The sequence below is a fragment of the Paenibacillus nasutitermitis genome (assembly GCF_014641075.1).
Classification (GTDB): Bacteria; Bacillota; Bacilli; order Paenibacillales; family Paenibacillaceae; genus Paenibacillus_Z; species Paenibacillus_Z nasutitermitis.
Map to the genome: position 1 here is coordinate 346,028 of NZ_BMHP01000002.1, position 57,671 is coordinate 403,698.

53 protein-coding genes and 1 other annotated feature (1 of these 54 cut by a window edge) are annotated in these 57,671 nt (G+C 51.0%); of the genes, 15 read left to right on the top strand and 38 right to left on the bottom strand.

Annotated elements, in window-relative coordinates; genetic code table 11:
• The 4 genes from IEY46_RS11600 to IEY46_RS11615 form a co-directional block, all read right to left on the bottom strand.
• Nucleotides 1-100: the 5' end (the start) of a YlbF/YmcA family competence regulator gene (locus tag IEY46_RS11600; RefSeq protein WP_308422791.1), read on the bottom strand. It extends 413 nt beyond the left edge of the window; the window shows 100 of its 513 coding nt (coding positions 1-100); its start codon is at nucleotides 98-100; the stop codon falls past the left edge of the window.
• 105 nt (nucleotides 101-205) lie between these two features.
• Nucleotides 206-1,960: a helicase-associated domain-containing protein gene (locus IEY46_RS11605; RefSeq protein WP_188992177.1), complete on the bottom strand. Its 1,755-nt coding sequence runs from the start codon at nucleotides 1,958-1,960 to the stop codon at nucleotides 206-208.
• Complete coding sequence (locus IEY46_RS11610) at nucleotides 1,953-3,695, bottom strand: DNA repair helicase XPB (protein WP_373288793.1); 1,743 nt, start codon at nucleotides 3,693-3,695, stop codon at nucleotides 1,953-1,955. Before IEY46_RS11610 ends, IEY46_RS11605 begins: the two co-directional genes overlap by 8 nt.
• Before the next feature lie 347 nt (nucleotides 3,696-4,042).
• A complete protein-coding gene (locus tag IEY46_RS11615; RefSeq protein ID WP_229750249.1) occupies nucleotides 4,043-5,227 on the bottom strand; it encodes a M20 family metallopeptidase in 1,185 nt (394 codons plus the stop codon).
• A gap of 240 nt (nucleotides 5,228-5,467) precedes the next feature.
• On the opposite strand from IEY46_RS11615, the gene IEY46_RS11620 reads away from it, so the two are divergent.
• Together IEY46_RS11620 and ftsW are read left to right on the top strand one after the other, a co-directional pair.
• Nucleotides 5,468-5,812 (top strand): YugN family protein, encoded by a 345-nt coding sequence (locus tag IEY46_RS11620; RefSeq protein ID WP_188992179.1) that lies wholly within the window; start codon nucleotides 5,468-5,470, stop codon nucleotides 5,810-5,812.
• Nucleotides 5,813-5,828: 16 nt separating this feature from the next.
• Nucleotides 5,829-6,995: a putative lipid II flippase FtsW gene (gene ftsW, locus IEY46_RS11625; protein ID WP_188992180.1), complete on the top strand. Its 1,167-nt coding sequence runs from the start codon at nucleotides 5,829-5,831 to the stop codon at nucleotides 6,993-6,995.
• Between the two features lie 284 nt (nucleotides 6,996-7,279).
• On the opposite strand, the gene IEY46_RS11630 is transcribed toward ftsW, so the two are convergent.
• Nucleotides 7,280-7,660 (bottom strand): Asp23/Gls24 family envelope stress response protein, encoded by a 381-nt coding sequence (locus IEY46_RS11630; protein ID WP_188992181.1) that lies wholly within the window; start codon nucleotides 7,658-7,660, stop codon nucleotides 7,280-7,282.
• 175 nt (nucleotides 7,661-7,835) lie between these two features.
• Here IEY46_RS11630 and cax point away from each other — a divergent pair, with 175 nt between their 5' ends.
• Nucleotides 7,836-8,897: a calcium/proton exchanger gene (gene cax, locus IEY46_RS11635; protein ID WP_188992182.1), complete on the top strand. Its 1,062-nt coding sequence runs from the start codon at nucleotides 7,836-7,838 to the stop codon at nucleotides 8,895-8,897.
• A gap of 94 nt (nucleotides 8,898-8,991) precedes the next feature.
• Here cax and IEY46_RS11640 read toward each other — a convergent pair whose 3' ends face one another.
• From IEY46_RS11640 to IEY46_RS11660, 5 genes are all read right to left on the bottom strand, one after another.
• Entirely contained in the window at nucleotides 8,992-9,279 is a 288-nt protein-coding gene (locus tag IEY46_RS11640; RefSeq protein ID WP_188992183.1) for an Fpa/YlaN family protein, read from the bottom strand.
• A 133-nt stretch (nucleotides 9,280-9,412) separates the two neighbouring features.
• A complete protein-coding gene (locus tag IEY46_RS11645; RefSeq protein WP_188992184.1) occupies nucleotides 9,413-9,709 on the bottom strand; it encodes an HPr family phosphocarrier protein in 297 nt (98 codons plus the stop codon).
• 34 nt (nucleotides 9,710-9,743) lie between these two features.
• Nucleotides 9,744-10,859, bottom strand: a complete 1,116-nt coding sequence (locus IEY46_RS11650; protein WP_188992185.1) for an aminopeptidase — start codon at nucleotides 10,857-10,859, stop codon at nucleotides 9,744-9,746.
• Nucleotides 10,860-10,933: 74 nt separating this feature from the next.
• A complete protein-coding gene (locus tag IEY46_RS11655; protein ID WP_188992186.1) occupies nucleotides 10,934-11,668 on the bottom strand; it encodes a hypothetical protein in 735 nt (244 codons plus the stop codon).
• Between the two features lie 148 nt (nucleotides 11,669-11,816).
• Nucleotides 11,817-13,745, bottom strand: coding sequence for a sensor domain-containing diguanylate cyclase (locus IEY46_RS11660; protein ID WP_229750251.1), 1,929 nt, complete (start codon nucleotides 13,743-13,745; stop codon nucleotides 11,817-11,819).
• 367 nt (nucleotides 13,746-14,112) lie between these two features.
• On the opposite strand from IEY46_RS11660, the gene rpsD reads away from it, so the two are divergent.
• Nucleotides 14,113-14,712, top strand: a complete 600-nt coding sequence (gene rpsD / locus IEY46_RS11665; RefSeq protein WP_188993752.1) for a 30S ribosomal protein S4 — start codon at nucleotides 14,113-14,115, stop codon at nucleotides 14,710-14,712.
• Nucleotides 14,713-14,779: 67 nt separating this feature from the next.
• Here the strand turns inward: rpsD and floT are convergent, their stop codons facing one another.
• The 3 genes from floT to tyrS all read right to left on the bottom strand — a co-directional run bounded on the left by floT (nucleotide 14,780) and on the right by tyrS (nucleotide 18,467).
• A complete protein-coding gene (gene floT / locus IEY46_RS11670; RefSeq protein WP_188992187.1) occupies nucleotides 14,780-16,327 on the bottom strand; it encodes a flotillin lipid rafts scaffold protein FloT in 1,548 nt (515 codons plus the stop codon).
• A gap of 64 nt (nucleotides 16,328-16,391) precedes the next feature.
• Nucleotides 16,392-16,919, bottom strand: coding sequence for an NfeD family protein (locus IEY46_RS11675; RefSeq protein WP_188992188.1), 528 nt, complete (start codon nucleotides 16,917-16,919; stop codon nucleotides 16,392-16,394).
• 294 nt (nucleotides 16,920-17,213) lie between these two features.
• Nucleotides 17,214-18,467, bottom strand: coding sequence for a tyrosine--tRNA ligase (tyrS, locus tag IEY46_RS11680; protein ID WP_188993754.1), 1,254 nt, complete (start codon nucleotides 18,465-18,467; stop codon nucleotides 17,214-17,216).
• 52 nt (nucleotides 18,468-18,519) lie between these two features.
• Nucleotides 18,520-18,804 (bottom strand) — a binding site (T-box leader).
• Between the two features lie 195 nt (nucleotides 18,805-18,999).
• Here tyrS and IEY46_RS11685 point away from each other — a divergent pair.
• Nucleotides 19,000-22,134, top strand: a complete 3,135-nt coding sequence (locus tag IEY46_RS11685; protein ID WP_188992189.1) for a transglycosylase domain-containing protein — start codon at nucleotides 19,000-19,002, stop codon at nucleotides 22,132-22,134.
• 115 nt (nucleotides 22,135-22,249) lie between these two features.
• On the opposite strand, the gene acsA is transcribed toward IEY46_RS11685, so the two are convergent.
• Entirely contained in the window at nucleotides 22,250-23,974 is a 1,725-nt protein-coding gene (gene acsA, locus IEY46_RS11690; RefSeq protein ID WP_188992190.1) for an acetate--CoA ligase, read from the bottom strand.
• 178 nt (nucleotides 23,975-24,152) lie between these two features.
• Between acsA and IEY46_RS11695 the strand changes: the two genes are divergently transcribed.
• Together IEY46_RS11695 and IEY46_RS11700 are read left to right on the top strand one after the other, a co-directional pair.
• The gene (locus IEY46_RS11695) at nucleotides 24,153-24,785 is read left to right on the top strand and encodes a GNAT family N-acetyltransferase (RefSeq protein ID WP_308422792.1); all 633 of its coding nucleotides are present in this window, start codon (nucleotides 24,153-24,155) and stop codon (nucleotides 24,783-24,785) included.
• A gap of 21 nt (nucleotides 24,786-24,806) precedes the next feature.
• Nucleotides 24,807-25,985: an acetoin utilization protein AcuC gene (locus IEY46_RS11700; protein WP_188992191.1), complete on the top strand. Its 1,179-nt coding sequence runs from the start codon at nucleotides 24,807-24,809 to the stop codon at nucleotides 25,983-25,985.
• A 122-nt stretch (nucleotides 25,986-26,107) separates the two neighbouring features.
• On the opposite strand, the gene IEY46_RS11705 is transcribed toward IEY46_RS11700, so the two are convergent.
• From IEY46_RS11705 to IEY46_RS11725, 5 genes are all read right to left on the bottom strand, one after another.
• Nucleotides 26,108-26,809 (bottom strand): 5'-methylthioadenosine/adenosylhomocysteine nucleosidase, encoded by a 702-nt coding sequence (locus tag IEY46_RS11705; RefSeq protein ID WP_188992192.1) that lies wholly within the window; start codon nucleotides 26,807-26,809, stop codon nucleotides 26,108-26,110.
• Nucleotides 26,806-27,813: a catabolite control protein A gene (ccpA, locus tag IEY46_RS11710; RefSeq protein WP_188992193.1), complete on the bottom strand. Its 1,008-nt coding sequence runs from the start codon at nucleotides 27,811-27,813 to the stop codon at nucleotides 26,806-26,808. Before ccpA ends, IEY46_RS11705 begins: the two co-directional genes overlap by 4 nt.
• A 206-nt stretch (nucleotides 27,814-28,019) precedes the next feature.
• On the bottom strand, nucleotides 28,020-28,376 hold the full coding sequence (ytxJ, locus tag IEY46_RS11715) for a bacillithiol system redox-active protein YtxJ (protein WP_188992194.1): 357 nt from the start codon (nucleotides 28,374-28,376) through the stop codon (nucleotides 28,020-28,022).
• 44 nt (nucleotides 28,377-28,420) lie between these two features.
• Nucleotides 28,421-28,834 carry a YgiT-type zinc finger protein gene (locus IEY46_RS11720; RefSeq protein ID WP_188992195.1) on the bottom strand — a complete coding sequence of 138 codons (414 nt, stop codon included), beginning with the start codon at nucleotides 28,832-28,834 and terminating at the stop codon, nucleotides 28,421-28,423.
• 318 nt (nucleotides 28,835-29,152) lie between these two features.
• Nucleotides 29,153-29,596: a VanZ family protein gene (locus IEY46_RS11725; RefSeq protein WP_188992196.1), complete on the bottom strand. Its 444-nt coding sequence runs from the start codon at nucleotides 29,594-29,596 to the stop codon at nucleotides 29,153-29,155.
• A gap of 86 nt (nucleotides 29,597-29,682) precedes the next feature.
• Here IEY46_RS11725 and IEY46_RS11730 point away from each other — a divergent pair, with 86 nt between their 5' ends.
• Nucleotides 29,683-30,207, top strand: a complete 525-nt coding sequence (locus tag IEY46_RS11730; protein WP_188992197.1) for a type 1 glutamine amidotransferase domain-containing protein — start codon at nucleotides 29,683-29,685, stop codon at nucleotides 30,205-30,207.
• Nucleotides 30,208-30,225: 18 nt separating this feature from the next.
• Here the strand turns inward: IEY46_RS11730 and ptsP are convergent, their stop codons facing one another.
• From ptsP to IEY46_RS11755, 5 genes are all read right to left on the bottom strand, one after another.
• Nucleotides 30,226-31,983: a phosphoenolpyruvate--protein phosphotransferase gene (gene ptsP / locus IEY46_RS11735; protein WP_188992198.1), complete on the bottom strand. Its 1,758-nt coding sequence runs from the start codon at nucleotides 31,981-31,983 to the stop codon at nucleotides 30,226-30,228.
• Complete coding sequence (locus IEY46_RS11740) at nucleotides 31,980-33,863, bottom strand: glucose PTS transporter subunit IIA (RefSeq protein ID WP_188992199.1); 1,884 nt, start codon at nucleotides 33,861-33,863, stop codon at nucleotides 31,980-31,982. The genes ptsP and IEY46_RS11740 overlap by 4 nt, the downstream gene beginning before the upstream one ends.
• Before the next feature lie 135 nt (nucleotides 33,864-33,998).
• A complete protein-coding gene (locus tag IEY46_RS11745) occupies nucleotides 33,999-34,688 on the bottom strand; it encodes a hypothetical protein (protein WP_188992200.1) in 690 nt (229 codons plus the stop codon).
• Between the two features lie 175 nt (nucleotides 34,689-34,863).
• Nucleotides 34,864-36,156, bottom strand: coding sequence for a 3-phosphoshikimate 1-carboxyvinyltransferase (gene aroA / locus IEY46_RS11750; RefSeq protein WP_188992201.1), 1,293 nt, complete (start codon nucleotides 36,154-36,156; stop codon nucleotides 34,864-34,866).
• A gap of 34 nt (nucleotides 36,157-36,190) precedes the next feature.
• A complete protein-coding gene (locus IEY46_RS11755; protein ID WP_188992202.1) occupies nucleotides 36,191-36,709 on the bottom strand; it encodes a shikimate kinase in 519 nt (172 codons plus the stop codon).
• A gap of 148 nt (nucleotides 36,710-36,857) precedes the next feature.
• On the opposite strand from IEY46_RS11755, the gene IEY46_RS11760 reads away from it, so the two are divergent.
• Complete coding sequence (locus IEY46_RS11760; RefSeq protein ID WP_188992203.1) at nucleotides 36,858-37,160, top strand: hypothetical protein; 303 nt, start codon at nucleotides 36,858-36,860, stop codon at nucleotides 37,158-37,160.
• On the opposite strand, the gene gnd is transcribed toward IEY46_RS11760, so the two are convergent.
• From gnd to IEY46_RS11805, 9 genes are all read right to left on the bottom strand, one after another.
• The gene (gnd, locus tag IEY46_RS11765; protein WP_188992204.1) at nucleotides 37,157-38,575 is read right to left on the bottom strand and encodes an NADP-dependent phosphogluconate dehydrogenase; all 1,419 of its coding nucleotides are present in this window, start codon (nucleotides 38,573-38,575) and stop codon (nucleotides 37,157-37,159) included. The genes IEY46_RS11760 and gnd overlap by 4 nt on opposite strands.
• Nucleotides 38,576-38,877: 302 nt before the next feature.
• On the bottom strand, nucleotides 38,878-39,474 hold the full coding sequence (locus IEY46_RS11770) for a YkzI domain-containing protein (RefSeq protein WP_188992205.1): 597 nt from the start codon (nucleotides 39,472-39,474) through the stop codon (nucleotides 38,878-38,880).
• A 286-nt stretch (nucleotides 39,475-39,760) separates the two neighbouring features.
• Nucleotides 39,761-40,522, bottom strand: coding sequence for a DeoR/GlpR family DNA-binding transcription regulator (locus tag IEY46_RS11775; RefSeq protein ID WP_188993758.1), 762 nt, complete (start codon nucleotides 40,520-40,522; stop codon nucleotides 39,761-39,763).
• 42 nt (nucleotides 40,523-40,564) lie between these two features.
• Nucleotides 40,565-42,037, bottom strand: coding sequence for a rhamnulokinase (locus IEY46_RS11780; RefSeq protein ID WP_188992206.1), 1,473 nt, complete (start codon nucleotides 42,035-42,037; stop codon nucleotides 40,565-40,567).
• Nucleotides 42,034-43,254 (bottom strand): L-rhamnose isomerase, encoded by a 1,221-nt coding sequence (gene rhaI, locus IEY46_RS11785; RefSeq protein ID WP_188992207.1) that lies wholly within the window; start codon nucleotides 43,252-43,254, stop codon nucleotides 42,034-42,036. The genes IEY46_RS11780 and rhaI overlap by 4 nt, the downstream gene beginning before the upstream one ends.
• Nucleotides 43,255-43,302: 48 nt before the next feature.
• Complete coding sequence (locus tag IEY46_RS11790; protein WP_188992208.1) at nucleotides 43,303-43,683, bottom strand: sensory rhodopsin transducer; 381 nt, start codon at nucleotides 43,681-43,683, stop codon at nucleotides 43,303-43,305.
• Between the two features lie 98 nt (nucleotides 43,684-43,781).
• Nucleotides 43,782-45,851 carry a bifunctional aldolase/short-chain dehydrogenase gene (locus IEY46_RS11795; RefSeq protein WP_188992209.1) on the bottom strand — a complete coding sequence of 690 codons (2,070 nt, stop codon included), beginning with the start codon at nucleotides 45,849-45,851 and terminating at the stop codon, nucleotides 43,782-43,784.
• Between the two features lie 161 nt (nucleotides 45,852-46,012).
• Nucleotides 46,013-46,213, bottom strand: a complete 201-nt coding sequence (locus IEY46_RS11800; RefSeq protein ID WP_188992210.1) for a hypothetical protein — start codon at nucleotides 46,211-46,213, stop codon at nucleotides 46,013-46,015.
• A 182-nt stretch (nucleotides 46,214-46,395) separates the two neighbouring features.
• Nucleotides 46,396-46,821 carry a hypothetical protein gene (locus IEY46_RS11805; protein ID WP_188992211.1) on the bottom strand — a complete coding sequence of 142 codons (426 nt, stop codon included), beginning with the start codon at nucleotides 46,819-46,821 and terminating at the stop codon, nucleotides 46,396-46,398.
• A 228-nt stretch (nucleotides 46,822-47,049) separates the two neighbouring features.
• Here IEY46_RS11805 and IEY46_RS11810 point away from each other — a divergent pair, with 228 nt between their 5' ends.
• The 6 genes from IEY46_RS11810 (at nucleotide 47,050) to IEY46_RS11835 (ending at nucleotide 49,356) form a co-directional block, all read left to right on the top strand.
• Nucleotides 47,050-47,271 (top strand): spore germination protein, encoded by a 222-nt coding sequence (locus IEY46_RS11810; protein ID WP_188992212.1) that lies wholly within the window; start codon nucleotides 47,050-47,052, stop codon nucleotides 47,269-47,271.
• 7 nt (nucleotides 47,272-47,278) lie between these two features.
• On the top strand, nucleotides 47,279-47,482 hold the full coding sequence (locus tag IEY46_RS11815; protein WP_188992213.1) for a spore germination protein GerPB: 204 nt from the start codon (nucleotides 47,279-47,281) through the stop codon (nucleotides 47,480-47,482).
• Between the two features lie 29 nt (nucleotides 47,483-47,511).
• A complete protein-coding gene (gerPC, locus tag IEY46_RS11820; protein WP_188992214.1) occupies nucleotides 47,512-48,294 on the top strand; it encodes a spore germination protein GerPC in 783 nt (260 codons plus the stop codon).
• 11 nt (nucleotides 48,295-48,305) lie between these two features.
• Nucleotides 48,306-48,554 carry a spore germination protein GerPD gene (locus IEY46_RS11825; protein WP_188992215.1) on the top strand — a complete coding sequence of 83 codons (249 nt, stop codon included), beginning with the start codon at nucleotides 48,306-48,308 and terminating at the stop codon, nucleotides 48,552-48,554.
• A complete protein-coding gene (locus tag IEY46_RS11830; RefSeq protein ID WP_229750253.1) occupies nucleotides 48,551-49,009 on the top strand; it encodes a spore germination protein GerPE in 459 nt (152 codons plus the stop codon). The genes IEY46_RS11825 and IEY46_RS11830 overlap by 4 nt, the downstream gene beginning before the upstream one ends.
• Before the next feature lie 218 nt (nucleotides 49,010-49,227).
• Entirely contained in the window at nucleotides 49,228-49,356 is a 129-nt protein-coding gene (locus IEY46_RS11835) for a sporulation protein YjcZ (protein ID WP_188993759.1), read from the top strand.
• 217 nt (nucleotides 49,357-49,573) lie between these two features.
• Here the strand turns inward: IEY46_RS11835 and IEY46_RS11840 are convergent, their stop codons facing one another.
• The 5 genes from IEY46_RS11840 to glgB all read right to left on the bottom strand — a co-directional run bounded on the left by IEY46_RS11840 (nucleotide 49,574) and on the right by glgB (nucleotide 57,329).
• The gene (locus IEY46_RS11840; protein WP_188992217.1) at nucleotides 49,574-51,544 is read right to left on the bottom strand and encodes a glycoside hydrolase family 15 protein; all 1,971 of its coding nucleotides are present in this window, start codon (nucleotides 51,542-51,544) and stop codon (nucleotides 49,574-49,576) included.
• Between the two features lie 4 nt (nucleotides 51,545-51,548).
• Nucleotides 51,549-52,991, bottom strand: a complete 1,443-nt coding sequence (gene glgA, locus IEY46_RS11845; protein WP_188992218.1) for a glycogen synthase GlgA — start codon at nucleotides 52,989-52,991, stop codon at nucleotides 51,549-51,551.
• A 56-nt stretch (nucleotides 52,992-53,047) separates the two neighbouring features.
• The gene (gene glgD / locus IEY46_RS11850; RefSeq protein ID WP_188992219.1) at nucleotides 53,048-54,160 is read right to left on the bottom strand and encodes a glucose-1-phosphate adenylyltransferase subunit GlgD; all 1,113 of its coding nucleotides are present in this window, start codon (nucleotides 54,158-54,160) and stop codon (nucleotides 53,048-53,050) included.
• The gene (locus tag IEY46_RS11855) at nucleotides 54,157-55,323 is read right to left on the bottom strand and encodes a glucose-1-phosphate adenylyltransferase (protein WP_188992220.1); all 1,167 of its coding nucleotides are present in this window, start codon (nucleotides 55,321-55,323) and stop codon (nucleotides 54,157-54,159) included. The genes glgD and IEY46_RS11855 overlap by 4 nt, the downstream gene beginning before the upstream one ends.
• Before the next feature lie 62 nt (nucleotides 55,324-55,385).
• Nucleotides 55,386-57,329 carry a 1,4-alpha-glucan branching protein GlgB gene (gene glgB / locus IEY46_RS11860; protein WP_229750254.1) on the bottom strand — a complete coding sequence of 648 codons (1,944 nt, stop codon included), beginning with the start codon at nucleotides 57,327-57,329 and terminating at the stop codon, nucleotides 55,386-55,388.
• Nucleotides 57,330-57,671: the final 342 nt, after the last annotated feature.

Here is a 57,671-nt window from a genome sequence, read left to right on the forward strand (position 1 = left end):
TGGCCGCCATATCTAACGAGAGCGATGGATCGGGACCAAAATCATGCATCTCACCGTTTCCCGCGAATCCGGCAGGCTCAGTCATTGATATCGCTTGCACTGTCCCCACCCCTTAGTATGAAGGTTAGGCTTTCGCCTATTTGTAATCATACCATAACACGTTCTAAGAAGAAAACGGCTTTTGCCTCGCCTCGCCGCAGCTGACTTAATTACTATCAAGGGGCACGACCAGCATCATGGCATCCCACATATCCGGCCTGAGACGGAGGAGAATCGGATCGCCCCCGTCCTCCGCTTTTATATGCCCATGCACCGCCCATTGTCCTTCCGCTTCCCGGATTTCAACGGGTACAAACAGCTGCAGGCCGCCCTCCCGCTGCAGTTTGACAGCCGTCCCCCAGTTCAGCGCTGTCTCCAGCAGCTCTCTGCGGGTCGAGACATGGTACGAACCGAGCTGCTTCAACCATCGGGACGACACCTCCTCCAGTCCATCGAACAACGATTTGACGGATGGTGTATCGGTAAGAAGCTCATAAGCTTGAAGCGCACAAGGATCCAACAAGAAGAATTTCATTCCCGTGGAAATGGGGATTCGTTCAGCGGGAAGCTGCCAGCCTCTATCCGTATCCTTCGGGGCTTTCGCTCTGGCCGTCCAGCCATGAACGGCCACACGGACCGGATCGGGCAGCGGACACCCTGATGCTTTTTCCAGAACCGCAATAATTTCCTGGCAGGAATGGCCTCGCTGCACCGCTTTGACGGCCGTTTTTTCATTCAGACGGTAAATCGTCATCCGCTCCGCGCTCTTGCGTTCGCTGATCATTTCCAGTTCCCATCGGATTGCGGCAGATGCAGAAGGAGATATATAAATATCGCCGTCAGGAGAAATCTGCACCTGCTCTCCATACTGATGAAGATTTCCGGCCAGAGGGGGGCTGGGGTCAATGAGCCACCTGATATAGCGGTCTCCGTTAGTTGTACCCATCTGCTCCATATAACCGCAGGCTGTCATCAGCTCCACCCATCGAGTCAGTGCTGTGGGAGGCTCTTGTGGGCTGGCGGAGATTTGTGCAAGCTTATGCTCGATATCCGCATTCAAATACCATTCAAGGCCTTCCAGGCCAGCGGTGACCGCAGCAGCCCCCGCAATATCGCTGTCAACAAGCGCATACTGCCCGATAATGAAATTCAGCAGTCCGCCTTCCCTCTCCTCCGCACTGAGGTTGAGCCATTTCATCCACGGCTGCCTAACCAGTGTAAAAGCTTCTGAATCCTCTTCAAGCCATCCCATCCGAACAGCGATATCCATGACAAACAAGAGCGGAAGCGGGCAGTCCGTAAAGGGCACAGCCTTCAAACCGGCGGCTGACAGCTTTTCCGCCGGAATCGCAATCTGGCTTCCGCATTTTTCGATCGTCCTTTTGGTCAGGCTTCCTTTGACCGTTTTGCTCATGCCCGTCCGGACAAGCTCAGCTAACACATGAAGTAGTTGAAGACCAAGCTGAGGAACGTAGTCCTCATTCTCCTCGTACACAATATCTGTTCTCTGTGCAGCACCCTGCGCTGCAGGAACGTCGAATGCAAAACAAGCGAGATGCCAGGGCAAGTACGTATCACGCGGCAAAAAGTACAGCTTTTCCCCCCAGCCCTTGCGTACGGCAAACACAATCCCGGCATTGGCCAGCATAATCAGCCCGATCCGATATTCCGCTCCTGCTACACCGGGCAAGCCCGCAAGCAGCAGCTGTTCTTCTTGAAAGGGCAGCGAGCCGAAACGCTGCAGGATAAGAACCAGCGTATCGGCGCAAGGCTGGGGCATAGCCGCCAGCGAGCGCATCAGAACCCGATGGTCGACAAGCGCTTCAGGCCAAAGCGCGTCTAAAGCGGACCATACTTTTGATGACGCGTATTTCTGCTTTTGGGCATGATCAAGACGCTCTGCAATATCACGGCTATTCATTGCTTTTGCGCCTCTCGTCCCACTGAACGTAGCTCTCGCGCTTCCACTTGTCTTTTTCAAGCCTCCAATCGCTGATTTCATATTGGTAGCCCTGTTCAAGCAGAAACAACTGGCGCTTCTGGGCAAAATGAATCTCCTTTGTCTCCCGGGAAACCAGCGTATAGAACCAGGCCTTGTTGTCCCCGGGCTTGGGCCGCAAAATACGGCCGATCCGCTGGGCTTCTTCCTGACGGGAGCCATAGCTCCCGGATATCTGGATAGCGACCGCTGCATCAGGCAGATCGACTGCGAAATTTGCCACTTTGGACACGATCAGCACCGGAATCGCGCCTGCCTTGAAGGCGTTATAGAGCTTCTCCCGAGCTTCATGCGGAAGCTCGCCGGTCAACACCGGCGCCTGAAGTGCATCTCCCATTTCGTGAAGCTGCTGCAAATATTGGCCGATGACAAGCGCGGGTTTTCCCGGATGAATGTTCAGAAGTGCCCGTACCGCATCGATTTTCCTCTTGTTCTCCCCTGCGATGCGGAATTTCGATTTTGGCTCAGCCGACTCATATAGCTGCATCTCCTGCGAGGAGAGCGGGATGCGTATCTCGGCGCAGTGAACGGTTGCAATCCATTGCCGTGACTCCAGCGCCTTCCATGGCATATCGAAGCGCTTGGGGCCGATTAGCGAGAATACATCCTTCTCGCGCCCGTCCTCTCTTACGAGCGTAGCCGTGAGTCCCAGGCGCCTTGTCGCTTGCAGATCGGCCGTCATCCGAAATACGGGCGCAGGCAGCAAATGGACTTCATCATAGATGATAAGTCCCCAGTTTCTTTCCTGAAACAACTTCATATGGGTGTATTCGCCGTCTTTTTGCCTGCGGTTGGTCAGAATCTGATAGGTCGCGATGGTAACCGGGCGCACTTGCTTGGAGGCAGCGGCATATTCTCCGATCTGCTCCTCGACGAGCGTCGTTTTGTCCAGCAGCTCGTCCCTCCATTGTCTTACTGAAGTGACATTTGATGTAAGAATCAATGTATCGCAACCCAGACTGGCCAATGCCGCAATGCCAATTACGGTCTTACCCGATCCACAGGGCAGCACCAGAACACCATTGCCTCCATCCTCTCTGCCTTCGCGGTAAAATAGCTCCACGGCGAGCTTCTGATAGTCGCGCAGCTGGAAGCCTGTTCCCCCGATCGTCTGCTGACGCAGCTGAACAGGCAGCAATTCCCCATGGCGGTACCCCGCATGATCGATGACAGGATAGCCGAGCCGGATCAACTCCTGCTTTAATAAGCCGCGGTGTTCCGCTTCGGCGCAACGTTCCCCCTCCATACCGGTGCGCTGAAGTAAACGCGCAGTTGCCGCGTCCTCCGTCAGTGCGCTGAGCAGGGACTCTTCCCCGTACAGAATTAATCTGTCCTCTCCGGAACGGTCAAGGGTCAGGCGGCCATATCGCTCGGTAAGCATGCGGATGCCGCTCGTTACTTTGACAGGAAGCTCATAGCTGCTGTGGGCTTCCAGGGCATGGAGAATTTCATCGGCTCCCATCCCCGATGCCGCCGCATTCCAAAGCGACAAGGACGTCATTCTGTAGGTGTGTATATCACCCGGGCGTTTGATTAATTCGGCGAACCGGGACAGCAGCTCCCTAGCTTCCTCCGCTCCCGGATGCCGGTCCTGAAGAAGCACAGTAAAATCGCCCTGGACGATTAACGGCCCGTCCTTGCGTATAAGCAAATCCATCATCTCCTAGAAAACATCGGTCTTGAGTCCGCTTCCTGGACTCCCGCGGCAAAAACCCTCTTGTTCTTATAGTTTGAGATAATTTGATGTTTTTATACTTGCGTGTCTGGAAGCACACAACTTGTAAAGGTGTACGGTGACGAATGAATACATGGTATAAGTCACAACAATAATCATCAGGGAATCTATACCCAAAGAGCGACCCCAATAAAGGAATACAATTTCATTCCTGTAAGTAAATGGGACAATACTGACATTTCGTTATTACATCACATATAAAAAAACCTGGCCGCGTGGCCAGGTTCATTCCCATGTACTATTCTTCCCCCGATTCTTATTCTGCCTTGTTATTCTCCTGACGCATAATTCTCCGCCATCGCGATCATCAGCTTGGCAGAGACAAGCATGGAACGTTCGTCAAGGTCGAATTTGGGATGATGATGGGGATAAACAGCGCCTAATTCCTTATTTCCCGCGCCAACGAACAGGAAACAGCCGGGAATCTCCTTCAGATAATAAGAGAAATCCTCTCCCGCCATAATCAGCGAAGATTCACGGACCGAGTCTTCACCCAGGTGCCTCCGGGTGACATTGAAAAACCGCTGTGCTTCCGCTTCGTCGTTCACCACCGGCGGGTACCCGTGCCGGTATTCAAGCACGGCTTCTGCACCATGCAGCTCAGCCGTCTGCTTCACGATCTGCTCCATCCGCTCTTTAATGTGCTCTCTTGTCTCTTGATTGAAGGTACGCACCGTACCCGTCAGCCTGCAGTGCTCAGCAATCACATTGCCGGTCGTCCCTGCATGAAAGGAACCGATGGACACCACAGCAGGCTCCAGCGGGTCTATATTGCGGCTGACAATCGTTTGCAGCGCCTGTACAATCGCCGAACCGACCAGCACCGCATCCACGGTTTCATGCGGCATCCCGCCATGTCCTCCGCGGCCTTTAATATCGATGAAGATTTCATCAGGGGAGGCCATAATCGGACCGCTACGGGTGGCTGCTACCCCGTATGGCAGGGGCGTCCACAAATGCACGCCATAAATAACATCCACTCCCGTCAGAACGCCGCTGCCGATCATCCCAAGCGCGCCTCCAGGCGTCAGTTCCTCAGCAGGCTGGAACAACAGGCGCCGCTCTCCGTGAAGCCGTTCCCGGCGGGTGCTGTAATAACGGGCTATCCCGAGCAACGTGGCCGTATGGGCATCATGCCCGCAGGCATGCATAACGCCAGGCACTGTAGAGGCATAATCGCAAGTCTTCTCATCCTGAATCGGCAGCGCATCCATATCGGCCCGCAACGCGATCACAGGGCCGGGCAACTCACCTTTTATGGATACGGCCAGACCGTATCCGCCCTCTGTTTCTTTGACCTCACAGCCCAAACCGGCAAGCTGCCCGGCAATCCAGCGGGATGTTTCTTTCTCCTGAAAGGACAATTCCGGATGCTGATGCAGATATCTTCTCCATTTGACCATATCCGGGTATCCGGTTTGCAGCATTGCGTCGATTTCCCCCCTGTTACCCATTGCGCACAAACCTCCTTTTGCTCGGCCATTCTGTCTTCTTTAGCCTATTGTACCAGAAGGTTGGAAGCTGCTGAAAGTTGTTTCGTCACAGGCGCCGATCATTTTTCGTAAAGCTGTCACTTTTACCGCGCAGACTGCGCAACAGACAGGCTTGCACTGGCAGGTGAAAAATACTATCATGGATAAGAAGAAAAGAGAGTACAGATATATGTCCCTTACGTTTGAAGGAGGATCCATCCAATGATTATTGAGAATACAGGCCTAAACGGCATGACAAGCGATCTTGCGCATCTCGACGAATCCGCGGACAAGCTCGGCTTTGTCCGTTGGCAGTGGGAATATTACCGCGCTACCTACGATTTGAAGCTTGAAGACCGCACAAACCGCGAAGACTACTTCTTGCGTTTTAATGTCCGCGCAATTGAAGGCAAGCTGGAGTCGCCGCATACCGTCTTGAAGGTAGAAGCCGTATACATAGGCAGAGCTACGTTCCCGCACGGGCTTGATTATGAATCAGCCATTCCGCAGCCGATCTTGAATACGGCTACACAACGGCTGCAAGAACTAAAGAAACTGCTCGCCTAGCAGGCTTGTACCTCGGATGAAACAAAAGACGGACGGCCTGCGCGGCAGGCCGGATTTTTTACTACTCGTCCTGACTCTTGTGCTTGTCGGTTTTGGTCTTGTGATGGTTTTTAGCGCCAGCTCCAACACCGCTGTCATAACCGAGGCCTACAACTATGACGCGCTCTATTTTACGAAAAGACAGCTCATTTGGGCGGTGCTCGGTACCGGATTGATGTTCCTGATCATGAACATTCCATACACCGTTTTCAAAAAAGCCTACATTCTTTATTTTATCCCCGTTCTGATTATGCTCCTGCTGGTCCCCTTCGTCAGCAAGGAAATAAACGGGGCGCGAAGCTGGTTCAATATCGGCCCGCTGGGCATACAGCCCACGGAGTTCGCCAAGCTCGGGCTCATCCTTTATCTGGGCTCCCTGATCACCAAAAAAGGCGAGAAATTCCGGGACTTCAAAAAAGGTCTTGTTCCTGTTTTTATTGTCATTGGTTTGATTTGCGGATTGATTATGCTCCAGCCCGACTTGGGATCCTGCATTGTCATCGCAGCTTGCTCACTGATCATTATCATTGCCGGCGGGGCTAATTTGAAACAGCTTTTCCTTGCCGGGATGCTCATTGCCGTGCTCGTGGCAGCGGGAACCAGCATTTCCATGATGAAGAGTCCGGATACCTGGAACTACAGGATTGACCGGTTTTCCGCTTTCATGAATCCCGAGGCTGATGAGCTCGGAAGCACTTATCATCTGTCCCGCTCTCTGCAGGCTCTAGGCCATGGAGGCATCACGGGGGCCGGCTTCGGACATAGTGTCCAGAAGCTTAAATACCTTCCTTACGCATACAGCGATTTTATCTTCTCGGTTATTGCCGAAGAATTCGGTTTTATCGGAAGCGCGCTGTTTCTTTTGTTTTATCTGGTCTTTCTGTGGCGGGGTCTGCTTATTGCCCTGCGCTGTCCCGACAGTTACGGAACCGTTGTGGGGGTTGGCATCGTTGGCTTGCTGGCCGTACAGACCATCATCAATATTGGCGGGGTTACCGGAGCCATGCCGCTGACCGGGGTAACGCTGCCCTTCATCAGCCATGGCGGTTCCTCGCTCCTTGTTTCATTGGCCTGCATCGGTGTATTGCTTAGCATATCCCGCGAGCATAACAAGCCGGAAAAAGGTAACCGGTTTGTCCGATAAATTCAGCCACGCCCCGTCATGAAGAATATTCCATATGTCAAAAACCGGCATGGGCCAAGCCCCGCCGGTTTTTTTCTGCTCGTATTTGCCCGTTCAAGAAGAAATGGCTGTCGCCATCCTTACGGCGACGCGAGTTTCTTATAGAATTATAGAGAAAGAATGACGAAAATTTATACTTTCCTATAATTCAAGAAGAAACGGCTGCCGCAGTCCTTACAGCGCTTTAAGCTTCCTCCCTTATTGCAAGCAAAAAACCGTCCGGACCCGGACGGTTCTTAATGGTCTTATTTGATGCGAGTCATGGTTTCCTCAACTTCGTCTCCCTTAAAGGCTACGCCCTCAACCTTTAAATTCACTTCCACGACATTCAGTCCGGTCATGTTCTCCACAGCCTCGCGAACATTATCCTGCAGCCTGCGGCATACTTCTTGAATGGGAATGCCATACTGCACAATAACGCGTAAATCAATTGCGGCTTCCAACTGCCCGACTTCGACAGAAACACCTTTTTGTGCATTTTTACCGCTTAACCGTTTGGCAAGGCCCTCTGATATTCCGCCCGACATGGCGGCGATCCCTGGAGTCTCGAGCGCGGCAAGCCCTGCTATGGTGGCGACTACATCATCTGCAATTCGAATAATGCCGGTAAGAAGTTCATCGGTCATGCCACACACTCCTCTTTCCCAATATGCTTCCATTGTAATGGATGATAAGAGTCGAAGCAAGGTCAGAATACAACTGCCTGGCTCAAGGATACGCATCGGTTTACATGCCCAGTTTTTTCCGCTATAGTGTTTAACAGATTTCAATCTAATTTACTAAGCTGAGGTGCAAATAAGGGTGAACCAAAAAATGTTTTTCACGGCCTTGATTGTGTTGTTCGTTCTCAGTGGCATCGCGCACTACGCCCATTTCGGTACCCTATACGAATTTATTATTTCAGCGGCTGCCATATTGTTCGTTGCCGGATTTCTGGGGAAAGCGACCGAAAGCGTCGCCCATTATGCCGGACAGCGTCTGGGCGGCTTTCTTAATGCGACCTTCGGTAATGCGGCAGAGCTGATTATCGCCATCTTTCTGGTCAAAGAAGGATTGTTCGATATGGTCAAGGCCAGCCTCACCGGCTCCATTATCGGCAATCTGCTGCTGGTGCTCGGTCTAAGTGTATTTCTGGGTGGGCTCAAGTTCAAAGAACAGCGATTCAATGTTCAACTGGCCAGCCATAATTCCTCCCTCATGATTCTGGCTGTAATTGCGCTGGTCATCCCCGCTATCTTTATTTCAACTGAACATTATTCCGTCGAGCACAGCAAGACTCTCAGTATTGCCATCGCCGGTATTCTTATTGTGGCCTACATTCTGTGGCTGGTTTTCTCCATGATCACCCACAAAGACGTTCTCGCGGACGTAGAAGAAAGCACGCCAGACAAAGGGGAACATCCCGCATGGTCCATGAGGACCTCTATCCTGTTTTTGGTCGTCGCAACCGTTATGACCGCCTTTGTCAGCGAATGGCTGGTCGGTACGCTGGACAGTCTCACGGATAAATTCGGGCTGTCTGAATTGTTCGTCGGGGCTTTTGTCATTGCTATAGTCGGGAATGCCGCCGAGCACAGCGCAGCTGTGATGCTTGCAATGAAGAATAAAATTGGGGCAGCGGTAGAGATTGCTGTCGGCAGCAGCCTGCAGATTGCTTTGTTTGTCGCACCTGTTCTTATTTTCGTCAGCTTGTTGTTCGGCAATACAATGGATATTGTGTTTACCCCCATTGAATTGGCCTCCATTGCCGTTGCCGTTTTTATCGCCAAATCCATTGCCCAGGACGGCCGGACGAACTGGTATGAAGGGTCGCTGCTGGTCATGGTCTATATCATCCTTGGCTTTGCATTCTACCTGATATAAGAACGCGCGCACATACACAGAAAGAGACACTCCCAATTGTTCCGGGAGTGTCTTTTGCTTATTGCTCCACAAAAAAAACCACGCTAACGCGCGGTCAGACTTTGTTGTTCATGGCTTCATACAGCTGTGCCAAATTGCGCTCAAGCTTGCTGATGATTTCTTTGCCAATTACTTCGGCAACAAGACCGGCACGAATGGCAAAATCGATTTCTCTGGAGAAGCCATATATTTGCGTGTCCAATACCTCTTCATAAAGGGGACATTTTCTTGTGGCCAAGTTTTCCATTTGTACTTCAATCAGCTTCTCGATTTTATAAGCATCTTCCTGAAGGAGATTGATCGCTTTTTGATGTAAATGAATGAGAACATCGGATGAAGACATCGTACTCCCCCTTGTGCGTGGTGCTCGCCCTTGTTTATCTTTATATTAGACGATAACGAGCCATAGTACAAGGTCAAAACGCAAAGCGCCCCGCCAATTATTTGGCGAAGCGCTTTCTTTATTATTTAGCAGCCTATTCGGACAGAATCTTAATGTCCAGATTATGTTTGGTAAACACTTCTGCCATTGCTGCTTTGGCATCTTCAGCGTCCGGACCGTGAACATGCAGTTCATAGGAATGTCCACCGACCAACGTAGTGAAGAGACCGAGAATGCTTTTAACGTCGATATATTTATTTTCGGCTTGAAGTACGATGGACGACCGGAATTTATTTGCCGTCTGCGAGATGTCAACGATTGCTGCATTGTTGGACATGTGAATCCCTCCATTTTTAGTTACATTTGCTATAAATGCTGTTGCTGCATTCATCATAACCCGATTTTGCATCGCAGACAAGGGGCTTTTATTTCAATTTTTCGGGATTCAGCGGTTCCAGCTCGGGGACCACGAACCTTCCATCCTTGCGAATCAGACGGTCATCAAAATATATTTCCCCGCCCCCGTACTCTGGTCGCTGGATAAGCACAAGGTCCCAGTGAACGGCAGAACGGTTGCCGTTATCGGTTTCTTCATAAGCTTGCCCAGGTGTAAAATGAAGGCTGCCTGCAATTTTTTCGTCGAAGAGCGTATCTTTCATAGGGACTAGAATATAAGGGTTAAAGCCAAGGCTAAACTCTCCGATATATCTGGCCCCTTCATCAGTATCCAGAATCTCATTCAGCTTTGCGGTATCATTGCTGGTTGCTTTTACGATTTTGCCTTTGTCAAACGTGAAGGAAATATTCTCGAAAGTGATACCGGAATATACTGACGGCGTGTTGTAGGTAATCGTGCCTTGAACGGAGTCGCGCACTGGGGCGGAGAATACTTCCCCGTCGGGTATATTGCGCAGACCTGCGCATTTTTTAGCCCCGATCCCCTTCATGGAGAAAGACAAATCGGTTCCCGGCGCTACCAGCCGGACCTGACCGGTCTCGGCCATCAGCTTCTCAAGCGGGTCCATCGCCTTGTCCATCTTGGCGTAATCCAGATTGCATACGTCAAAATAAAAATCCTCAAAAGCTTCCGTGGACATATTCGCAAGCTGGGCCATAGAAGCATTCGGATAACGCAGCACCACCCATTTGGTATGCTTCACCCGTCTTTCCAGATGGATCGGATGGCGGTACAGCCGATCATACAGCAGCATGTTTTCACTTGGAACATCAGCAAGCTCATTCACATTCTCACCGGAACGGATGCCGATATAGCCATCCATCGCCTCCATCCGCTTTAAATCGAATGAGGCCCACAGCTCCATTTGTTCCTTGGTTGCGTTTTGGAGCAGAGTGCGCAGAATAGAGCGGTCGCTGGTCTCGACAAAAGGGCGTCCGCCTCTTTTTGCCACTTCTTCAATTAAGCATTTGGCAAGCTCACGCTCCGTACCGATCATATCGATCAAAACGTTGTCGCCTGGCTGGACGTTGATGGAATATCCGGCCAGATTGGCAGCCAGAATCTGCAGTCGCGGGTCGCGCATGGGGTGAACCTCCTTTTTCGTTTCCTATCATCCTACCATTATTTCAACCAGGCTGCACGCAGCATTCATCGGTCCTATTTACGTCTTTGAGCCAGGGATGGGAAGGATACATCCGAGCTTCTTGTTTCCTGCCGCTGCTGACCCTGCGTTTTATAACGCAGCACAGTGTGCTCCTGCAGCCTTAATGGCAGCATTTTTGATCGATCCAACTGGAGCTTATAGGTGGAACTGACATGGAGCGTTGCCAGCATTTCCTCAAGCAGCCGTCCGGACCGGGCAAGCTCGGCATCCCATTCTTTTTTAAATTGAGCAGACGCCTGGGATTCATCCTGCTGCTGCAGCGGGCTCACTTCTGTCCCCGGAATGCTGCTTTGAAGCTGCTTGAACTGGCTGCGCAATCTGCCCGCCCACAGCCGGGCAGCGGCTTTCTCGTCCGTCTTTATTTGCAATACAGCTGTTGCCTTATCCGATTCCGCCGCAATCAGCTCTGTTGAAGCAGCGGACTGCTCAATCTCCTTCAGCAGCTCCAGGGGATGAATCAGATCTGCCGCAGAATCACTATCACTGGATTTGACCTCCAGCTGTTCATGATTCCTTACCTCGCCCTGAAACGAAATGGGCTTTATTACCGTGCCATCCCCGATGGCAATTTTCGTGGTTCCCTTAAACGTATAATGATCGACACCGGATAGGCCGGACACCGTCAATCCGAGCAGTTCATCAGGCGTGCGGTTCATTGAACCGGAGGCGCAGCCCGCTATTCCGAGCAGGCTGATTATCATAACGGTCAGAACAACGTTTAATCTCATGCGGAGCTCTCCTTACGAACGAATTTTACTTCACCTTCATGAAGTATCCTCTGTTGCCAGCGCCCACTTTATGCGGCATTCTGCTGATCGCAAAAAAAAAGAGAGCTTCCGGCGATTCCCGCCCTGCTCTCTTCTTCTCTTGCTTCAATTAAGCACCGATAAAGATTCGATTGCGCCCATTATTCTTGGCCTCATACAGCGCCATATCCGCCCGGTAAAACAACGATTCCACACTGATCTTCTCATCCTCGAAAGTCCATTCGGACAGCCCGCAGGATACCGTGACAGACGGCTCTGTCATCATCTCCACACGGCTGCGGATTCTTTCCGCAATCTGATGAGCCTGCTCGGAACGGATTTGAGGTAGATAGACAGCCAGTTCCTCACCGCCCCATCGCGCAGCTATATCGCTGTCCCGGATGCACGAACGGATCACTTCACTGACACGGATCAGAATCCGATCCCCGATTTGATGTCCAAACGTATCGTTCACTTTTTTGAAATGATCGATATCCACCAGAACCAGCGATCCGCATTTGTCTTTGCGCTGCCTGGCCTGAATCCGCTCATTTAAATAATGCCTGGCATGAAGCCCTGTCAAATTATCCGTGATGACCATCCGCCGAACCTCCGCATGAAGCGAAGCGTTGGTTACGGCCAGACCGATATGGGTGGATAGTACCTGCAGCAACTTATAATTGTCATATGAAAAATAGTTCGGATTCTTATGCGTGACCATGATGACGCCAACCACATCCGTATTCGCCATGATTGGAGCCGCGATAAGCGAACGGGAATGGGTTTCATCCATCAACTTGGATGAGACGACCGGCGTGCATTGATAATCGGAAATGATAAGCGGCTCCTTCGTATCAAATACCATACCGCAAAATCCGTAAGCGGTTGAATATATTTCATTGGCTGCCAAAGGCCAATTGCTCGCCATCACCTGGAAATGGTTCGTTTCCTTGTTAAGTTGAAGCAAACTGCAGTAATCCGCTTTGAATATATGCAGCAGCTCGCTCATTGCAAACTGAAAAATCTCATTCAACCGAAGCGACTTGTTTAGTCTCTTGGTCAGCTCATTAATGAGCTGAAGCTCGCCAATCAGCAAATTGGACTGCTCAAACAGCTTGGCATTTTCAAAAGCAGAGCCCGCAGTATCGCAGAGCATCACGAGCGCACCAATGTCGGAGTCCTCCATAAGTTCCTTCCTCATGCTGATGCTGAGCACGCCGTATACCGCCTGCTTGCCGCTCATCGGGATCGCCAGCTTCAACTGATCATCGTCCTCGTATTCAACGACCTGTCTGCCTTCAAGGAAAGCCTGGGCGTAAAGGTCAGCTGCGGAATGCCGCAGCAAAAGAGGTTTTACCCTGCGGTCGCCATTAACATGATCCTGAGATAAATAAAGATCGACCTCCGCATGCGGGTACAAGTTCTCCACATCGATCAGCAGGACATTCAGTACCGAAGTGACATCATTCTGATCATGAAGGCGCTTAGCAGTCTGAAACAGCGTGTCCCTGCGGACGGCATCCTTCTCGCTGGATTGCTGCTGGATCAGCAGATTCCTCACAAATACCCGCTCAAGATGGCAAAAGAACAATACCCTCATATGCATCGCAGCCGCTTCGAGAAGAGCAGCATGTCCCTCAATGTGAGACAACCTCTGGGCAATCAGTGCGGCAAAGCAGCTGTTGTCTTTTTTCTTCCTTAAAGGAACAGCCAGCTTGTCCCCCCTGATGAGGGTCTTTCCTTCTATGCAAGCCTCTTGAGCCAACCCGCAATAATCCTTATAAGCCGTTTGGGATTCCGGAGCCTCCGGGTCCGAGACGGCAATGAGATGCCCATGAATGTCGCTTATTATTAATCGTCCTTCCGCCAGTGGCGATTGGGCCGAGGCGATCAGCCATTCCTGAAAGCTCTCCCTTAGCAAACCAGGCAGAAGAGTTTCATCTTCTTCACAAATATCCTCATTCGCAAACCAGAGGGAAGGCTGCTGCAAGGCTTGTTCGTCCCCGGACAAGGTTTCGTCTAATGTCGGTTGGTCTGTACGAACAAATATCTTTCTCAAGCAGCATCGCCTCATCTCTTTTAGCAAGGATAAACAACATGACAGATATGATCTATCATACTTCAATATCTTAAATTATGCACTACTTTAGACACAAAGATCTAGGTCTTTGGATTCACTTCCATTATTAATGTGATAGATTTGAATAATTCCTTGATTTCACTTGACTTTATACCCTACACTTATATAATATTTATAGTTGAATATATGGGAACGGTTTTGTGTCACCCTCATTGAGGCTGTCTCTGGCAGGACTGCGGCTGAACATGCCTGTCAGGAACTTGATCGATTGTCGTTTAAGCGCAGACAGTACTCGGCGAAACACCCATTTTCAAACATCCCATTTGAAGAAGGAGTTTTACGACACATGTCAAGATATACTGGCCCTAAATTTAAATTGAGCCGCCGCCTCGGCATTTCCTTAAGCGGTACTGGTAAAGAACTGAAACGCGCATTTCCACCGGGACAACATGGTCCTGGACAACGCAAAAAAATGAGCGGTTACGGTATCCAACTGCAAGAAAAACAAAAACTGCGCCATATGTACGGCATGAACGAAAAGCAGTTCCGCAACCTGTTTGACAAAGCTTCCAAAATGAAAGGTATTGCCGGGGAAAACTTCATGGCCCTCCTTGAGAGCCGCTTGGACAACCTCGTGTACCGCCTTGGATTCGCCAATTCCCGTTCCGGTGCGCGCCAGCTTGTATCGCATGGCCACATCACGGTAAACGGCAAAAAAGTCGATATTGCTTCCTACACGGTTTCCCTCGGTGAAGTAATTGGACTTCGCGAGCGCAGCCGCGGAATCAAATCGGTCAAAGAAGCTTTGGAAGGCCGCAACTACCTTCCAAATTACCTGGAATTCAACGATACAGCTGTCGAAGGCAAATACCTTCGTCTTCCTGAACGCGCTGAGCTTCCACAAGAAATCGATGAGAAACAAATCGTCGAGTTCTACAGCCGTTAATCACGATTTCCCAAAAGAGCAGTCCACCATGGACTGCTCTTTTTCTTAATATATAGGGCTGATAAAACTAGGCTTCCTCATGCTTGTCTTCCGGTGCCAAGACCGGTTTCGCTTCTTCAGACGGTTTAACGGGCTTCCGAAGGGCGCTGCCGGACGGCATGCTTCCTTTGTTTGTTAGCCCTTTGACCATGGCATTCAGATCGATCCCAGACACATTTTTCAGCATTTCCGGAGCGGTTGCCATTAAGGAGGTCACATAATTGCTTAAACGCGCGGCACCTTCTCCATGACCGGTATCCACAATGCTCAGTTTGTCGATATTGCTGAGCGGTTCCGATACTTTGCCCGCAAGCTCGGGCAGCATCTTCACGATAATGTCCAGGATGGCCGCTTCGCCGAATTTTTCAAATGCTTCAGCCAGCTTCTCCTTGGCCTCCGCTTCCGCCAGACCGCGCAGCCGGATAACCTCGGCTTCAGCCGTCCCTTTGGCCCGTTCAGCATCTGCGACGGCAAGACCTTCAAGACGCTTCTGTTCGGCATTCGCTTTCGCTTCGGCCTCAATCCGATACTGCAGCGCATCCGCTTCTCGGTAACGCTTCGCTTTGTCCGCCTCGGCTGCCTGCTCGACCGAATACCGGTCGGCATCCGCTTTTTTCTTAACTTCCGCATCATACTGCTTCTCGCGCCGCAATATCTCTTTGCCCTCGAGATCGATTTCACGTTCCTTGCGGACAATTTCAACTCTCATTTGTTCTTCCACCACGCTCTGCTTGGAGCGGGCTTCCTGAATGGAATATGCCTGATCGGCTTCGGCCTTGGCCATGTCCTGCTCCTTCTTGAAAGCCGCGACTTTAAGCTCTTTCTCTTTGCCCGCTTCGGCAATATTCGTATCGCGCAGCAGCTCCGCTTTTTGCCCTTCCTCTTCGGCGCGGGCCTTCTGAATCCGGGAATCTCGGATAGCTTCCGCCTCGGCAATATCGGCATCCCGCTTCACGATGGCGATCCTCGGCTTACCCAGCGCATCCAGATAACCGTGTTTGTCGCGCAAATCCTTGATCGTGAACGAGACGATCTGCAACCCCATTTTTTTCAAATCGCGTGCCGCGACGCTTTGAACCTCCTGTGCGAATTTATCGCGGTTGCGGTATACCTCTTCAACGGTCATGGATCCGAGAATGGCCCGCAGATGCCCTTCGAGCACCTCCTGTGCTTCCCCTTTCAGCGCATCGGTCGGCTTGCCCATGAACTGTTCCGCCGCTGTCACAATATCCTCAACCGCTCCCCCGATCTTGATAATAGCCACTCCGTCCGCCATAACCGGAACCCCTTGCTCCGTATACACCTCCGGTGTGGATACATCCAGCTTATGGGAGAGCAGGGAAAGGAACTCCGCCCGCTGGAATACCGGGAGGATAAAGGCGCCGCCGCCGCGAATGACTTTGATTCGTCTCCCCGATTCATCTATATCGACGTTTTTTCTACCCAGGTAGGAACCTGTCACAATCATGGATTCATCCGGTCCCACCGTTTTGTATCTGGCCCAGAAAGCGATGCCAAGAACAATCAGAACGGCGACCACCACACCGGGAATGATGAAATAATCTGGTACTGTCATGAAGAAATTGCTCCTCTCTCTATGCGCGGTATTGGTTGTTCTTCATTCGCTGCACACTCATATGCTATAAATCGAGCTTGGAGACATAAAGCGTGTTGTCTTTGACCTCCACGACCACAACCCTTGCGCCTGACGGAATCATTTCACCGTCATGGCTTGCAGCGATTTGATTGGTGACTCCTGCGCCTTTGCGCAGCATAACCTCCCCATAACCAACTTCGGGAATCGGGACCATCACCTCGGCTATGGAGCCCGCAAGGTCTTTAAGGGAAAAACCTGTCGAGTTCTCGCTGCGCTGCATCGGCTTAATATATAGAAAGAATACAACAAACGATGCCGCGATAGCCGCCGCTGCCGCCGCTGCGATATCCATTCCCGTACTCAGCGGACTGTAGCGGTGCAGCAGCAGGCCCGCCCCTCCAAAGACCGTTATCCCGCCAACAATGGACATAGGCTGAATAATGGGATGTCCCTCCGTGGACAGAAAGTCAAGCGCTCCGTCAAAAGCTACGCTAAGCCAATCGCCGAAAATCACCGTGACAACTGAGAATAGGGCACCGCCAATCAGACAGGACAAAAATAAGGTTTCCACCTTGACCCTCCCTTCCTTGCCTTATCTTTTAATCTACAAAACATTCCCATAATTATTACTTATATTACAACTGAAAGTTTCGATCTCGGCAAATTAGATTGCGGGTAGTACAAGAATTTCCGAATTCGCGTTTTACCTCGCTTCAGCAAAATGCCCCGGAAAAGCGAATTCATCTCTTTTCTGCTCCCTGACATAGGCCTTGGGCTCCTGAGTATGATCAGTCTTGTCGAATGGCTGCCCCCGAAGGGCACGCTTGACAAAAAAACTTGCCCGGTATATACCGGACAAGCCTTGTTATTGAATCGTTATTTTAGCAAATTTGCGTTTGCCAACCTGAATGACATCCCCTTCGGCAACCTCCACATCAGCGCCGGGATCGTCGATTTTCTGTTCGTTGATCCGAACGGCCCCCTGCTGCACGCTCCGCTTGGCTTCGCTGCCCGATGGCTGAAGTCCAAGCGTGGTGAGAAGCTTAACAATGCGGATACGTCCATCTTCCAGCTCGGAAGCGGGTAGAACGGCGGTCTCGATTTCCTCGGGCAGAGCGCGCTGTTGAAAGACTGTCACAAAATGCTGCTCTGCCGCCAATGCAGCCTCCTCGCCATGGAACATGCGGACAAAGGTGCGGGCCAGCTGCATTTTGACATCGCGCGGATGCCGGCTGCCGTCCGCCAAACCGCTGCGCAGCTCCTCCAGCTCCTGATTGCTCATATCGGTAGCAAGCTCATAGTATTTCATCATCAGCTCGTCCGGTACGGACATCGATTTTCCGTAAATTTCATTGGGCTCTTCATCGATGCCGATATAATTGCCCAGGCTTTTACTCATTTTCTGTACGCCGTCCAGCCCTTCAAGCAGTGGCAGCATAATGGTCGCTTGTGTGGCTTTGCCATATTCCTTCTGCAGGGTCCGCCCCATCAGCACATTGAATTTCTGATCGGTCCCCCCCAGCTCCACATCGCTCTCCAGAGCAACGGAGTCATACCCCTGCATAAGCGGGTAGAAAAATTCATGGATGCTGATCGGCTGCCCGGACTGATAACGTTTGGTGAAATCATCGCGCTCCAGCATACGGGCAACCGTAAGCTTGGCAGCCAGTGAAACCACATCCGCAAAATTCATGGGACCCAGCCATTCCGAATTGTAATAGACCGTTGTTTTCCCGGGATCCAGAAGCTTGAAAATCTGTTTTTTGTAGGTTTCGCCATTTCGTTTGACGTCTTCTTCGCTAAGCTGTTTGCGGGTTTCCGATTTTCCCGTTGGATCCCCGATGCGTCCCGTAAAGTCGCCGATGATCAGCTGCACTTCATGGCCCAGCTCCTGGAATTGACGCAGCTTGTGCAGCACTACCGTATGGCCGATATGAATATCCGGCGCTGAAGGGTCAAGACCCAGCTTCACCTTCAGTGATTTGCCCGTTGCCACAGCATGAATTATTTTTGCCTTCAATTCATCCTCGGGTACAATCTCAACGACGCCCCTGCGGATGACATCCATTTGACGCTCCACCTCCTGCTTCTGCAGGTCTGACAATTCATCCCACTTCACCATACCGAATCACTCCCATAACTATTTTTGGACACAAAAAAACCCTTTCGTCGCAAGGGACGAGAAGGATTTGCTCGCGGTACCACCCTAATTAGAGCCATGCCATCCGAAGTATGTTACATAGATGTGCAAAAATAACAGCTCTCACTTCATTTCATAACGGATATCATCCGGAAGCAGACTACTTAAAACGTCCTGTATGGATCAGGAGCATTCGTTCGTCCGATCAGCTCGAGGCGGTAATTCACGCTGCAGCGCGTACCGGTTCGCACCTGCCACCGGCTCTCTGGTTTGACGTCATTCTGCAGCCCTACTGTAATCCTGTCAATGCTGTTGTGATATGATTTTATCTGCCTTTGGTTATATCATACCCACCTTGCCCTAGTCAACGAACAGATGGCATTAACATCAAATTCCTGTTTACTGGAATCCTGGATCGTCCTATATTTATCTGTAAAATATGCGGCAAATACACGCTGCTGGGGATTTATGCTATAATATTTTTGTTAATCGGAGGAGGAGTTATCTACATATGAATCAAGACCAAGGGCAGAACAAGAATGGACACAGCAAATGGCGTACATTCGGAGTTGTGACCCTCATTACCGTCAAATGGTTATTTATTTTCGGATTGTTAATCGGCTTGTTCGCTGGAGGTATTGCCAGCGGCTATGTAGCTTCGTTTGTGAAGGACGAACCGATCCGTTCCCGAACCGAAATAGAGGCGAAAATTGACGAGAACGCCACCACGGGCTTCGTTTATTTCAATGATGCCATCACACCGGTTGGGCAGCTTCGTACAGAAGAAGACCGGCGCATCGTCACCCGCGAGGAAATTCCCGATCAGGTCATCAATGCGATTTTGGCAACAGAGGATAATAACTTCTTCAACCATATCGGTGTCGATGTCAACGGTCTGGGACGAGCGGTAAAGCAGAAGCTCCTCAATGAAACTACGCAGACCGGAGGCAGCACCTTGACGCAACAGCTTGCCCGCCAGGTGTTCCTTACCCTTGACAAGACAGACGCCCGCAAAGCAAAGGAAATATTCCTATCCCTGCGTTTGGAGCGTTTTATGACCAAGGATGAAATCTTAACCGCATATTTGAATAAGGTTCAATTCGGAACCGGCAACAGCGGTTATAATTTGTATGGCATCAAAGCAGCTGCAAAGGGAATTTTCAATATTTCCGATCTGAAACAACTGAATACCGCACAAGCTGCCTATCTGGCTGGTTTGCCACAGCGTCCTTCCGCATATGCGGCGTTTACCAGCAAAGGAAAATTTAATGAAAACGGCTTTAAGCTGGCCGTAGAACGGCAGCATAATGTACTCAAGTATATGTTGGAGAACAAGCGTATCACATCCGATGATTACAACTCGGCAATGGCATTCGATTTGCGCTCATCGCTTGCCAAGCCGACGGAGAAGGCCTATTCCACTTTTCCTTATCTGATGCTGGAGGCAGAGCGCCAGGCGGCAGAAATACTATTGATGCAGAAGGACCCGAATCTGACCCAAATCGATGTCCGCAAGAAAGAAAATTCTGCAGCGCTGGAAGAGGCACGCAGCCAACTGCTCCGGGGTGGCTATCGCATTTATACGACTATTGATAAACGCGTCTACAATCTGATGCACAAAATCAGCAATGATCCCGACAATTTCACGCCGGACAGCAAGGAAAAAGGCATGGAGCAAATTGCCGCTATCTTGCTTGATCACAAAACAGGTGCGATTCTGAGCATGATTGAAGGCCGCGACTTTTATACGGAGCAGATGAATCACGCCACGCAGATGACAAGGCAGCCGGGCTCTACCATGAAAACAATCGCCGCCTACTTGCCTGCCATTGATAAAGGACTTGTCCAGCCCGGCAGCATTATCGACGATGCTCCCATGGTATTCAAGGATGGGCAGAAAGGTTTTCATTTGCCGATGAATTCCAATAAGAGGTTTGCGGGACTCGTTACGGCAAGAGAAGCACTGAACCGTTCTTTGAACTTGCCGGCACTCAAGATTTTTAATGAGAAGGTTACCATTGCCGAGGCTTGGAAATTCACGCGCAAGCTGGGGATCACTTCCCTGAAGCCTGAGGACGATTATGCGCAGACTGGGGTTATCGGGGGTCTGAGCGTCGGTGTTTCCGTTGAGGAGCTGACAAATGCCTATGGCAGCATTCCTAATAACGGGGTGTTCAATGACGCTTATATGATCAGTAAAATTACCGACGCCAAAGGCAACGTCATTTACGAGCACAAGAAAGAACCTGTCCGCGTATTCTCGGAGCAGACCGCATTTCTGATGTCCGATATGATGCGTACCGTTATTTCCGATTCGAGCGGTACCGGGCACTCCATCGCCTCCAAATTCAAGGGCTATGGTAAAATCCCCGTCGCCGGAAAAACCGGCTCGACTCAAAGCTATGGCGATGTATGGTTTATGGGATTTACACCTGATGTAACGCTGGGGGTCTGGGCGGGATATGAGCAGCAGGTTCATACCCTCTCCAAAGACGGAAGAGCGCGTGCCAGAACGATCTGGACACAGATTATGAACTCCGTCACCGAGGATCGTCCCGATCTTTTCCCAACCAAGGCGTTCAATAAACCTTCAGGGATTGTTAAAGCGACCGTCTCCAGCGTCAGCGGCAAGCTGCCGACGACGCTCACCAGACAGGCAGGCAAACTGGTTACAGACTATTTCAACAAGAAGTTCTTGCCCACCGAGTCGGATGACGCACTGGTCAGCATGGCTTATATTACATTCAACGGGGTCAATTACATTCCTCAGCCGAGTACTCCGTCCGATATGGTCAATGAACAAATTGTTATCAAGCGCGAGAAGCCGCTTGACGAGCTGATGGCTGAAATATCGGCAGCTCAAGCCAAGCTGCCAGCAAGCAGCAGACGTTCCATGAGCGCGTATCTCCCTGCGGATGCCGGAAAAGACGCACCTTCCAAGGTCGATCCAAGGATCGAAGATGGTCATTCGCCGTCGCCGCCATCCAATATCCGGCTGCAGCCCATTCCGGGTAAAAGTTCTTATCGGATCCAATTCGCCAAATCGCCGGAAGCCGATGTTGTGGGATACCGTTTGTACCGATCTATGAATAACTCGAATTATAACAATGTTGGCTCTCCTGTCTTGACCGGTGCCGGCACGGAATTCACCAACTCGACTAATCCCGGCAATACGTACCGCTATTATGTGACGGCTGTGGATGTAGGGGGGCATGAATCTGCACCTAGCGGAATTGTAGGAACAGACAGCTCGAACTATATACCAGCGCCTGACACCGGGGCTGGAGGAGACGGGACCATGCCCGGAACCGAAGGGGGATCAGGAGGAGACTCGCCTCCCTTGAATAATGGCAACAGCGGAACCGATCAGTCTGCTGCGTCTCCCCCATCCGCTCCTGCGGGTGTTCAAGGTGAAGCGACCGGAATCGGGATTAAGCTGAACTGGGACGATAATAATTCTGATGAAAAAATCACTTCTTATAATGTCTATTACAGTGCCAGCCAGAGCGGAAAGTTTACCAAAATCGGTTCGACCGGAGAAGCGAGATTTGAATATATCTCCAATATTTCAAGCGGTTATTTCAGAATCACAGCCGTGAACGCATCAGGGGAATCACCCTCCTCCTATACCGTTCATCTCAAATAATCCAGTCGCCGGCAACTGCAGGCTAACCCAAAAACCCGCCGTTCGCTTGGAAAAGCGAACGGCGGGTTTTTATTATAAGGGATGAGTATAATAAAGAGCTCGATATGGTAAAACGTTAATCTTCTATTGTGGACAAATCACCTGTTGGCAGATTCAATTCCCAGGCTTTCAGAACGCGCCGCATGATTTTGCCGCTGCGTGTTTTGGGCAGCTTATCTTTAAATTCGATTTCACGGGGAGCCGCATGCGCTGAGAGCCCTTCCTTCACAAACTTCGAGATTTCGGCTTTAAGCTCATCAGATGGCTCATAACCTTCACGGAGAGCCACAAACGCCTTGATGATTTCGCCCCGCATCGGATCGGGCTTGCCGATAACACCGGCTTCGGCAACCGCCGGATGCTCGACCAGTTTGCTCTCCACCTCGAAAGGACCAACCCGTTCCCCTGCCGTATTAATAACATCGTCGATACGGCCCTGAAACCAGAAATAACCATCTTCGTCCTTATAAGCGGAATCTCCCGAAATATACCAGCCTGGTATCCGGAAATATTCTTCGTATTTGGACGGGTTGTTCCAGACCTTGCGCATCATGGACGGCCAAGGTGTCTTGATTGCCAGATTGCCCATCCGGAAGGGAGGAAGCTCGTTGCCGTTATCGTCGATTATGGATGCCTCGACGCCCGGCAGCGGCCGGCCCATGGATCCTGGCTTAATGTCCATGCTTGGATAATTGCAGATCAGCTGTCCGCCTGTTTCCGTCATCCACCAGGTATCGTGAATGCGCTGATTGTACACTTTGAGACCCCAGCGAACAACTTCCGGGTTCAGAGGCTCGCCTACGCTCAGCACATGTCTGAGACTCGACAAGTCGAACTCCTTGACTACATCATCCCCTGCTCCCATCAGCATGCGGAAGGCTGTAGGGGCACTGTACCATACCGTAACTTTGTATTTCTCAATCGTTTTGTACCAATCCTGCGGACTGAATCTTCCGCCGCGGATGACATTGGTCGCTCCGTTAAGCCAAGGGGCGAATATGCCGTAGCTCGTCCCAGTGACCCAACCTGGATCGGCCGTACACCAGTATATGTCATCCGGCTTCAGATCCAATACCACCTGACCGGTGAAATAATGCTGGATCATTGCATTCTGGGCATGGAAAACCCCTTTCGGCTTGCCGGTGGAACCTGATGTATAATGGATCAGAAGTCCATCCTCCCTGCCGAGCCATTCAATCTGGGTTTCGTCGGAAGCTTTGGCCATCTCTTTCTTGAAGTCTACAATATGATCGTTTTCCTCAACGTCGTCGCCAAATACGATAATATGCTTCAGATCCGGCAGCTCGCCGAAAGGAATGCGTGACAGCAGTGCAGGTGTGGTAATAATCGCGGTTGCGCCGCTGTCCAGCAGCCGGTCCTTGACCGCCGTTTCCATGAAAGCTTCAAACAACGGGCCTACAATCGTTCCCGCCTTCAATGAGCCAAGAAGGCTGAAATACAGTTCAGGCGTGCGCGGCATAAAAATAAATACACGCTCACCCTTCTGGATTCCAAGGCCGCGAAGCACATTGGCGAACCGGTTCGATTGCTTGGACATTTGTTCAAACGTATAGGATTCGTCCCGGCTGTTGTCACTATAGTAGAGGGCGATTTTACCGCCGAGTCCCTGTTCAAGATGACGGTCAATCGCTTCATATGCCATGTTCACCTTGCCCGTTTCGTTCCAGGAAAACTGCTTTTCAATCTGGTCGAAGCTGAATTGCTCTACCATTTCTTCGTAGTTTGTCATGTTGGAGCCGGAAGCCGTTGCCGGAATCCGTTCTTGATGCATGTCTGTCATAATCATCATCCTCCTGCACAATGTAAAACTCTATTTCTCTCAACAATAGGCCTTGACACAATCGTCAAAGCAGAATACGCTTTCATATTATAACATACGCTCCACTCGTTAAACCATCCTTTTCATCACACGGGTTATTTGTTATAAGTAAAGGGTGACCCCGAAAGGAGCATGAGCTTTGGAACACCGCAAAATAATGCAGGCACAGCGTCTGCCCTATCAGAACCGTGAACTGGTCATAGAAGGTCCAATTCCGGCCGACGTCTTGTCCAGACTGACCCTCCACCCTGATTTGGACGCTTTCCGCAGGCCCAAAGAGCAGCATAAAGCCTTGATCGAAATTGCTGAGCTTGCTGAAGGTCGGATAATCGCTGTCAGGGACGAAGAGACTATCGTTGGCTATGTCACCTTCCATTACCCCGACGAGCTGGAGCGCTGGTCCGAAGGCGGAATGGAGGACCTGATCGAGCTTGGGGCTATTGAAGTGGCCAATAGCTACCGGTCATTGGGGCTGGGAAGGCGAATGATCGAAACTGCTTTTGCAGAGGAGCAGCTGGAAACCGCCATTGTCTATACAACAGAATATTATTGGCACTGGGACCTTGAAAACACAGGCCTGAATGTATGGGATTACCGTGTCATGATGGAGAAGCTGATGAAATCGGTAGGCATGGTCTGGTTTGCGACTGATGATCCGGAGATTTGCTCGCATCCCGCCAATTGTCTGATGGTGCGTATCGGAAGAGAAGTCCCTCTATCTTCGGTCGAACAATTCGACCGCGTCCGTTTTCGCCAGAGGTTTATGTACTAAATGAAAGGTGATGAAAGGCCGATGATGGCAAACGCCGTATTTATCCAGCCTCCGGGCGCGGCCCGGTATAAATTCAATGAACAGCATCCCTTTAATCCGCTGCGGCTCCGTTTGGCTATCGATCTTCTTCAGGAACTGGATGCGCTTAAGAGCGAAGATATCATCGAGGCTTCACCCGCCTCCGAAACCCTTCTTTCACTCATTCACCGCAGCGATTATCTCGAAGCCGTGAAGCAGCTCAGCCTTGATCCGCCTCCGGAAGATTGGGTGCAGCAAGCACAGCGATATGGTTTGCAGACGGAAGACACGCCTTACTTTCCAGGCATGCATGAGGCGGCATCGGCAATCGTCGGCGGATCTGTTCTGGCAGCGGATCTGGTGATGTCGGGAAAGACTCTGCATGCCTATCACATGGGCGGCGGACTGCATCATGCTTTTCCGGATCGAGGTTCAGGCTTCTGCGTATATAATGATGCGGCGATCGCCATCGCCCATATCAGAAAGAAATATGATGTCAGAGTCCTATATATCGACACCGACGTCCATCACGGGGATGGGGTGCAATGGTCTTTCTACGACGAATCGGAAGTATGCACGTATTCGATCCATGAGACCGGCAAGTTTCTGTTTCCGGGAACCGGCTTCGTCCAGGAACGCGGCGCGGAGCATGGTTTCGGCAGCAACTATAACGTTCCCGTAGATCCGTATACGGAAGATGATTCATGGCTGGAAAGCTTCACGGCATCCATCCGGAAGGTGGCGGCCGCATTCAAGCCCGATATTATCGTCAGCCAGCATGGCTGCGACGCACATGCGTTCGATCCGCTCTCGCATACCCATTGCAGCATGCGCATCTACCGGGAAATGCCTGCCATCATCCATTCCCTGGCCCATGAACATGCCCAAGGCCGCTGGGTAGCGGTCGGAGGCGGCGGATATGACATCTGGCGCGTTGTACCGCGTGCCTGGGCGCTTGTATGGCTGGAAATGACTGATCACCCCATTTCCTCCACACTGGCCGCCAGCGACGCTAACGAGCCCCTGCCGGCGGGTTGGCTGGAACGTTATTCATCCATGAGTCCGGAGCCTCTTCCAACGCACTGGATGGACGATACCCGAGATTGGCCCCCGATACCGCGCAGGGCGGAAATTGAGTCATCCAACCGCAGGATCAGTGAAATTGTCGTGCAGGACTTGTGAGCGCTTAATCCTCCGACTGGAGAAATCGCAATAATCAAAAAAAAAAGGGCTAACCGGGTATCCGCCTCAGAGCGGATGTGACCGGATAGCCTTTTTAATTGGATTGGAATGACGCAGCCTGTTCACATCCGTCGAAGCATTTCATCAATAATGCGATGGGAATTCACAGAAGCGGTTACTGTAAAGTCTGCAAAATTAACATGAGCCGACCCGTCCGCCTTGTCCGACATGGATCGAATCACGACAAATGGCGTGCCGTTCATTACGCATACCTGGGCAAGCGAAGCCCCTTCCATTTCGGTACAGGCACCGCCAAGCTCCTCATGCAGCTCGCGGACCAGCTCGCGGGAGGCCACAAACTGATCGCCGGAAAGCACTTTCCCTTTCATGCTGCGCCCTGGAAACAGATCCTCACAGGCACGTACAGCCAGATCAACAAGCGCAGCATCCGCCACCCATTCCGAAACGTCCTGGAAAGGAATTTCTCCCCGACTGAAACCTAGCGGCCTGCAATCCATATCATGCTGCTGACATGAAGTGGAAACGACAATATCGCCGATATTCAAACTCGGATCCAGCGCCCCGGCAACACCGGTGAACAGGATGCAATCCGCCCCTGCGTCAATAAGCAGCTGCGTACAGACGGCCGCGTTCACTTTACCCACGCCCGACTTGCAGAAGATCACTTCATGGCCGTGGAGATGGCCACTCACATAAGTGATGCCGGCTTTTTCAAACGAATTCGCTCGTTCAACATGCTTATGAAGCAATTCAATCTCTTCAGCCATTGCTCCCATGATGCCGATCTTTAACGCCTTGCTCATTTCGGATTCCCTACTGATTGGCGCTTGATCACTTCATGAGGAAGTACAACCCGAGCCTGTTCGACTGTTTCTTTCTTCATCAGCTTGGTCAGCAGACGCATCGATACCGCTCCGATATCGTACATCGGCTGTGCAACAGCGGTCAGCTGCGGACGAACCATCGAAGCCATGCGGCTGTTATCCACGCTGATGACAGATAAATCATCCGGTACCTTGCGGCCGGAATCCTGAATGCAATGGATCGCACCGATTGCCATCTCGTCTGTCGCGGAGAAGACGGCTGTGGGCAGCTCCGGGAGCTCCAGGAAGTATTTCATCGCTTCCACACCGGATTCATAGCGGTAATTGCCTGTGCGGACCAGATTCTCATCATAATCAATGCCTGCAGTTTCCAGCGCGCGTTTATAACCCTGGAATCGTGCGTACCCGTTGGACGGATCCTGCAGAGTGCCGCTGATCATCGCGATGCGCTTATGGCCCTGGTTGATTAATGTCTGGACGGCATCGAAAGCCGCAGCCTCATGATCAATGTCTACCGATGGTATAGAATCATTCTCATCCGTTGTGGCACAGAGCACCACAGGAACGTTGGAGGTCTTGAAGGCCTGAAGATGCTCGTCCGTCACGGCTCCGCCCATAAACAGCAGACCGTCGACCTGCTTCTCCAGAAGCGTGTTGATGACACGGATTTCCTTATCCTTCTTCTTGTCGGCATTGCAAAGGATAATATTGTAGTGGTACATATTCGCGATATCCTCGATGCCGCGCGCGACCTCAGCAAAAATAGCATTGGAAATATCGGGAATGACGACCCCGACAGTGGTCGTTTTTTTGCTGGCCAAACCACGCGCTACCGCGTTCGGACGATAGCCCAGACGCTCAATCGCTTCAAAAACCTTTTTGCGTGTTTGGGGCTTCACATTGGGATTGTTGTTCACGACCCGTGAAACCGTGGCCATGGATACGCCTGCTTCTCTTGCTACATCATAAATGGTTACGGTCAAGGTCCTTCTCTCCATTAGTTCAAATTTTTGTAACGATAGTTTTCCACACATTTCTCTATCGTTCTATGGGAAGAAACCTGCTATGCCTGCTCCGGAGGCATCTGCCTGAATAGATGCCCGGCAAACGCAAGGCATAGAATCAAGCTGAAGTGGTTTCTTCTTCCAAATCGCACCGTCCTACTTTATCGTTATGATACGACAAAATACTACTTTTCGCAATGATTCCCAAGGTGATCCTCTAATGCCGAGTATGTTATGCTCCAATGAGAAGCGTGCCAGGTAACGATTCCATTCTCGATAAACAGCGTCTGCGGTGATTCATGACGGATCCCGACACTAGCGGCAATGGCCTGGGAGACCGCTGAGTATTCCACAACATCCACAACAAAACATGACAGGGATAATGTGACCGCATCCTCCAGCCAAGCGGCTAATTCGTCATATGCACCGCTACTGACTGAGCAGAGACTGCTATGCTTGAAAACAAGCACCGGGAGTCCGGCGGAACCCGTCAACGCTTCTTCCCACTGTTTGATGGTAACGAGAGGCATCGGATGCTTCAACAGGAGCGCCCCCTCTTTGAAAGCTGTATGCTTGACGATTATATCTAAAATAAAGAGCTTCTTCGACTTAGCTGTGCCAGCCGTTTATGTAAATCCGCAATCCAGGCTTCATCTGCGGCAGCTTTTGCAACAGTATACAAATCAAGAAGCTCGTTGATCCGGTTTTCCGTACGGTCCCTGATCGCTTCGAAATCGGTCAGCTTTCGGTCGTGATAAGCCTCTACTAATAAATCTGCCCATTCATTCCATTCGTTAAACAGGTAAGTCTGTTTATCCGGTTCTGCCCCCAGTTTCCCGATCAGTCCCGTGAGGTCCGGCTTGACCTCTGGAAACACCTCGCTGCGCCTGCACGATGGGCAGGAGTAGATGGGGACATTGTCAATTTCCACAGTGCGGGAGTAAATCAATGTGCGCAGCTTAATGGGCATTAGATCACCGCATGGACACGGTTTCTGCAAATCGTCCACTCCTTCTCACGGCAACCGGCCGTCATTTAAGAAGAAACAATTCGAAGCACGAATACGGCATCCGTTTCTTCCAGTTTCGATCGGAGCAGCTTTTTTTCTCGCAAGGTAAAAGGGCATGCTCTTATTCGAAGACTAAGAATAAACGGCTAACGCCGTCATTTGCGGCTTAGCCACGTTCTTCCCTTAGAAATACAAGCCTGGTATAAGTGAAAACTTAACCTTATCTTATATTTCGATAAAGGTATTCGACTCCTTTTGCTGAAAGTCCTGCTTCCACGGGTTTTGTAATTTTTGCATGCGTTCCCCGTTTCAGGAGGTCACCTTCCGCCAATGTTCCCTTATTGCGGGGATGGAAATAAGTGCAACGGCGACAGCCGCTCCAATGCAATCGTTGCGAATATCAAGGATATCCGGCGTGCGGCCGCCGACAAAAGACTGATGGTACTCGTCGGTTACCCCGTAAAGTCCACATAAGATGACAATCAGAATCTTCATGCCCCAGTTGTCCGCCCGCGACCCGAATCCGAAATCAATAGCCGCCGCCAATACAAAATAAGCGATAAAATGCCCCCAATCAAAGCTGGACATGGCGGGAACAAGCTTTTGGAACCACGGCAGGAACGTATCCAGCTCGCCGCTAGTCCGCGATGAGAGCAAATAAATAGCAGCCATTATAAGAAGCGCGGGCACAAAATAAAAGAGGCTGCGCCGCGTTTTCCGCGACCCGCCCGTATGTTGAAGAGTTTGCTTCATAGGATCACCTTCGATACAATATGGTGGATAGACGTTTAGAACCAGATTCGATCAATCCGATTCAGTTCAGCTTAAGGAGGACAACAATGAGTCTCATAGGAAAAAAGATTATTTGTCTATTGGATGATGAGTTTGAAGATTTGGAGCTCTGGTACCCTGTCTACCGGGCCCGTGAAGAAGGAGCAACCGTTCAGTTTGCCGGACCGGAAAAAAACCGCACTCATATCGGAAAATACGGTGTTCCGGCAAAAGCCGATTTATCATTCGACGAAGTTAACAGCTCCGAGGTGGACGGGCTTCTGGTTCCCGGAGGCTGGGCGCCTGACAAGCTTCGGAGATATCCTCAGGTGCTTCAACTTGTCAAGGATATGGATGCAGCCGCAAAACCGATCGGACAGATCTGCCATGCCGGCTGGGTTCTCATCTCCGCAAAAATTTTGAACGGACGAAAAGTCACATCAACCCCTGGAATCCGCGACGATATGGAAAATGCCGGAGCCACCTGGATCGATGAAGCTGTCGTCGTGGACGGAAATCTGATCTCCTCGAGGAGACCGCCAGATCTGCCGCCATATGCCAAAGCGTTTGTAGACGCCTTCCAAGACCGTTAATGCTTCAAACTTTGCTTGCTACATTGCTTGGAAGGAGTCCGGGTTCCCCCCGGCTGGCAGTCCGTTATCAAAAGCTGCCAGCATCTCATGAATCCTGAGACTGGTCCTGCATGTCAATAATTCCTGGAATAACGAACGGCTGTCTTGCTGCTTCAGGCAAAGCAGCCGTTCTTTTATTGGCAGAATAGCGTGCGCCGACATGCTGAGCTCATCGACATCGAGTGCCAGCCAGATCGGCAGCGCACGGAGATCACCTGCCATTTCACCGCAAACACCAACATGGATGCCTGCCTCCTTGGCCGCCTCTACGGTCATTTTCAGCATCCGGAGCACAGCTGGATGGAAAGGCTCGTATAAATGGGAAATCTGGTCATTCATCCGGTCCACGGCCAGGGTAAATTGCACGAGATCGTTTGTGCCGATACTGAAGAAGTCCACCTCGCCGGCAAGCAAATTGGCAATCATTACCGCGGCAGGCAGCTCGATCATGATCCCGACTTCGATTTGCCGGTCATAAGCGCGGCCTTCTTCCTCCAGCTCCTGCTTGGCTTCGGAAAGCACCCTATTCGCCGCCTGCACCTCTTCAACTGACGATATGAGAGGGTACATGATTTTCACTTTTCCGAAGGCGCTTGCCCGCAAAATGGCCTTCAGCTGTGTCTTGAACAGATCCGTTTTGTCCAGGCACACCCGGATTGCCCGGTACCCCAGAAATGGATTTTCTTCTTCCCGATGCTCAAAATAATCCAGTTTTTTGTCCCCGCCGATATCCAGCGTCCGGATGATCAACGGCCTGCCGGACAGTTTTTCCGCAACGTTTCGGTAAACTTCAAACTGCTCCTCTTCCTTCGGCAGACGGTTGCGGTCCATGTAGATAAATTCGGTGCGAAAAAGTCCAACCCCGTTTGTGCCGCTGGCAAGCGCCACATCCAGCTCCTTGAGCGAGCTTATATTGGCCCCAAGCTCAATTTCCTTACCGTCCTGCGTGACCGGTTGAAAGCTGACGATCCCCTTAAGCCGCTGGCTGGCTTCACGCTGGTGTTCCTGCTGCGCGGCATATTGATCAATCAACTCTTCTTCCGGCTCCAGGTGGACAATGCCGGTAGTGCCGTCAATAATAAGCATATCACCGGTTTCGATGGCCACTTCAAGCTTCGTATCCAGACCCACGACCAGCGGAATGCCCAGCGCTCGGGCCATAATGGAGGAATGGGACGTCGTGCTCCCAACCAGCGTGGCAATCCCAAGCACATGACTGGGATTCAAATGCGCCAGTTGGGACGGGGAGAGCTCCTTGGCTACAAGAATAAAAGGCTGCGTATCGGAAGGTAGCGTAATCTCCGGAGCACCGAGCAAATGCTTGAGCAGCCGGTTTCCGACATCCTTAATGTCCAGCGCCCGTTCCTTCATGTATTCATCATCGAGCAGATCAAACATCGTCACAAAGTGGTCAATCGCTTCTTTAACAGCCACTTCTGCCGCTTTGTACTGACGCTGGATGATCCCTTGAATCTCGTTCATAAAAACCGGATCCTCGAGAATAGCCAGATGGGCGTCGAAAATATAGCTTTCCTCCGTGCCTACGACCTCCCTCAGCTCATCCTTCATCTGCTCGATTTCCACCTTCGATGTACGGATGCCTTCATACAAACGTTCGAATTCACGGGCGAGATCCCCTACGTCTATTTTCTGTTCCGGTAAATCCCACTCCCAGTTCGGCAATACGAACGTCTTGCCGATTGCGATGCCCGGTGATGCTCCTATTCCTTGAATCACGCCAAATCCCCTCCACCGCTTCTCTCTTTCAAAACGACCGACATTACAGACGCTTGTCCACGCTTGACACTTTTGAATGGAGCAAAGCTCCATGAGTGAACACGATCCGAATTTGTAATCACCATCGGTGTCGCAAGTGATTTGCCCTCCTTGCGGATATACTGCAAATCAAAGGTAATCAACAACTGACCCGGTTTAACCTGATCGCCTTCCTGAACGATCGCCTGAAAACCTTTGCCTTTGAGCTGCGAGGTATCGATACCGATATGCAGCAGAACATCCAGGCCTTCCGGCGTCCGGATTCCTATGGCATGCATGGACGGGTATACATGAATCACTTTTCCATGTACAGGTGAAACAAGTTCGCCTTTGTCCGGCATGAACGCCACCCCGTCTCCAACAAGCTTGCCCGCGAAAATAGGGTCAGGCACCTCAGTGAGCGGAATCATCCGGCCTTGAAGCGGCGAGCTGAACAGTACGCGGGAGATATCCCGGCGGATTGCCTTATCCATTTCTTCCCGGATAAGCTCGGAATAGGTGCCGAAAACAATTTGAACAATGCCTCCTCCGAGACGGATGACCCCGGCCGCGCCCAGATGCTTCAGCGCATTGTTATCAACAAGCCGGTCGTTGGCAACCTTCAACCGCAGACGGGTTATACAGGCTTCCATCTGCATAATATTTTCTTTTCCTCCAATAGCCTGAAGAATGAGCGGGGCGCGGTAAGGGATATCGCCTGCCCATTCATCCAGCTGAGAGCCCTCCTCGCGGCCGGGTGTCGGGATCCGGAAACGACGGATCGCCCAGCGGAACAGAAAATAATAAACAAGTCCGAACACTATGCCAATCGGAATGAGCAGCCATCCTTTGGTGGCCAGATGCTCATTGATCAGAAAATCGATCGCCCCTGCCGAGAATGAAAATCCGTGTAAAATGCCCAGCTCGTAGGTGAACCACATCACAAGGCCCGAGAGAAGCGCATGCACCACAAATAAATAAGGAGCAACAAACAAAAAAGCAAATTCAATCGGCTCCGTCACACCGGTCAGAAACGATGAAAGCGCAGCAATCATAAAGGTTTTGCGGATTTTGGGCTTCAGGTCCTCCCGCGCCTCGTGTATGATCGCAAAAGCGATCGCCGGGAGCGCAAACATCATCGTCGGATAAAGTCCCGCCATAAAGGCTCCTGCTGTGGGATCTCCGGCAAAAAAACGGGGCAAATCGCCAAACAGCACGGACCCGTTATCCAGCTCATAACCACCTACCTGAAACCAGAACACATGACTGACCAAATGATGCAGGCCGAAAACAACAAGAATCCGAAGCACAAAACCGAACAAAAAAACGCCAAATCCGCCGCCGGAAGAAACAATATCGCCAAGCGCCATTAACCCTTCATGCAAGCTTGGAGCCAGCCGAACCATAACGATGGCCCATATCGCAGAGAAAAAGCTGACGGCAAGCGGCACAAATCGCGGTCCTCCGAAAAACTGGATATACTCAGGAAATTTGATCGACTTGAACCGTTCATTAAATATACTGGTTACAACGCCGATGATAACACCTGTGAACACCGTTGGCTCAAGCTCATAATGACTGGCATTTATAATGCCTGTATAGATAAACATACCGGCCAATGCTGCAAGGCCTGCGGCTGCGGCATTGCTTGTCATGCCCATCGCGACGCCGAACGCAAAAAGATAGGGCAGGAAAGAAAACAGAGCCTCGCCGGCCGTATGTAAATGGACCTGCATCGTTGGCAGTCCCATCGCTGACCAGGGCAAAGCACTGAGACTTAAAAATACGGCAGCGCCGGGAAGCACGATGGTCGGCAGCATTAAAGAACGGCCAAGCTGCTGCAAATGACCCATAATATTCATGAATAAACCTCCCCTCTTGTCGCCTATGCGTAAATAGGGATTTTTCTCTATTGTTGATCGTAAGTGTTTAAGGGTACTTTGTCAAAAAAAAAGCGGTGGACCTCCAGGTCCGCCGCTTCCTTTGTTTGCAGTCAACTAGCGTTGAAAGCCGCCAAAATTATTTTGCCGGCCCTGAAAGGAACCTGATTGTGAACCGGAAGAATAACCAACCCTCGAGAGTACCGGTCCGGAGTTAGCGGACGAGTGCGTGGCTTGGTATACTGGATTTTGAGAGGATTGTGCATTCCCCTGCATGAACTGGTTCTGCTGGTTCATGTTAGATCCCTGCTGTTGTGAAAATTGGTTTTGGTTCGCACCAGCGGAGTAGCCAGCACGCGAGATGACAGGCTGGTATTGGCTTGTTTGATTAAATGATTGGGAACGGGAGTTTTGATTTGCCGTATATCCAACATGAGAAATGACCGGTTGAGATTGATTAGAACCGCCCATGGATTGGCTATTATTTTGCGGTTGAAAATTCTGTTTGGACGTGTACCCAACATGCGAGATAACAGGTTGATTTTGAAATTGGTTTTGATTCTGGCTCATGCCGGAATTGCTGCTCTGGGAATAACCTCCGCTGGAACCGAAGCTTTGCTGTCCAGCACTGAAGCCGGAATGCGAAATGACGGGACCTGACTCCTGCGAAATAAATCCGCCCTGCTGTTTCGGCTGACCTTGATAGTGGGATTGCACAAAGCCAAGCGGCTGAAAATGATTGCTGCTTTGGCTGCCGGACTGCTGCTGTCTAAACTGACTGTTCTGAAATCCGCCTTGCTGCGACATCGAGTTCACGGGTTGTCCTCCTTGGAATAGAAAATGTCGGCCTGCCGGACGCTAGAAGCATCTTCCGATCAGCCTTTCTTATTGTGGGAGTGACCTGCATTTATTATGAGCAGCAAAGCCGCATAAATTGTGGACGGATTTCAGAAAAATCCCATATGTGCAGGATCAGCCGATCCTAACGGATCCATTCCACATTGGCGCCCAATGCCTGGAGATGATCAAAATATTGCGGATACGACTTGGCTACATGATGAGCATCCCGAATTCGGATCGGTTGTTTGGCGCGAAGCCCGACGACGGTAAGGGCCATAATGACGCGATGATCGTAATGGGCATTAATTTCAACCCCGCCTTCAACCCCTTCCGGACGGCCATGAACAATAATTTCGCTTTGGCGTTCTTCAACATTCGCACCCGCCTTGCGGAGTTCATTTAAATAATCGGTAATCCGGTCGCATTCTTTATACCGCAGATTTTCCACATCGTAAAAACGGGATGTGCCTTCGGCAAATACAGCCGCGGCAACCATAGCCAGGACCGCATCGGTCGCTTTGTCACCGTCGAATTCAAGCGCTTTGAGCTTGCCGTTGCCCTGAACACGGACGACTCCGCCCTCATGGGTCAGAGGCACCTCCATGGCCCTCAGAACATCAACGATGGCGCGTTCCCCTTGCTTGCTGTGCTCTTCCAGCCGATGAAGCGTAACATCGGACCGGGTTACGGCAGCGGCCGCAAGAATAGCTGCTGAGCCGGGATAATCCCCTTGTACGACATAGTTTTTGGCTGTATAACTCTGACCCCCGGCAATCCGGTAATGCATCAGGTCATCGCTGGCCTCGATAACAATTCCGGCTTGCTCAAGCACCTCAAGCGTCTGCCCGACGACAACCTTGGATTTCAAATCGTGCAGCACTTCGATTTCGCTGTCTTCCGCAAGCAGCGGAGTCAGGAATAGCAGCGCGCTCAAATATTGTGAGCTGACACTTCCAGATACGCGAATCTTCCCGCCTTTGGCCTTGCCGCCTCGAATGGTAATGGGAAGCCTGCCGCTTTGATGCTCGACTTCAACGCCAAGCTGACCAAGCGCGTCAATCAGATCGTCATGGGGACGTTTCCCCAAAGAATCCGGATAACGGTTAACAAACGTCACTTCGGGGCAGAGCGCTGCGACAGCCATCAGGAAACGGAGCACGGCGCCCGCATTTCCGACATCCAGCTCTTTAACGTCCCTGGGGTTCCGGCCAAATCCGGTGATCACCATCTTCTCTTCATCTTCTTCGATCACAGCTCCTAAATCACGGATGCAACGACGCATGGCATCGCTGTCTTCGCTATGGGCCGGATAAAGAATGGTGCTCGTCCCTTCTGCCAGAGCGGCAACGAGCAAATAGCGGGTTGTATAATTTTTGGATGAGAGCGCCTGGATTTCTCCATGCAGTTTAGGTGTAGGATTTACGAGAACGTCCATAAACAATCAAGTCTCCTTTATTCAAATCTTTAGTTTATTGCTTCAGGCAGGCAATTATAGCGTCCACGACTTCATGGACATTCAATCTTGTCGTATCAATGGTAAGATCGGCAAAATCATATGCGTGTTTGCGATCTTCCAGCAGACGGTTTACCCGAAGCTTGAGATCGCCCTGCAGAAGGGGCCGCGAGCTATCATGACTAACCCGCGAAATGATCTGATGTGCATCGGCCGTTAGGGCAACTACCAACGCATGGTTGAGCATCATATCGCAATTGCGGGGGTCTAATACAGCGCCTCCACCGGTCGCAACCACCTTCCGTTCCCGGCTGCCGAGCACATCGACCAGAACCGCTGTTTCCGTTTGGCGGAAAGCTTCTTCACCGCGACCTGCGAAAATTTCCGCAATGCTTTGTCCTTCGCGGCTTTCGATTTCGCAATCTACATCAACCGATTCGCAGTCAAGCCGTTTTGCCAGCTGCTGACTGACCGTTGATTTGCCTGTACCCATAAATCCAACCAATACAATATGATTTTTCTGGTTATCCGCCATTTCCCTTATGCACCTTCTTAATTTCATACAGATTGAAATTACACATGTTTGCTTATCATATCATTATTAAAGAACATCGGGTATAAAAAAGTTCATCCTGCCGTAGAGTTGGTAATACGATCGTCTTTATTATGAAAGGAGGCAGTTTATGGCACACAACTCGGAACCTTATCTTTCATTGGGACCCATGGGCCACTTGTTCAACCCCGATTATCCGCTATGCCGTGAGGATGTGTTATGGGTGTTGGAGTTTATGAAAAAGAAAGTGGCTGACGAAGCGTCTGAGTTACTCAGCCTTCCCCAGCCACAGCTATTAAGAATATTTCAATGCTTTTCCGAAGCCTCCATGATCATGATCAAACAGCGCGGCGGCTCCGGAACAGAAACGGAGAGACTGCGAAGCTGTCTCATCGAAGGCATACTCGGGCTATATCCATCCAGTGCGACTTAGTCGTGCAGGTGAAGCCAGTCAAAGTGGAATGAGCCTTCTTTATCCACGCGTTTGAACGTATGGGCTCCAAAGTAGTCGCGCTGGGCCTGAAGCAGATTCGCCGGCAGACGAGCCGTACGGTAGCTGTCGTAATACGCCAGGGCACTGGAGAATGCGGGAACCGGAACCCCATATTGGATCGCAGCACTTACCACTTCACGCCATGCCCCTTGATAGGATTCGACGATTTCCTGGAAATAGGAATCCAGCAGCAGATTGCGCAGGCCAGGCTCACGATCATAAGCATCCTTGATGTTCTGCAGGAAGCGGGCGCGGATAATGCAGCCGCCGCGGAAAATCATAGCGATATCGCCGTAGCGCAAATCCCAGCCGTATTCTTCCGAAGCAGCGCGCATTTGAGCGAAGCCTTGGGCGTACGAGCAAATTTTGCTGGCAAACAATGCTTTGCGAACGGCTTCGATGAAGGCGGTTTTGTCCCCTTGGAATGGAGCGTTCTGCGGTCCTTTCAAAAGCTTGCTGGCAGCCACGCGCTCTTCCTTAAGTGCGGAGAGGAAACGCGAGAATACGGACTGGGTAATGATGGACAAAGGCACGCCAAGGTCAAGTGCACTCTGGCTTGTCCATTTGCCGGTGCCCTTCTGGCCGGCTTCATCGAGGATCACATCAACCATTGGCTGGTTGGTTTCCGGATCATATTTGGTGAAGATATCAGCCGTTATTTCGATCAGGTAGCTGTCAAGCTCGCCTTTGTTCCATTCCGTGAAAATGCTTTGCAGCTCTTCCGTTGTGACACCCAGAACATGCTTGAGCAGGTCATATGCTTCGCAGATCAGCTGCATATCACCGTATTCGATGCCGTTATGGACCATTTTGACATAGTGTCCGGCACCATCCGGTCCGATATATGTACAGCATGGATCGCCACCCACATGGGCGGAAATAGCCGTCAGAATCGGTTCAACCAGTTTGTAGGCTGATTCCTGGCCTCCTGGCATAATGGAAGGCCCTTTCAATGCGCCTTCTTCACCGCCGGAAACGCCCGTACCGATAAAACGGATGCCTTGTGCTTCCAAATCCTTGCTGCGACGCTGTGTATCCGGGAAATAGGCGTTGCCGCCGTCAATAATAATATCGCCTTGGCTTAAATGCGGCACAAGCGCATCAATCGTGGCATCCGTGCCTTTTCCGGCCTGGACCATGATCAGAATTTTGCGGGGCGTTTCAAGCGATTCCACAAACTCCTCGACCGTAAAAGTGCCCACCAGATTTTTGCCGGCTGCTTCTTTAAGAAGATCATCCGTTTTTTCGCGCGAGCGGTTAAAAACCGAGACGGTAAATCCTTTGCTTTCAATGTTGAGCGCAAGGTTCTTGCCCATAACGGCCAATCCCACTACACCAATTTGTTGTTTGGACATGCGAATCTCCCATCCCTTATCTCATTTATAGTTGAACGCTCATGCGCCAGCTGCCTGAATTCGCTTAAACTCTGAAGCGGAATAATGGCTGCGCGCATACAGTACTCCTATTTTACTCTTTTTGACCGGGAATGAAAACCGGGACAGACAAAATATCAGATTATTTGATAAAAGACGCTATTACTTGAATAACAGGTCCCATCCGGAGCAAACGGCGGAGCGCATATAACCAGAACAAAATAAACCTTCTGGCGCAGGAGCTCCAAAAGGTTTATTTCATCGTATGGGTTTGACGCTTTATCCTACAATTCAAGCTGTATCATCTCAATCCTCAGCATTTGCAGCCGCTCTTTGGAAAGCGCCGCATCACTCTCACGTTCCTCTTTGATCGCCTCGTGAAGGACAGATAGCTCATAATCCAGTTCGTATCTCAGCACCACTGCCCGCTCTTCTGCCCGTTTCGATTGAAAAGCCTGTATCATTTCTTCTACGGTGACTAAAGGTTTTTTCTGGTAAATGATCCGATGCTCCATACCGGACACCTCCACAAGTCGAATGATTTCGCCAAACATGATGCTTTCGATCACAATTTGACGATCCTTGAAGCGCTTAACAACTGCATGACCACGGGAATCATTAATCAGTTTCTCAAGCAAAGCGGACAGCTTCTCGTCTTTGATAATGTAATCGCCGATGATTTTGTAACGGTTGCGTACCCGCTGGAAACGCAGTTTCACGAGCTTGCGGCCGCTGCGGACGGAGATGAGAAAATAGACATCGGATTCGCTCCAATACAGCGAATAACCTTCATGAATCAAATCCCGAATCAGATTCTGGATTTGCCGCCGGTCAAAGCGCAGTTCCAGGTTGCAGTATTCCACTTCATGACTCTTGTTCATCGGCAATCCCTCCCCCACTGTTGAACCGTTTACGAAATCTTCTGAATATTCTCTCTTATCATTATCTTATACTCCATCTTATGTTATGGCAACTTGGTTTATTGACTATTTTTAAACATGTCCCGCAAATTTGAAAATTTTTCTCGTTAGACCCCCATCAGACAGTGTTCACTCAAGGAGGTCAAGCCTCAACATTTCCCAGTCACGCAAAAAAAGACGGCCGAAACCTTTGTATTCAAAGGAAGGCCGTCAGGCAATGATTGTATGGGGCCGCTCAGCGGTCTGGCTACTTGCTGATGGTGACGTGGATCCCCCTCTGCTTCAATAGCGCCAGCATTTCCGGGTCTGTTCTATCGTCTGTAATCAGATGGTTCACCTGCTCGCAGGAAGCGATATGGGAGAAAGCCCGAACGCCGAATTTGCTATGGTCGGCAAGCAGATATACCTCGTCCGCAAGTCCGATCATTTTCCTCTTGATAGCCGCTTGAAGCTCGCTGGACTCGCTGATTCCACGTTCGGGATGAACTCCTTTTCCGGAAATAAAAGCTTTGTTCACATGGTAATGCTCCAAGTTGCTTTCGGCAAGCGGCCCCTGATAAGACAGAGACCGTGTAGAGAGAATCCCTCCGGTGGAGAAAACCTGGATTTTCTCCTTGCCTGCAAGCTCCAGGGCTACCTTGATGGAATTGGTCAGAACGGTCAGCGGAATATTCGGAAGGGCTGCCGCCATGTAGTAAGCCGTGGTGCTTGCATCAAGCGCAATTTTGCTGTATGGCTCTATTTGCCCGATCGCTTCGGCAGCTATTCTTTTCTTCTCCGCCGCATTCATGACCTCGCGTTCAAAGTAAGGGAGCTCGGCTTGGGCATCCTTCACGCTCATTGCGCCGCCGTGGCTGCGCTGAAGCTTTCCCGTTTGCTCAAGCCGGTCCAGGTCCCGGCGGATCGTCTCTTCGGTAACGCCGCACAGCTCGCTGAGCTCACTCACTCTTATGCTGCCCCGCTCATTGACCAGACGGGTGATTTTTGCATATCTTTCGGCTACTAACATAAGCTTCATTCCAATCCGAATATTGCTGGTTTTTCATTCCTGCTAAAGTCCTGCAATCTTCTTCCATAAGCCGTATTGTTCATTCCAGCGCGCAGACGCTTCCGGTTCATAAACTTTGATGTCAAACGATTCCCCGATCAGCTTGCGCGCCTCGGTTATATCGGCAACTTCGCCGGATGCAATAAACTGTACTGCTAAATTGCCAAGCACGCTGCCCTCGGCAGGTCCTGCCCAAACCGGCTTGCCGAGCGCCCCGGCCGTAAAACGGCAGAGCATTTCGTTTTGAATGCCGCCACCCACCATATGGAGACCTTCATAGACCGCTCCACTCAAGGCTTGCGTCTTCTCAAACACAAAACGGTATTTCAGCGCGAGACTCTCCAGGATGCAGCGGATAATTTCACCGTCAGATGCCGGTACCGGCTGACCGGTTTCCCGGCAATAAGCGGCAATTTCGGCTGGCATATCCGATGGATTAAGAAACCGTAGATCATCCGGATCGATCAGGCTGCGAAATGGCTCAGCCTGCTCAGCGCGTCCAAGGAGGTCCGAATAGGACAGCTTGGTCCCCGCTTCTTTCTCCCATGACCGTTTGCTTTCCTCCTGCAGCCACAAGCCCATGATGTTCTTGAGCAGCCGGTAGGTCCCATACACGCCGCCTTCATTGGTAAAATTCAGCGCCTGCGCCTGCTCGGAAAGCACGGGTTCCTTGACCTCGGTACCCATCAGCGACCAAGTTCCACAACTCAGATATGCGAAGGATGGTTGAAGTGCAGGCACCCCTGCTACAGCAGATGCCGTATCATGCTCGCCTACTGCGATCAAAGGTATTGCTGCAACCCCCAGCTCACGGGTTACTGCTTCACTGAGCCGCCCTACTTCTGTTCCCGGTTGAACCGGAGGCAGCATGATGGCAGAGTTGACACCGACCGCTGACAGGAGGCGTTCATCCCATTTGCCTGTTGTAGGATTGAAGGCCTGTGTGGTGGTTGCATTCGTGAATTCGCTGTGCATTTCGCCGGTTAGAAAATAGCGCAGCAAATCCGGAATCATCAGCAAATGCTCAGCCTGTTCAAGCGCCGGATTATGATCCCGCTTCAAGGCATGAAGCTGATACAGTGTATTAAACGGGAGGAACTGAATGCCGCTGCGCGCGAACACTTCCGTTTCCGGTACGACCGCAAGCACTTCTTCAATCGCATTTGCGGTATGACTGTCCCGGTAGTGGTAAGGATTCGCCAGCAATTCCCCGTTCCTGCCGATCAAGCCAAAATCGACGGCCCAGGAATCAATGCCGATGCTGCCGATTTGACCATCCGCCGCGCGCCAGGCGCTGCGTATGCCCTGCTTGATTTCATGATACAGTCTTAAGATGTCCCAATGGAGACGTCCGCCCACTTGCACCGGCTCATTGGAGAACCGGTGCACCTCCTGAATGACGATCCGTCCTTCTTCGATCCATCCCAATACCGCGCGTCCGCTGCCTGCGCCAAGATCGAACGCGAGCGCCTTCACCAGCTCGCGCCGCCTTTGCCGCGATGTGCAACCGACTCATAATAGCCGCTTTCCCGGAAAGCCTTCATGGGATCGAGCGGAAGCCCCTGCTCCTCGCGAACCGCATGCAGGAGAGGCGTTACATCGAACTCGTATGCGCTGCGGACCGCATCTTCAGCCGCCATGACATCCTGCGCTTCCTGTGCGGCATGGACCTCATCCAGATTCACCAGCAGCGCTTTCGCGTATTGGGTCTGCACATTCAATACGGAACGGATCATCGCCTGGATTTTGGGCTCGATGTTGTGGCATTGATCGATCATATAGGCGATATTATCGGAACAGCCGCGAATTCCGGTGTTTGCATCATTCGCTGCTTCAATGATTTGATAGAAGATAAGGAATAATTCATAAGGATTAATTGCGCCGACGATCAAATCGTCATCCGCATACTTGCGGCTGTTGAAATGGAAGCCGCCCAGTCTTTGCTCATCCAGCAAATAAGCGACGATATGCTCGACGTTGGTTCCCGGTGCATGGTGACCGGTATCCACCAGCACGGAAGCTTGATCGCCAAGCTTGCCGGCCAGATTGTAGGCCATGCCCCAGTCGGCAAGATCCGTATGATAGAATGCAGGCTCGAAAAACTTGTATTCAATCAGCATGCGCATATCCGGCGTCATGGCTTTGTACATTTCAGTCAGCGATTCCAGCATCCAGCCTTTGCGTTTGCGGATATCGGCTTGTCCCGGATAGTTCGTGCCATCGGCAAACCAGAGGCTCAAATCGCGTGAGCCTGTCGCTTTGGCAATATCCACGCACTCCAGCAGATGATCCGTCGCTTTGCGGCGGATTCTGGCATCGGAATTCGTCACGCTGCCCAACATATAGTCCTCATCCTGAAAGAGGTTTGGATTAACCGCTCCAATTTTCAGACCAAGACCTTCCGCATGGCTGCGAAGCTTGTCATAATCGTCCACTTTATCCCAGGGAATATGGATCGCTACCGACGGGCATAGACCCGTCAGTTTTTGGACTACCGCAGCGTCGTCGAATTTCTCGAACGGATCGCGGGGAACGCCGATTTTCTGGAACACTTTAAAACGGGTTCCCGAATCTCCGTAGCCCCATGATGGCGTTTCAATTTGGAGGGCTTTCAATTTTTCCTTGGCTTTGTTGATATCAATGCCGCGGCTGGTCTGCTGCTCTTCAAATAAAGCGTAGGCGCGATCGTTCATCGTTTCATTCATCCTCTCGTCATATCCGGTTAAACGGGTACTCGCCCGCTAGTCGTTGTCTCTTACCGGGAAACCCATAACCGACATTAATGCATTCGCCGGTTGTGTCGCGTCAAGCCTGCTGTACTGAACATACACCGGAATATCGCTCATGACCTCCATCGCATAAGGGACGCCTTTGGGGATGCTCTCGGAGCCGCTCTTGAGCAATGCTGTGCGGGCATGCAGCGTACGTTTGGCCGGTACCAGAACCGTGATGCCTTCCAGCGGTTCACGATCTTCAAAATATACATTCACAATCAATTGGGCATCCATATGGTTTGTATTGAGCACGCAAATGGATTCGTGGCTTTCAAGATCGCCGCTGCTAATCGGCGGAATATAACCGTCGGGAATAATCCATAATGTTTCACCTTTTCTTGAAGACAAAGCAATTCCTCCTCGTAAGAGTTCTCTTGTAATTCCTAGAACATGCTCCTCGTAAAACAAGAAAGCTCACTTCGGAAGCATAATCCTAAGCTGATAATTTAACGGGTGAAAGCTGCTGGCACGCCGCCATCGATCGTTAGCATGCAGCCGGTCGTTTTGGCCGCTTTTGACGATGCGAAGAAGGCAACGCCTTCAGCAATATCGGAAGGGTAGATGTTCACAAGCAAAGTCGTCCGTTTTTTGTAGTGTTCTTCCAGCTGATCCGGCTCAATTCCGTAGGCCGCTGCGCGCTCGTTGCGCCAGTTGGAGTTCCAGATAGCCGAACCCTGCAGGATAGCATCTGGCAGAATTGTGTTTACGCGGATTCCGTGCTCTCCACCTTCCGCTGCAATACAGCGTGCAAGATGGGCTTCGAGCGCTTTCGCCGAGCTGTAGGCGGTCACGCTTTTGCCAGCGAAGATAGAGTTCTTGGAGCCGATAAACACCATGCTGCCGCCAATGCTTTGCGTCTTCATCGTTTTGAACGCTTCACGCGCTACGAGGAAATAACCTGTCCCCAGCACGTTCATGTTCAGGTTCCACTCTTTCAGCGACGTTTCGTCAAACGGACTGGAGGTTGCAAGCCCGGCATTGTTCACGAGAATATCCACGCCGCCGTAATAAAGAGCCGCTTCCGCGAATGCTGCCATAACCTGCTCCTCGCTCGTTACATCCATCTTCACGGCGAGTGCGCGGCCTTCCCCGAATTTGCCGTTGATTTCGTCGGCAATTTTCTGAGCGCCTTCCAAATTAAGATCGGCGAGCACAACGTGTGCGCCTTCCGATACAAGGCGGCGTGCTGTTTCGCTTCCGATTCCGCCTGCTCCGCCAGTGATGAAGGCGATTTTGCGGGAGAATTCGGTTTCGGCCGGGGCCAATGTCAGCTTGTAAAGCTCAAGCGGCCAATATTCCACGTTATAGGATTCGTTCTCACTAAGCGAAACAAATGAGCCAAGAGCCGTTGCGCCGCGCATGACCGCGATAGCTCGGTGATAAAGAGCGCCGCTGACCTGTGCATTGGCACGGGATTTGCCGGTATTGAACATCCCGATTCCCGGGATCAGGATGACGCGCGGCGCCGCTTCAAACATGACGTCGCCTTCGTTCTTGTTCCGTTCAAAATAGGCCGTGTATTCCGCCTTGAAATTCGCGATTCCTTCCGAAACGCTCTGAATCAGCGTTTCAACCGTTCCTGAAGCCGGATCCCATTCAATGTACAGCGGCATCATTTTGGTGTGCACCAGATGATCGGGACATGCTGCGCCAACCTGGGAAAGCTTTGCTGAATCGCGGCCGTTCACAAACTCCAGCACGTCTGCTTCGTCATCATAGACGGCAAGCATCGGCTTTTCAGCGCTGACAGCGCCGCGGATGGTCGGCATAACGGCAGCCGCAAGCTCGCGTCTTTTGCCTGCATCAAGAGCACTGTAACGGGCTCCGCCAAATACCGCTTTCTCATCAATCCGGCTTGCGATGTAATCTTCCGCTTCTGTAATGATTTGCAGCGTTTTGTTGTAGGCTTCCTCCGACGTATCTCCCCATGTGACCAGACCATGCTTCTCCATCAGCACAAGCTCGGCTTTGGGATTGGCAAGAACGCCTTCAGCAATCATTTTGGACAAAGTAAAGCCAGGACGAACATATGGAACCCACACAAAACGGTCGCCGAAGATTTCCTTGGCAAGCTCACGGCCGTTATCGGTACAGCACAGGCTGATAATGGAATCCGGGTGCGTATGATCCACATGTTTATAAGGAAGGAAAGCATGGAGCAGGGTTTCGATGGACGCGCGCGGATGTTTGCTGTCGATCATACAATTGGCCAGATAAGCTACCATATCCTCATCGGACATGCTCTCAAGCTCGAATAACGGACGGATATCCTCCATACGCAGAGCTGTGAAATTCTTTGCTTTCATAGATGCCAGATCGGAACCGCTTCCTTTCACATACATAACTTCGACATCTCTTCCACGAAAATCCTTTATTACGGTTTTCATGGAGGTGTTGCCGCCTCCCCAGTTACATACAGTCCGGTCGGAGCCGATCAGATTGGAGCGGTAAACCAGTTCCTCGACGCCGTTTTCAAGAGCCGATGCTTTTTGAGAGTCCCATAATGATTTCGCCATTTTTTGTCATCACCTTTGTTTTTGATTGTTTTATTTTGTTTCTGTTTGTTTTTATGGTATCACAGCTTTGCTTATCTGTATAGACAAAAATAAGACACATTCGCATATTTGCGATTGTGTCTTATTTTGACAACAATAGACCACAGGAAATAGATTTCCGGCTACACAAACCACTGATCCAAAATCAGCGCAAAAGCACCGGCGCTTACCACTGCCCCGGCAAAGCTAAACCAGCCGGCACGGATTTTCTGCTGGAACATCCGCAGGATACCGAAGCTGAGCAGTGAAAAAATAAGCAGTATGAATAAGGCTCCGGTCGCAAATAATCCGCCTGAAATGGTGCTGATATCGTCAATCGTCAATTCGATCACTCCTTCTGTCTTCGAAACTATATGCTCTATTATAAGCGAAACGGCATGGTTTTTGCCATCTTCCGATGGAAGGAACTTAGGACAAATTATTGACAATTTTATCACAGCAGGATCAAGATTGCATGGATTCCAACAGCTTGTCCATAAATGAAAGCGGACATTCGCCAAGGCGCTCAGTCCCAATGAATCGCAGGCTCGAAGGAGCGTTTGCTGCGTGGACGTCTGCGCAGCTTGACCTTCAGAAGGTTCCCGTCATACACGGCCTGACAGGAACGCGGAAGCACCAGCCTGGGCAGCTTGATCACTTCCTTCCGCTCCCCTTCGAGGCCTGACAGCTTGATATGATCCTCTCTGGCTACCAGCCTGACCTTGCTTATCTCGACATTTTCACCCAGCGGATAAGATACGGTCACATAGCTTTTGGATTCCGTAATCTCAGCTTTGGACTGCCTGATTACCGATGACGCCGCAGGCATAGCCTTGGTCATCATTTTTCGTACATAATCCTCAATCCAATCGGGCTGCCGGAACAGGTCGAAACCTTTTGGAAGCTGCTGTTTGTCCATCCATTTCTCCAGGTCGTCAAAGTCGAATGCCACAGTAAAGCCACCTCCACGCTTTTAGGATCGCCGGTATCATCATATGCAGCAGTCAAATTGGCTGTCACTTCTTTGGCAAGCCGTTTAATCGAGGGGGGCTCCGACTTGGAAATGGAACAACTGGGCGTTTGCCGCATAGGATGTAACATCAGCCTGGTGCTAGAGAATCCGAACATATACAACGAGGATGCCACGAATCCGATAAGAGAAAAGAAGGAGTGAGGAACGATGCCTGCTGTCGTCGGTTTTGTCAAAATTATTAGTGTGGGCTCAAGCTCCGTCGTCCAGTTTGGCGATTCCATCCAGTTATCGCCCACAAGCTCTTCGAAAACCTATGCCGGTTCAGGATCTTTCCTGACGGGCAGTTTAGCCAATTCCAACAACGCGGTCAGTGCGACGAATTCATCAGACCCCGACCTTATTGACAACTCGCCTGCCGTGGTAGCGTGAGTCCATTATGAATTGGACGGTCCATCAAACCATTACGATTCATCAGCTCCGGGTAGATAGCGTGACGAACTCCTCCGTACTGCAAATCGGTGCGGCAGGATCGGTACGCTCGCTTTCACAGCTGTACAATACGGGAGGTTTTACCGGCCCGGCCCCGCAGCTGGGCCAGGAAAACCCCCTTTCCTTTGTTCCCCTGCCCAATCCGGCCTAGCTTGCCAAGTCCTGAAGGAGGTGCCTGTCATGCAGTTCTTTAATGAAGCTCCTTACCCCCCCGGTCAAGCCTGGATGGCATGGAATGAGCGGCTTCATCATCTGCAGTGCCAACTGGAAGAACAGCAAGCCCTCATTAACTCGCTGTGCAAACAGGTGGAAAACCTGAGCGAGCGGGTTAAAGCAGCGGAGACGAGGCCGCAGTACCATATTGACCGGATGGAATATCATTTTGACCAGTTGAAGGTGGAGAAGCTGGACGGCACCCTGAATATCGGCATGACACCACCTGGCGAGGAGCAGCTCAAGGAGATCGGGCAGCTTGTCGTTCCCGCAGGTCCTTCTCACGCACATCCGGAGTCAATCTGTACGACCAGCAATGAACAAGGCGGGGCTCCGAATGGTCAGGCTCTCAGCGGATCCAATCAATTCCCGTCCTCCTTTGCTTCCGGCAGTCCGGATGCAACGATGCCCGGTTATCCTTACCCGGAAATCCGCCGTGAAATAGATTTCTATTTAAATACCCGGGGACCGGTTATTCTGCAACAGCTTGAAGCCAACTACCAGACTCCGCTCGATCCCTATCACCGCAGGTTGATTCTGGAAGACATCCGCAAGCAAATGGGCCCGCGCATCCAATTTTATACAAATGCATCCATGACCAAAAGCGGAGCCGCCTCCCCATGCCTGCCGGAGATGATGGAGCAGCTGCAAACAGAGGTAATACAGAAGACTACCCGCGATATCGATACAGCGCTGCAGAGCTATGTGAGAGGTCTTGCTGCCCAGACAAACCCACTAATGAAAGAATAGGAGATTTACTGTTGATCAACCAATTTCATGTTGTGAATCATTCGTTATGCGTTGGCAGTATCCAGCTCACTGCTGTAGCCAGCGCTTCGATCCTGCAGGTTGGAGATTCGGAGCAGATAAATTTGTACTCGATGTTTGACACGCCGCCGGAATCATTGATTATTGGGCCGATCGCCCCGTTGGCCCCGCCTTTGGGAGAACAGGAAGCAGAAGGCGAGGATGCAGCCGCCACACCGGCTGCAGGGGATGTTCCAGTATGAATGCAAGCTCAAGCGGGAGATTCCCAGTAGACACTTGTTATCCCATCCGTGTGTCAGAGGTTGGTTATTTTCATCTTATCAGTGTGGGGGACTCTTCAATCGTCCAGTTTGGTGACAGGGCAGATCTGAACGCGTCGCTAAGAGCATTAGCCGTACAAAGACAAAGCGATCACTTGCTTGAGGATGATGTCTATTTTGAAGCTTATTCGATCTTTTCCCGTCCGCGTCAGGCGTATCCCTCTCTAAAAAATTTCGATGATGGTTATATGACGGTAAAAACATGCCACCTGCAGCCGCGGATTCATGTCGGTTGCATTGAAATCATTGCCGCCAGCGCTTCAGCTTCGATCTTGATCGGTAATGGTCGGAACCAAACAGCGGAATCGCGCATCAAGCATATCCGGCAATATGCAAAGCCCCCTTCAACTACCGGCCCACAGGCAGCCATACCCTGATGGCGAATGCCTGATGATTAACTCTGCTCCCGCCGGCTGGGCAGCCCCCCAATTGCGGATGCACCCGGTATAAACGTCCAATCAGCGATCTGACTGGCGTCATATGCTGGATTTGTGATCGTTAATATCACAACACATTATCCATTCGGGAGGTAAACATTATGGGAGGATACCTGCCAGGAGTAGGCGGCGCAGGATACGGTCCGGGCGTTGGCGGCATCGGCTGCGGACCGGCCGTTGGTGGCATTGGCTGCGGACCGGGCGTTGGCGGCATATGGTCCAACACAGGCGCCATTCTCGTTCTCTTTATTTTACTTGTTATAATTGTCCGTTCTTGTTTCTGGTAAGCCATAAGAAAAACCCGCCGCGAGGCAGGTTCAGACCATTTATCAAAACTTCATTGTAACGGACATTGAAAAAACAGCTAGGCTGCAGGCTGACGCCGGTACTCAACCGACGTCAGCTTGTTTCGCTTCATCCGCATTTCTTATATTGCTCCGTTTTTTAGTTTGCATTGATTCAGCTTCACTGCCCGTTCAACCGTTTGTTTTTTCACTCTCCCGCTTATTTGGCTGCCCCCGCGAGCTCGGCATATTTGGCCGCATACCGGCTGACGGTTGAGACGTAAGTCGCATGCGACCAGGTAAGCGGCGCAACGGAAAGCGGCGTCCCGTCTCCCGGATGGATCTGTTCCGGCAGCAGTCCGCTGGAAAGAGCATGTTCATTCACCCATTCCAGCACTTTGCGCGGTCCTTCAAGATCAGCAGGTTGCTGTGCGGACTCGATATCATAATTGGCGATCCAGAGGGTACAGATGATCCAGGGATTGCCGGGCACATTATCGATGTCGCCGGATTGCTGGAAGTAATAGTCATTGGTATATCGGGCCACCCCGCCGACCCCACTGCGGATCGAGAGCCCTTCGCGGACCGCTTTCATTGTCCGCACGACCCGGGTGTCGTCCACAGGCAGCACGCCGAAATCCCAAATGGCGAACAGGCTGCTTTCAAGGGTCATATCCTTGACCCAAGCATTGTCTTTCTGAATCAGCCCGCGGGCAAAACGTCCGGATTCCTCATCCCATAAATGCTCCAGAATTCCTTCTTTGATCATACTGGCCGTTTTGCGGAAATGATCGCTCCGCTCATAGTCGCCGAATAGCTCCGTAAAAAACGCGCCTGCCATCAGACCGCCGTAGACGGAAGCGACTGTATAGGTCCAGATACCATAACGCTCTTCCCATAGATCATAACTGGGCTTGGGTAGCGACAGCGCCGGATCGATATAATCGCTTAAGAAAGCCGCACCTTTGCGGATCAGATTATTATAAAGCGACTGCGGCAGCTCAATGATCTGATTTCGGGTATAATCCTGCCACAAGGCGAATAGGACCAGGGCCGTTTCATCCTCCTGAATCGGCAGTCTCCGGCCTCCCTGCACAATATAAGGATGCCAGCTGGAGCCTACGGTTCCATCGGGATTGTATTTGTGAAACAGATATCCTTCAGGCGAAAGCGTCTGTGCGCAAAAATGAAAGAACGGCGCAATCACGCTCTGGAAGCCGGCCGCCGACATCGCGTCCGCAACCAGCGCTCCGTCCCTTGGCCACATATAGCTGTAATGGTCCCGGTTGTACTGGAGAATGTCGGTATCGTTGGCCGCAATTATCGCGCCGCGCTCGTCCGTTTGCGTGCGAACAATCAGCAGGCTGAGTCTGAACATCTTGGCCACTTCCGGAGGGAGATCCCCCAGATTGCTTTCGGCACGGTGAAGCCAATGCTTCCAATAAATAACGATCCGGCTAAGCAGCTTCTCCGGATGGCTTTCCTGCACATATTGATTGAGGCTTTTCACTTCTTCGAGATTTTTGCCGATGGACATCCAATAATAGATGGTTTTTTCCCCGCCGGCCGGGATTACCGTACGAAAACTCATTGTACTGTCAACAGAGCCCTGCGATATGGAATTCCCCATCAGAGTTCCATCCTCTGCATCGCGCCAGGTTCCTTCCGCCGAGTGAAACCGCTTGATGCCGGTCGTATACTCCGTCATGCCGCCTTCGTCGGAGAAGCCGTTGAACATAAAATAAGAGGAACGTTTGTAGTGAAACAAGGTATGATTGTCGGGATAATAGGCAGCAGTATCCCCCACCTCCGAGCCGTCGATCATCAGATCCTGATGAAAAAACAAACGGAACTCGCGCTCATCGGCCGCTTTGTTCATGATCACTACCCGCTTCAGATAGATGGATTCACGCTGATGAATCCCGTCATTGATATGCAGCTCCACTGCAAGCCGGTCGTTCTTTGCCACAATGTTGGTGACAAGCGAATCTTCGATATAACCTAATTCAAACGTCCAATCGGGTTCTTCCAGCCAGGAGAACTGCCCTCCAGCCCAGATTCCAAAGCGGCAATATTGGCCGCCGACATGATTTAATTGACCCACGAAAGGATAATAAATGTCGCGGATATAGCAATTATGGTCGAGATTGACGAGGATCTTTCCGTTGCCGATAACAAGATGACGAGGCATAGATTCAGTTCTCCTTTCGATTTGACAGAATTTCGTCGTACAGCGTCATATACGACTTGGCTGATTTTGTCCAGCTGCAGTCGTCCTTCGCCCCATTCGCGACAATTTTCTGCCACGCCTCCTCGTCCTGATAGAACGAGATAGCTCTGCGCACCGTAAAGAGCAAATCATGCGCATTGTAATTAGAAAATGTAAACCCGTTTCCCTGTCCCGTATACTCATTGTAGGAAACAACGGTATCTTTAAGACCGCCAGTCTCTCTCGCGATCGGAACCGAACGGTAGCGCAGTGCAATCAGCTGGCTGAGGCCGCAGGGCTCGAACAGGGAAGGCATGAGATACATATCGCTGCCGGCATATATTCGTCTGGCCAGACCGTCATTGAACCCAAGCCAAACTGCCAGCTTGCCAGGATGTCTGTATGCTGCTCCGTTAAACAGCTGTTCATAACGCCAGTCGCCTGAACCCAAAATCGCAATCTGAACATTTTCCTGCAGAATTTCCTCCAGCACGGCTTCTACAAGGTCAAAACCCTTCTGGTCAACCAGACGCGACACGACACCAATCAAAGGTATGCTTTCGGATTCGTGCAAACCCAGTTCCCTTTGCAGTGCCAGCTTGTTTTTTCTTTTGCGCGGCAATGAACCTCTGTAAGGAACCTCAAGCGCTGAATCCGTCATCGGATCAAAGGAAACGGTATCGATCCCGTTGACGATCCCGGTCAGATCGCCGGAACGCTGCCTGAGCAGACCATCCAACAGTTCTCCATAATGTTCAGTCTGAATTTCCTCCGCGTAGGTAGGGCTGACAGTCGTCAGCTTGTCCGCATAGAGAAGGCCAGCCTTCATGCAGCTTCCCGCTCCATAGAATTCTATGCCTTCCGAACCAAACAGCTCAGTCCCGCTGCCAAGCAAATCCATAAGCAGCTGTTGTCCAAACACCCCTTGATAGCGCAAATTATGTATCGTGTAGACGGTCGCCGCATGCGTGGCGATGGATTCATTGCGATAGCGCGTCTTCAGCAGAAACGGAACCAGTCCCGTCTGCCAGTCGTGGCAGTGAATAATATCCGGGCGGTAGTCCATATGGAACAGAGACTCCGCAACCGCTGTCGAGAAGAATACAAATCGTTCGGCATCGTCGCCGTATCCATAAATCCCGCCGCGTTTAAAATAGAATTCATTATCAATTAAATAAAACACAATGCCGTCCAATTCCCCTTTAAGAAGACCGCAGTACTGCTCGCGCCAGCCAAGCCGGACACTAAATTCGGCAATTCGCTCAAAGCCGGCAAGCAGCGACTGCGGGATCACTTCGTATTTGGGCAGAATAACACGGACCTCTGCGCCGTGTGCTTTTAAAGCGGCTGGCAGTGATCCTGCCACATCAGCCAAACCGCCGGTTTTGATCAGCGGTACCGCTTCAGATGCTGCAAACAATATATTCATCGTATGATTCCACCTCTTATTTCTCTTTCTGTCTCTCCACTCCAACAAAGGGAAGCTTAAATCACCTTGCGTTTCATGGCCAGGAAAGGCGAGGATTCCGCACCCCGCAGTTCACGGCTTTGTTCAATCGTTACATCTTTGTCCAGAATGACGTGATTGATATTGCTATTCTCGCCAATGATTCCGTTTTGCATCACAATACTGTTGCGGACGACGGCGCCCTTCTGGATATGGACCCCACGGAAAAGAATACTGTTGATGACCGATCCTTCGATAATGCAGCCGTTAGCGACCAGGGAATTGCTCATTTTCGCGCCTTCCGCATAGCGGGCAGGCGGCTCATCTTTTACTTTTGTATACACGAGTCCCGGTTCGAAGAAGAGGCTTTTCCACACCTGCGGACGCAACAGCTGCATACTGTTCTGATAATAGCTGGACACGGTATTGACGATTCCCAAATAACCTTTGTACATATGGCTTTGGATATGAAGCTTATCGACGCGGGACATGATGGCATGACGGACGAGATGGTCCTGCCCCTGTGCCAGAGAGGTCTCGACAAGCTCCATCAGCAAGTCTTTGCGCATGATGTACATTTCCATGGAGACCAGGTCGCTTTCCATCCGGCCATAATGGTCTTGAATGCCAGTTACTCTGCCTGTATCGTCAATGAGCACTTTGCGCGCTTTTCCGTCCATGAGATCGTGCTGCTCCTTGCAGACGACAGTGATATCGGCTCCGCTGGCTTTGTGCTCGGCAATGATCGGCTCAAAATTGATATTGCTGATCATGTGGCTGCGGGTAATGACGACATATTCCTGCTGGCTGCGCATGAAGTAATCCCGGTGTTGATAGAAATGGAACAGATCGCCGCGGCGAACCTCGTTCACATCATCTGTAATGGGTGGAAGCATAAACAGGCCGCCCTGCCGGCGATGCAAATCCCAATGTTTGCCTGAGCCCAAATGGTCCATTAGAGATCGGTATTTGGTATGCGCGAATATCGCGACCTTGGAGATATCCGAGTTGACCAGACTCGAAAGCGTAAAATCGATCAGGCGGTAACGGGCACCGAAAGGCACAGTGGCGAGGCAGCGGTCCGCCGTGAGCGACTCCATTTCATCCGATTCATGAATAAGATTGATAACGCCGAGAACATTTGAATTCATGACTGCTCCACCTCCTCCAGAATATGGCTTGGGGTCACGTGTTCATCGCTGGCAATGACCGTTACCGGTCCTTTGTCAGGATTTCCGATGGTAACGCCATCGGCGATTACCGCTCCTTCACCGATTATGGTGCGGTATATTTTAACATCCCGGCCAATGATGACATTCGGCATTATGACCGATTCCTCTATGATACTGTCAACGCCGCACTGCACCCCGTAGAACAACACGGAACGATGGACTCGGCCTTCTATTATGCAGCCTTCGGTAATGAGCGACTGGGAAGCTTCACCGCCAGCGGCGATAAAATGAGCCGGCCGGTTCGGGTTGACGGAGTAAATCCGCCAGTCGCGGTCGTTCAGGTCCAGAGCCGGTTTGTCGGAAAGCAGGTCCATGTTGGCTTCCCACAGGCTCTCCAGCGTTCCGACATCCTTCCAGTAGCCGCCGAAGGTATAAGAGCTCAGTTTGATCCCGTCATGAAGCATGGCGGGAATTATATCCTTGCCGAAATCATTGCCCGACAAGCGGTTCGCTTCGTCCCGGATCAGGTACTGCTGGAGTACAGGCCAAGAGAATATATACACGCCCATCGAAGCCAGATTGCTGGTCGGCACCTTTGGTTTTTCAGCAAAGGAGGTAATGCTGCCATCCTCGTCAATACTCATAATTCCGAAGCGGCTCGCTTCTTTCCATCCGACTTCAATACACGCGATCGTCACATCCGACCCGCGTTCTTCATGCTGGCGCAGCATCAATTCGTAATCCATCTTATAGATATGGTCACCGGAAATAATCAATACATATTCGGGATCAAAACGGTCGATGAATCCCATGTTCTGATAAATCGCATTAGCCGTTCCTTTATACCACATGCCGCCTTTTTGTTTCATATAAGGCGGAAGAATAGCCATCCCGCCGTCACGTCTGTCAAGTCCCCACGGGCTGCCGATTCCCAGATACGTGTTGAGCACAAGCGGCTGGTATTGCGTCAGAACGCCCACAGTATCGATGCCGGAATGGGTGCAGTTGCTCAAAGTGAAATCAATAATCCGGTATTTTCCGCCGAAATGAACAGCCGGTTTGGCTAAATCCTTGGTCAGCACACCAAGCCTTTTCCCTTCTCCGCCAGCAAGCAGCATGGCTAACATTCTTTTTCTGCCCATGACACTCTCTCCTTTTCTACTGCAGCTGACTGCCGCAGCAATGAAGTCCGCTTGCATAACTGCTAATGAAACGTTTCAACCATTTGCGGCCCTTCCCCTGGGTCATAAGTGAGCAACTGAAAGCTGAAAGGAGCCAGATCGACAACCAGGCTGCATGGTCTTCCCTGCCAGATGACAGGCCGGCTCTCTATGAGCTCCGGGACATGTTCCCATGTGCCGCCAAATTCGTTGGACTCGCTATTTATAACGACCCTGTAGAAACCAGGCTCGGGGACGCCGATCACGTAAGATTGAAGCGGTTGGTCGGAGAAATTGCATATAGATACTGAAAATTCGTTGATCCCATGGCCTCTGCGCATAAAAACAATGATGCATTGGGCAGCATTGTGCACATCGATCCATTCAAAGCCGCCAGGATCGCAATCCCGCTCCCAAAGAGAAGGCAGCTGGGCGTAGGCATGATTCAGCGTTTTGACATAATGATGCATCCGGTTATGCAAGGGATAATCAAGCAGCTTCCAATCCAGCGACTCCGCATCCTTCCATTCATCATACTGTCCCCATTCGCTTCCCATGAAGAGCAGCTTCTTGCCAGGATGCGTCATCCAGTAACCATAGAAGAGCCGGAGCTGGGCGAATTTCTGATCATAGGTGCCGGACATTTTGTTCAGCAGCGATTTTTTGCCGTGCACAACCTCATCATGCGAAAGCGGCAGAACGAAATTTTCGGAAAAGGCGTATACAAGAGAGAAGGTAATCAGATTATGGTGATGAATCCGGTCCTTGGGTGCCAGCGCCATATAGCGGAGCATGTCGTTCATCCAGCCCATATTCCATTTGAAGTTAAAGCCGAGACCGCCCATATACGTTGGTGAGGTGACGGCAGGCCAGGAAGATGAATCCTCTGCGATCATCAGCGAATCGGGAAAATAATGAAAGACTGTTTCATTGAGTTTTTTCAGGAATTGAATCGCATCCGTGTTCTCCGAACCGCCATGTTTGTTGAAGGTCCGCATCTCTGGTGGTTTATCCAGATGCAGATCAATCATGCTGGCGACAGCATCCACGCGCAAACCGTCCACGTGAAAAACATCCATCCAGTAGATCGCGTTGGAAATAAGGAAGCTCTGGACCTCCGTGCATCCAAAATCAAAAGCAAGCGTGCCCCAAAGCGGCTTCTCGGCCCGAAGCGGATTCGCCCCTTCATAAATAGGCGTACCGTCAAATAAACGGAGGCCATGATCATCCTTGCAAAAATGGCCAGGGACCCAATCCAGAATGACACCGATCCCGCGCTCATGACAGCGGTCTATCAGAAACATCAGCTGTTCAGGGGTCCCGTAGCGGCTCGTTGCTGAATAATAACCCGTTGCCTGGTAACCCCATGATTGATCCAAAGGATGCTCCGTTACAGGCATCAGTTCAATATGGGTGTAACCCATGATTGTTACATAATCTACCAGCTCACCGGCCATCTGTTCATAAGTCCAGAAGAGCTCCTTGCCGTTATTCTTCCAGGAGCCCAGATGCACTTCATAGGTGAGCATCGGCTCATGATAGGGGCTTTCCTCCTGTTTGCGGCGCTGCCAGCTATCATCCCGCCAGCGGTAGCCGCCCAGATCCGTCACGATGGAAGCCGTTCCGGGCCTTAACTCCGATTGAAAAGCAAACGGATCGGACTTCAGCATGATTTTTCCCTGCTGGGATTCAATTTCGTATTTATATACCGTTCCGGGACCGATTTCCGGTACAAAGAGGCTCCAGACGCCCGTTTCCCCGACCTTCAGCATGGCGTGGCGTTTGCCGTTCCAATCATTAAAGGATCCGACAACCCGGATACTCCGGGCGTTTGGCGCCCAAACGGCAAAGCGGACGCCACTATCGTCGCCAAGCCGGATGGGATGTGCTCCGAAGGTCCGGTAGCTGTGAAATAATGTGCCTTGATTGAATAAATACAAATCGCGCGTAGACATACCGATTGATGCGGCATTTATCATGAGCGGCATGTACCCTCCCCAGGAGAAATGTTTGTTATATTTTTGTGAAGTTATCTGACGCCAATGCGCGACTTTTATTTCATTATACACCGCTGAAATCATGTTGGCACCTAATTTTCTGAAAATTTCGGCGGTTAGCCAAGCTTGATGAGCTTAACCTAGTTTATACAAGCAATCACCTAAACATGACACAGCCGCTGCCTTCTATGCGGCGAATCGCTTGAGCGATGGGGATGCACCACCGCATCCCTCTGTGTGTTGGATATTAACCATAAATGCGGGTTTTGCAATCAGCCTTTTCCTCGCCATAAACGGCTGCCCGTCCCTATTCTAAATGAAACATTTCCATGC

What these genes read in the sequence shown, in the direction of transcription:
- IEY46_RS11605 (WP_188992177.1), bottom strand. Translation starts at nt 1,960, where the DNA reads ATGAATAGCCGTGATATTGCAGAGCGTCTTGATCATGCCCAAAAGCAG.
- IEY46_RS11610 (WP_373288793.1), bottom strand. Translation starts at nt 3,695, where the DNA reads ATGGATTTGCTTATACGCAAGGACGGGCCGTTAATCGTCCAGGGCGAT.
- IEY46_RS11615 (WP_229750249.1), bottom strand. Translation starts at nt 5,227, where the DNA reads ATGGGTAACAGGGGGGAAATCGACGCAATGCTGCAAACCGGATACCCG.
- IEY46_RS11620 (WP_188992179.1), top strand. Translation starts at nt 5,468, where the DNA reads ATGATTATTGAGAATACAGGCCTAAACGGCATGACAAGCGATCTTGCG.
- ftsW (WP_188992180.1), top strand. Translation starts at nt 5,829, where the DNA reads ATGAAACAAAAGACGGACGGCCTGCGCGGCAGGCCGGATTTTTTACTA.
- IEY46_RS11630 (WP_188992181.1), bottom strand. Translation starts at nt 7,660, where the DNA reads ATGACCGATGAACTTCTTACCGGCATTATTCGAATTGCAGATGATGTA.
- IEY46_RS11640 (WP_188992183.1), bottom strand. Translation starts at nt 9,279, where the DNA reads ATGTCTTCATCCGATGTTCTCATTCATTTACATCAAAAAGCGATCAAT.
- IEY46_RS11645 (WP_188992184.1), bottom strand. Translation starts at nt 9,709, where the DNA reads ATGAATGCAGCAACAGCATTTATAGCAAATGTAACTAAAAATGGAGGG.
- IEY46_RS11650 (WP_188992185.1), bottom strand. Translation starts at nt 10,859, where the DNA reads ATGCGCGACCCGCGACTGCAGATTCTGGCTGCCAATCTGGCCGGATAT.
- IEY46_RS11655 (WP_188992186.1), bottom strand. Translation starts at nt 11,668, where the DNA reads ATGAGATTAAACGTTGTTCTGACCGTTATGATAATCAGCCTGCTCGGA.
- rpsD (WP_188993752.1), top strand. Translation starts at nt 14,113, where the DNA reads ATGTCAAGATATACTGGCCCTAAATTTAAATTGAGCCGCCGCCTCGGC.
- floT (WP_188992187.1), bottom strand. Translation starts at nt 16,327, where the DNA reads ATGACAGTACCAGATTATTTCATCATTCCCGGTGTGGTGGTCGCCGTT.
- IEY46_RS11685 (WP_188992189.1), top strand. Translation starts at nt 19,000, where the DNA reads ATGAATCAAGACCAAGGGCAGAACAAGAATGGACACAGCAAATGGCGT.
- acsA (WP_188992190.1), bottom strand. Translation starts at nt 23,974, where the DNA reads ATGACAGACATGCATCAAGAACGGATTCCGGCAACGGCTTCCGGCTCC.
- IEY46_RS11700 (WP_188992191.1), top strand. Translation starts at nt 24,807, where the DNA reads ATGATGGCAAACGCCGTATTTATCCAGCCTCCGGGCGCGGCCCGGTAT.
- IEY46_RS11705 (WP_188992192.1), bottom strand. Translation starts at nt 26,809, where the DNA reads ATGAGCAAGGCGTTAAAGATCGGCATCATGGGAGCAATGGCTGAAGAG.
- IEY46_RS11725 (WP_188992196.1), bottom strand. Translation starts at nt 29,596, where the DNA reads ATGAAGCAAACTCTTCAACATACGGGCGGGTCGCGGAAAACGCGGCGC.
- IEY46_RS11730 (WP_188992197.1), top strand. Translation starts at nt 29,683, where the DNA reads ATGAGTCTCATAGGAAAAAAGATTATTTGTCTATTGGATGATGAGTTT.
- IEY46_RS11740 (WP_188992199.1), bottom strand. Translation starts at nt 33,863, where the DNA reads ATGAATATTATGGGTCATTTGCAGCAGCTTGGCCGTTCTTTAATGCTG.
- IEY46_RS11745 (WP_188992200.1), bottom strand. Translation starts at nt 34,688, where the DNA reads ATGTCGCAGCAAGGCGGATTTCAGAACAGTCAGTTTAGACAGCAGCAG.
- aroA (WP_188992201.1), bottom strand. Translation starts at nt 36,156, where the DNA reads ATGGACGTTCTCGTAAATCCTACACCTAAACTGCATGGAGAAATCCAG.
- IEY46_RS11755 (WP_188992202.1), bottom strand. Translation starts at nt 36,709, where the DNA reads ATGGCGGATAACCAGAAAAATCATATTGTATTGGTTGGATTTATGGGT.
- IEY46_RS11760 (WP_188992203.1), top strand. Translation starts at nt 36,858, where the DNA reads ATGGCACACAACTCGGAACCTTATCTTTCATTGGGACCCATGGGCCAC.
- gnd (WP_188992204.1), bottom strand. Translation starts at nt 38,575, where the DNA reads ATGTCCAAACAACAAATTGGTGTAGTGGGATTGGCCGTTATGGGCAAG.
- IEY46_RS11770 (WP_188992205.1), bottom strand. Translation starts at nt 39,474, where the DNA reads ATGAACAAGAGTCATGAAGTGGAATACTGCAACCTGGAACTGCGCTTT.
- IEY46_RS11775 (WP_188993758.1), bottom strand. Translation starts at nt 40,522, where the DNA reads ATGTTAGTAGCCGAAAGATATGCAAAAATCACCCGTCTGGTCAATGAG.
- rhaI (WP_188992207.1), bottom strand. Translation starts at nt 43,254, where the DNA reads ATGAACGATCGCGCCTACGCTTTATTTGAAGAGCAGCAGACCAGCCGC.
- IEY46_RS11795 (WP_188992209.1), bottom strand. Translation starts at nt 45,851, where the DNA reads ATGGCGAAATCATTATGGGACTCTCAAAAAGCATCGGCTCTTGAAAAC.
- IEY46_RS11810 (WP_188992212.1), top strand. Translation starts at nt 47,050, where the DNA reads ATGCCTGCTGTCGTCGGTTTTGTCAAAATTATTAGTGTGGGCTCAAGC.
- IEY46_RS11815 (WP_188992213.1), top strand. Translation starts at nt 47,279, where the DNA reads ATGAATTGGACGGTCCATCAAACCATTACGATTCATCAGCTCCGGGTA.
- gerPC (WP_188992214.1), top strand. Translation starts at nt 47,512, where the DNA reads ATGCAGTTCTTTAATGAAGCTCCTTACCCCCCCGGTCAAGCCTGGATG.
- IEY46_RS11830 (WP_229750253.1), top strand. Translation starts at nt 48,551, where the DNA reads ATGAATGCAAGCTCAAGCGGGAGATTCCCAGTAGACACTTGTTATCCC.
- IEY46_RS11840 (WP_188992217.1), bottom strand. Translation starts at nt 51,544, where the DNA reads ATGCCTCGTCATCTTGTTATCGGCAACGGAAAGATCCTCGTCAATCTC.
- glgA (WP_188992218.1), bottom strand. Translation starts at nt 52,991, where the DNA reads ATGAATATATTGTTTGCAGCATCTGAAGCGGTACCGCTGATCAAAACC.
- glgD (WP_188992219.1), bottom strand. Translation starts at nt 54,160, where the DNA reads ATGAATTCAAATGTTCTCGGCGTTATCAATCTTATTCATGAATCGGAT.
- IEY46_RS11855 (WP_188992220.1), bottom strand. Translation starts at nt 55,323, where the DNA reads ATGGGCAGAAAAAGAATGTTAGCCATGCTGCTTGCTGGCGGAGAAGGG.
- glgB (WP_229750254.1), bottom strand. Translation starts at nt 57,329, where the DNA reads ATGCCGCTCATGATAAATGCCGCATCAATCGGTATGTCTACGCGCGAT.